58 protein-coding genes, 4 pseudogenes and 1 riboswitch (1 of these 63 running past the window's edge) are annotated in these 57671 nt (G+C 41.8%); of the genes and pseudogenes, 33 read left to right on the plus strand and 29 right to left on the minus strand.

The window, feature by feature from the left end; genetic code table 11:
* Positions 1-181: 181 nt before the first annotated feature.
* The 4 genes from IEW82_RS04005 (at position 182) to menC (ending at position 3971) form a co-directional block, all read left to right on the plus strand.
* Positions 182-1147, plus strand: coding sequence for a metal ABC transporter solute-binding protein, Zn/Mn family (locus IEW82_RS04005; protein ID WP_188689537.1), 966 nt, complete (start codon positions 182-184; stop codon positions 1145-1147).
* 30 nt (positions 1148-1177) lie between these two features.
* A complete protein-coding gene (locus IEW82_RS04010) occupies positions 1178-1927 on the plus strand; it encodes a metal ABC transporter ATP-binding protein (RefSeq protein ID WP_188689540.1) in 750 nt (249 codons plus the stop codon).
* A gap of 3 nt (positions 1928-1930) precedes the next feature.
* Positions 1931-2749: a metal ABC transporter permease gene (locus IEW82_RS04015; RefSeq protein WP_188689544.1), complete on the plus strand. Its 819-nt coding sequence runs from the start codon at positions 1931-1933 to the stop codon at positions 2747-2749.
* A 100-nt stretch (positions 2750-2849) separates the two neighbouring features.
* A complete protein-coding gene (menC, locus tag IEW82_RS04020) occupies positions 2850-3971 on the plus strand; it encodes an o-succinylbenzoate synthase (protein ID WP_373285691.1) in 1122 nt (373 codons plus the stop codon).
* 153 nt (positions 3972-4124) lie between these two features.
* Here menC and IEW82_RS04025 read toward each other — a convergent pair whose 3' ends face one another.
* On the minus strand, positions 4125-4313 hold the full coding sequence (locus IEW82_RS04025) for a hypothetical protein (protein WP_188689548.1): 189 nt from the start codon (positions 4311-4313) through the stop codon (positions 4125-4127).
* Positions 4314-4499: 186 nt separating this feature from the next.
* A riboswitch (PreQ1 riboswitch) is annotated at positions 4500-4542 on the plus strand.
* A gap of 113 nt (positions 4543-4655) precedes the next feature.
* Here IEW82_RS04025 and queC point away from each other — a divergent pair.
* From queC to IEW82_RS20375, 15 genes and pseudogenes are all read left to right on the plus strand, one after another.
* A complete protein-coding gene (queC, locus tag IEW82_RS04030; RefSeq protein WP_188689792.1) occupies positions 4656-5321 on the plus strand; it encodes a 7-cyano-7-deazaguanine synthase QueC in 666 nt (221 codons plus the stop codon).
* Positions 5321-5794: a 6-carboxytetrahydropterin synthase QueD gene (gene queD / locus IEW82_RS04035; RefSeq protein WP_188689551.1), complete on the plus strand. Its 474-nt coding sequence runs from the start codon at positions 5321-5323 to the stop codon at positions 5792-5794. Before queC ends, queD begins: the two co-directional genes overlap by 1 nt.
* Entirely contained in the window at positions 5787-6506 is a 720-nt protein-coding gene (queE, locus tag IEW82_RS04040) for a 7-carboxy-7-deazaguanine synthase QueE (protein ID WP_188689552.1), read from the plus strand. Before queD ends, queE begins: the two co-directional genes overlap by 8 nt.
* Before the next feature lie 789 nt (positions 6507-7295).
* Positions 7296-8225, plus strand: a complete 930-nt coding sequence (locus tag IEW82_RS04045; RefSeq protein ID WP_188689555.1) for an ABC transporter permease — start codon at positions 7296-7298, stop codon at positions 8223-8225.
* A gap of 5 nt (positions 8226-8230) precedes the next feature.
* On the plus strand, positions 8231-9199 hold the full coding sequence (locus tag IEW82_RS04050; RefSeq protein ID WP_188689558.1) for an ABC transporter permease: 969 nt from the start codon (positions 8231-8233) through the stop codon (positions 9197-9199).
* A gap of 5 nt (positions 9200-9204) precedes the next feature.
* Entirely contained in the window at positions 9205-10200 is a 996-nt protein-coding gene (locus IEW82_RS04055; RefSeq protein ID WP_188689560.1) for an ABC transporter ATP-binding protein, read from the plus strand.
* Between the two features lie 34 nt (positions 10201-10234).
* On the plus strand, positions 10235-11860 hold the full coding sequence (locus tag IEW82_RS04060) for a peptide ABC transporter substrate-binding protein (protein ID WP_188689562.1): 1626 nt from the start codon (positions 10235-10237) through the stop codon (positions 11858-11860).
* A 157-nt stretch (positions 11861-12017) separates the two neighbouring features.
* Positions 12018-13118 (plus strand): mandelate racemase/muconate lactonizing enzyme family protein, encoded by a 1101-nt coding sequence (locus IEW82_RS04065; protein ID WP_188689565.1) that lies wholly within the window; start codon positions 12018-12020, stop codon positions 13116-13118.
* Positions 13108-14010: a C40 family peptidase gene (locus tag IEW82_RS04070; RefSeq protein WP_188689570.1), complete on the plus strand. Its 903-nt coding sequence runs from the start codon at positions 13108-13110 to the stop codon at positions 14008-14010. Before IEW82_RS04065 ends, IEW82_RS04070 begins: the two co-directional genes overlap by 11 nt.
* Before the next feature lie 36 nt (positions 14011-14046).
* The gene (locus IEW82_RS04075) at positions 14047-15072 is read left to right on the plus strand and encodes an ABC transporter ATP-binding protein (protein WP_188689573.1); all 1026 of its coding nucleotides are present in this window, start codon (positions 14047-14049) and stop codon (positions 15070-15072) included.
* Entirely contained in the window at positions 15065-15859 is a 795-nt protein-coding gene (locus IEW82_RS04080; RefSeq protein WP_188689576.1) for a serine hydrolase, read from the plus strand. The genes IEW82_RS04075 and IEW82_RS04080 overlap by 8 nt, the downstream gene beginning before the upstream one ends.
* A gap of 1174 nt (positions 15860-17033) precedes the next feature.
* Positions 17034-17120 (plus strand): putative holin-like toxin, encoded by an 87-nt coding sequence (locus IEW82_RS20365; protein WP_373285695.1) that lies wholly within the window; start codon positions 17034-17036, stop codon positions 17118-17120.
* Between the two features lie 347 nt (positions 17121-17467).
* Positions 17468-17545, plus strand: a complete 78-nt coding sequence (locus tag IEW82_RS20370) for a putative holin-like toxin (RefSeq protein ID WP_373285696.1) — start codon at positions 17468-17470, stop codon at positions 17543-17545.
* Positions 17546-17864: 319 nt separating this feature from the next.
* Positions 17865-18165: pseudogene (locus tag IEW82_RS04085) on the plus strand (carbon-nitrogen hydrolase); the annotation flags it as partial.
* Between the two features lie 310 nt (positions 18166-18475).
* A pseudogene (locus IEW82_RS20375) lies at positions 18476-18784 on the plus strand (hypothetical protein); the annotation flags it as partial.
* On the opposite strand, the gene IEW82_RS04090 reads toward IEW82_RS20375, so the two are convergent.
* Genes IEW82_RS04090 through IEW82_RS04100 form a run of 3 tightly spaced genes read right to left on the minus strand, consistent with a single transcriptional unit; the run spans position 18695 to position 20958 of the window.
* Complete coding sequence (locus tag IEW82_RS04090; RefSeq protein ID WP_188689579.1) at positions 18695-19444, minus strand: amino acid ABC transporter ATP-binding protein; 750 nt, start codon at positions 19442-19444, stop codon at positions 18695-18697. The pseudogene IEW82_RS20375 and the gene IEW82_RS04090 sit on opposite strands and share 90 nt — an antisense overlap.
* Positions 19441-20133: an amino acid ABC transporter permease gene (locus IEW82_RS04095; RefSeq protein WP_188689582.1), complete on the minus strand. Its 693-nt coding sequence runs from the start codon at positions 20131-20133 to the stop codon at positions 19441-19443. Before IEW82_RS04095 ends, IEW82_RS04090 begins: the two co-directional genes overlap by 4 nt.
* 12 nt (positions 20134-20145) lie before the next feature.
* A complete protein-coding gene (locus IEW82_RS04100; protein WP_188689585.1) occupies positions 20146-20958 on the minus strand; it encodes an amino acid ABC transporter substrate-binding protein in 813 nt (270 codons plus the stop codon).
* A 249-nt stretch (positions 20959-21207) separates the two neighbouring features.
* Between IEW82_RS04100 and IEW82_RS04105 the strand changes: the two genes are divergently transcribed.
* Positions 21208-22440, plus strand: coding sequence for an aminopeptidase (locus tag IEW82_RS04105; protein ID WP_188689588.1), 1233 nt, complete (start codon positions 21208-21210; stop codon positions 22438-22440).
* 87 nt (positions 22441-22527) lie between these two features.
* Here IEW82_RS04105 and IEW82_RS04110 read toward each other — a convergent pair whose 3' ends face one another.
* Complete coding sequence (locus tag IEW82_RS04110) at positions 22528-23562, minus strand: YecA family protein (protein WP_188689591.1); 1035 nt, start codon at positions 23560-23562, stop codon at positions 22528-22530.
* A 189-nt stretch (positions 23563-23751) separates the two neighbouring features.
* Between IEW82_RS04110 and IEW82_RS04115 the strand changes: the two genes are divergently transcribed.
* A complete protein-coding gene (locus IEW82_RS04115) occupies positions 23752-24297 on the plus strand; it encodes an acyl-CoA thioesterase (protein WP_188689593.1) in 546 nt (181 codons plus the stop codon).
* 69 nt (positions 24298-24366) lie between these two features.
* On the opposite strand, the gene IEW82_RS04120 is transcribed toward IEW82_RS04115, so the two are convergent.
* From IEW82_RS04120 to IEW82_RS20380, 4 genes and pseudogenes are all read right to left on the minus strand, one after another.
* Positions 24367-25113: a CAP domain-containing protein gene (locus IEW82_RS04120; RefSeq protein ID WP_229672267.1), complete on the minus strand. Its 747-nt coding sequence runs from the start codon at positions 25111-25113 to the stop codon at positions 24367-24369.
* A 245-nt stretch (positions 25114-25358) separates the two neighbouring features.
* Positions 25359-26519 carry a S1C family serine protease gene (locus tag IEW82_RS04125; RefSeq protein ID WP_229672293.1) on the minus strand — a complete coding sequence of 387 codons (1161 nt, stop codon included), beginning with the start codon at positions 26517-26519 and terminating at the stop codon, positions 25359-25361.
* Between the two features lie 11 nt (positions 26520-26530).
* A complete protein-coding gene (locus IEW82_RS04130; protein WP_188689601.1) occupies positions 26531-27445 on the minus strand; it encodes an FxLYD domain-containing protein in 915 nt (304 codons plus the stop codon).
* Between the two features lie 171 nt (positions 27446-27616).
* Positions 27617-27682: pseudogene (locus tag IEW82_RS20380) on the minus strand (zinc-ribbon domain-containing protein); the annotation flags it as partial.
* A 233-nt stretch (positions 27683-27915) separates the two neighbouring features.
* Here IEW82_RS20380 and IEW82_RS04135 point away from each other — a divergent pair.
* Positions 27916-28155: a hypothetical protein gene (locus IEW82_RS04135; protein ID WP_188689604.1), complete on the plus strand. Its 240-nt coding sequence runs from the start codon at positions 27916-27918 to the stop codon at positions 28153-28155.
* A gap of 36 nt (positions 28156-28191) precedes the next feature.
* Positions 28192-30132, plus strand: coding sequence for an aconitate hydratase (locus tag IEW82_RS04140; RefSeq protein ID WP_188689607.1), 1941 nt, complete (start codon positions 28192-28194; stop codon positions 30130-30132).
* 673 nt (positions 30133-30805) lie between these two features.
* Here the strand turns inward: IEW82_RS04140 and IEW82_RS04145 are convergent.
* On the minus strand, positions 30806-32899 hold the full coding sequence (locus IEW82_RS04145) for a DNA topoisomerase III (RefSeq protein ID WP_188689609.1): 2094 nt from the start codon (positions 32897-32899) through the stop codon (positions 30806-30808).
* A 231-nt stretch (positions 32900-33130) separates the two neighbouring features.
* On the opposite strand from IEW82_RS04145, the gene IEW82_RS04150 reads away from it, so the two are divergent.
* A complete protein-coding gene (locus IEW82_RS04150; protein ID WP_188689612.1) occupies positions 33131-34192 on the plus strand; it encodes a two-component system sensor histidine kinase NtrB in 1062 nt (353 codons plus the stop codon).
* 42 nt (positions 34193-34234) lie between these two features.
* Here the strand turns inward: IEW82_RS04150 and IEW82_RS04155 are convergent, their stop codons facing one another.
* The 8 genes and pseudogenes from IEW82_RS04155 to IEW82_RS04190 all read right to left on the minus strand — a co-directional run bounded on the left by IEW82_RS04155 (position 34235) and on the right by IEW82_RS04190 (position 40619).
* Positions 34235-34891 carry a GntR family transcriptional regulator gene (locus tag IEW82_RS04155; RefSeq protein WP_188689615.1) on the minus strand — a complete coding sequence of 219 codons (657 nt, stop codon included), beginning with the start codon at positions 34889-34891 and terminating at the stop codon, positions 34235-34237.
* A 112-nt stretch (positions 34892-35003) separates the two neighbouring features.
* Positions 35004-35576, minus strand: coding sequence for a cell wall hydrolase (locus tag IEW82_RS04160; RefSeq protein WP_188689618.1), 573 nt, complete (start codon positions 35574-35576; stop codon positions 35004-35006).
* Between the two features lie 194 nt (positions 35577-35770).
* On the minus strand, positions 35771-36229 hold the full coding sequence (locus IEW82_RS04165) for a hypothetical protein (RefSeq protein WP_188689621.1): 459 nt from the start codon (positions 36227-36229) through the stop codon (positions 35771-35773).
* Between the two features lie 198 nt (positions 36230-36427).
* Positions 36428-36502, minus strand: a pseudogene (locus IEW82_RS20385) (YjcZ family sporulation protein); the annotation flags it as partial.
* 202 nt (positions 36503-36704) lie between these two features.
* The gene (locus IEW82_RS04175) at positions 36705-37808 is read right to left on the minus strand and encodes a Ger(x)C family spore germination protein (protein WP_188689626.1); all 1104 of its coding nucleotides are present in this window, start codon (positions 37806-37808) and stop codon (positions 36705-36707) included.
* A complete protein-coding gene (locus IEW82_RS04180; RefSeq protein WP_188689629.1) occupies positions 37792-38904 on the minus strand; it encodes a GerAB/ArcD/ProY family transporter in 1113 nt (370 codons plus the stop codon). The genes IEW82_RS04175 and IEW82_RS04180 overlap by 17 nt, the downstream gene beginning before the upstream one ends.
* Before the next feature lie 15 nt (positions 38905-38919).
* The gene (locus tag IEW82_RS04185; protein ID WP_188689632.1) at positions 38920-40410 is read right to left on the minus strand and encodes a spore germination protein; all 1491 of its coding nucleotides are present in this window, start codon (positions 40408-40410) and stop codon (positions 38920-38922) included.
* Positions 40407-40619: a hypothetical protein gene (locus IEW82_RS04190; RefSeq protein ID WP_188689635.1), complete on the minus strand. Its 213-nt coding sequence runs from the start codon at positions 40617-40619 to the stop codon at positions 40407-40409. Before IEW82_RS04190 ends, IEW82_RS04185 begins: the two co-directional genes overlap by 4 nt.
* Before the next feature lie 97 nt (positions 40620-40716).
* On the opposite strand from IEW82_RS04190, the gene IEW82_RS04195 reads away from it, so the two are divergent.
* Entirely contained in the window at positions 40717-41361 is a 645-nt protein-coding gene (locus tag IEW82_RS04195) for an HAD family hydrolase (RefSeq protein ID WP_188689638.1), read from the plus strand.
* 482 nt (positions 41362-41843) lie between these two features.
* Here the strand turns inward: IEW82_RS04195 and IEW82_RS04200 are convergent, their stop codons facing one another.
* Positions 41844-43904 (minus strand): HelD family protein, encoded by a 2061-nt coding sequence (locus tag IEW82_RS04200; RefSeq protein ID WP_188689640.1) that lies wholly within the window; start codon positions 43902-43904, stop codon positions 41844-41846.
* A gap of 806 nt (positions 43905-44710) precedes the next feature.
* Complete coding sequence (locus IEW82_RS04205) at positions 44711-45310, minus strand: YkoP family protein (RefSeq protein WP_188689643.1); 600 nt, start codon at positions 45308-45310, stop codon at positions 44711-44713.
* Positions 45311-45495: 185 nt separating this feature from the next.
* Between IEW82_RS04205 and IEW82_RS04210 the strand changes: the two genes are divergently transcribed.
* Positions 45496-46311: an alpha/beta fold hydrolase gene (locus IEW82_RS04210; RefSeq protein WP_188689644.1), complete on the plus strand. Its 816-nt coding sequence runs from the start codon at positions 45496-45498 to the stop codon at positions 46309-46311.
* Positions 46312-46369: 58 nt separating this feature from the next.
* Entirely contained in the window at positions 46370-46576 is a 207-nt protein-coding gene (locus IEW82_RS04215; protein ID WP_188689647.1) for a hypothetical protein, read from the plus strand.
* Positions 46577-46582: 6 nt separating this feature from the next.
* On the opposite strand, the gene IEW82_RS04220 is transcribed toward IEW82_RS04215, so the two are convergent.
* Positions 46583-46987 (minus strand): hypothetical protein, encoded by a 405-nt coding sequence (locus IEW82_RS04220; RefSeq protein WP_188689649.1) that lies wholly within the window; start codon positions 46985-46987, stop codon positions 46583-46585.
* Positions 46988-47119: 132 nt separating this feature from the next.
* Between IEW82_RS04220 and IEW82_RS04225 the strand changes: the two genes are divergently transcribed.
* Positions 47120-47350 (plus strand): hypothetical protein, encoded by a 231-nt coding sequence (locus IEW82_RS04225; RefSeq protein ID WP_188689650.1) that lies wholly within the window; start codon positions 47120-47122, stop codon positions 47348-47350.
* On the opposite strand, the gene IEW82_RS04230 is transcribed toward IEW82_RS04225, so the two are convergent.
* Positions 47351-47824 carry an Hsp20/alpha crystallin family protein gene (locus tag IEW82_RS04230; protein ID WP_188689653.1) on the minus strand — a complete coding sequence of 158 codons (474 nt, stop codon included), beginning with the start codon at positions 47822-47824 and terminating at the stop codon, positions 47351-47353.
* 61 nt (positions 47825-47885) lie between these two features.
* Here IEW82_RS04230 and IEW82_RS04235 point away from each other — a divergent pair, with 61 nt between their 5' ends.
* The 3 genes from IEW82_RS04235 to IEW82_RS04245 all read left to right on the plus strand — a co-directional run bounded on the left by IEW82_RS04235 (position 47886) and on the right by IEW82_RS04245 (position 50309).
* Entirely contained in the window at positions 47886-48131 is a 246-nt protein-coding gene (locus tag IEW82_RS04235; protein ID WP_188689657.1) for a spore germination protein, read from the plus strand.
* A gap of 22 nt (positions 48132-48153) precedes the next feature.
* Positions 48154-48387, plus strand: coding sequence for a hypothetical protein (locus IEW82_RS04240; RefSeq protein WP_188689660.1), 234 nt, complete (start codon positions 48154-48156; stop codon positions 48385-48387).
* A 611-nt stretch (positions 48388-48998) separates the two neighbouring features.
* Entirely contained in the window at positions 48999-50309 is a 1311-nt protein-coding gene (locus IEW82_RS04245; protein ID WP_229672294.1) for an amino acid permease, read from the plus strand.
* Here the strand turns inward: IEW82_RS04245 and IEW82_RS04250 are convergent.
* From IEW82_RS04250 to IEW82_RS04275, 6 genes are all read right to left on the minus strand, one after another.
* Positions 50306-50929 (minus strand): LysE family transporter, encoded by a 624-nt coding sequence (locus IEW82_RS04250; RefSeq protein ID WP_188689666.1) that lies wholly within the window; start codon positions 50927-50929, stop codon positions 50306-50308. The two genes, IEW82_RS04245 and IEW82_RS04250, sit on opposite strands and share 4 nt — an antisense overlap.
* A 173-nt stretch (positions 50930-51102) precedes the next feature.
* Positions 51103-52041 carry an ABC transporter permease gene (locus IEW82_RS04255; RefSeq protein WP_188689671.1) on the minus strand — a complete coding sequence of 313 codons (939 nt, stop codon included), beginning with the start codon at positions 52039-52041 and terminating at the stop codon, positions 51103-51105.
* The gene (locus IEW82_RS04260; RefSeq protein ID WP_188689674.1) at positions 52034-52954 is read right to left on the minus strand and encodes an ABC transporter ATP-binding protein; all 921 of its coding nucleotides are present in this window, start codon (positions 52952-52954) and stop codon (positions 52034-52036) included. Before IEW82_RS04260 ends, IEW82_RS04255 begins: the two co-directional genes overlap by 8 nt.
* Positions 52955-52999: 45 nt before the next feature.
* A complete protein-coding gene (locus IEW82_RS04265; protein WP_188689678.1) occupies positions 53000-53689 on the minus strand; it encodes an ATP-binding cassette domain-containing protein in 690 nt (229 codons plus the stop codon).
* The gene (locus tag IEW82_RS04270) at positions 53686-54069 is read right to left on the minus strand and encodes a GntR family transcriptional regulator (RefSeq protein WP_188689681.1); all 384 of its coding nucleotides are present in this window, start codon (positions 54067-54069) and stop codon (positions 53686-53688) included. Before IEW82_RS04270 ends, IEW82_RS04265 begins: the two co-directional genes overlap by 4 nt.
* 3 nt (positions 54070-54072) lie before the next feature.
* A complete protein-coding gene (locus IEW82_RS04275) occupies positions 54073-54876 on the minus strand; it encodes a hypothetical protein (protein ID WP_188689683.1) in 804 nt (267 codons plus the stop codon).
* A 172-nt stretch (positions 54877-55048) separates the two neighbouring features.
* Here IEW82_RS04275 and IEW82_RS04280 point away from each other — a divergent pair, with 172 nt between their 5' ends.
* Both IEW82_RS04280 and IEW82_RS04285 read left to right on the plus strand, forming a co-directional pair.
* Positions 55049-55606: a DJ-1/PfpI family protein gene (locus IEW82_RS04280; protein ID WP_188689686.1), complete on the plus strand. Its 558-nt coding sequence runs from the start codon at positions 55049-55051 to the stop codon at positions 55604-55606.
* 323 nt (positions 55607-55929) lie between these two features.
* Positions 55930-56208 carry a hypothetical protein gene (locus IEW82_RS04285; protein ID WP_188689689.1) on the plus strand — a complete coding sequence of 93 codons (279 nt, stop codon included), beginning with the start codon at positions 55930-55932 and terminating at the stop codon, positions 56206-56208.
* A gap of 703 nt (positions 56209-56911) precedes the next feature.
* Here IEW82_RS04285 and IEW82_RS04290 read toward each other — a convergent pair.
* Positions 56912-57671: the 3' portion of an MFS transporter gene (locus IEW82_RS04290; protein WP_188689692.1), read on the minus strand. The gene runs 512 nt beyond the window's last position; the window shows 760 of its 1272 coding nt (coding positions 513-1272); its start codon lies beyond the right edge, outside the window — the gene reads right to left on this strand; the stop codon is at positions 56912-56914.

Consider the following 57671-nt stretch of genomic DNA (forward strand, 5'->3'; position numbering starts at 1 on the left):
CTGCTAATCATATTTTACTATAAATTCTGACGGATTCTACAAAAATCAAAAAATATTGTATTCATTTTTTTTAGGCTCTAGGGTTGACTTTTTAAATCGTAACCTTTACTATTTAACTTGTTCGTTATAAATCGTAATTACTACGATTACATATTCATAGAATTGAACAGGGGGAACATAAATGAAAAGGTTAAGTTTTCTAGTTGTTGTACTCATTCTTAGTTTAAGCGTGGGAGTATTATCCGCATGTAGTTCATCCTCATCGAGCAACACTTCGAAGGATGATTCAAGTAAGAGCACAGCAAGTCAGCAGGATAGCAGTTCTTCAAATCAAGATACATCTAAGCATCCAATTCAAATTGTGGCGGTTGAAGACTTTTATGGTGAAGTTGCGGAAGCTGTTGGTGGCGATTATGTTAAGGTGACATCGATCATCGATAAACCAAATATTGATCCCCATGATTTTGAACCTACTGCGAATACAAGCAAAATTGTCAATAACGGTCAGGTTTTGATATACAATGGTATTGGCTATGATAACTGGATGGATAAATTAATTTCCTCTTCGTCAAATGCAAGTGACAAAACCGTGATTCGTGTTGGTGATGACTTATTGAATAAAAAAGAGGGCGATAATGAGCATCTCTGGTATATACCAAGTACGATGCCAACATTAGCGGATGCACTTGCTGATAAACTAGCAAAACTTGATCCATCTCATGCAGATTACTATAAACAACAAGCGGATAAGTATAAGAAATCTATCCAGCCTTTACAGGATTTGGTCAGCAAGTTAAAGCAAGATACACCTAAAAAGGTTGAAACAACAGAGCCTGTTTTTGATTACATGTTACAAGCGTTGAACTATCAAGTGGACAATGAGAAATTTTCAATGGCAATTGAAGAAGAGACCGATCCAGCACCAGCAGACCTTGCGCAAATGAAAAATGACCTTAAAAATAAAAAGGTTGCCTTTTTCGTACAAAATACGCAAGTGGAAAGCCCAGTAGTTAAACAACTTTCAAGTCTAGCAAAAGAAAATAATATTCCGATTGTCAAAGTGACAGAAACACTGCCAGCAGGAAAAGACTATGTGCAGTGGATGACAGATGAATTAAAACAAGTTGAGAACGCTCAGGGGCAATAAATGAGTCTCTAAGGAGGAGACAGAACCATCATGATTAAAAAATTTTGTGTCGACCAGATTGATGTCTACATCAATGGTGAAAAACTCTTAGATCATCTTTCTTTTTCCGTACAGCCCGGTGAAATGCTTGGAATTATTGGGCCTAATGGTGCCGGGAAATCTACGCTGCTTAAAGTGATTTTAGGTGTCATTAAACCACAACATGGAACGGTAGAAATAACACATAATGACAGGCGACCTGTCATCGGCTATGTTCCGCAGGCAAGAGCCATTGATGAAGAGATGCCCATTCAAACCTGGGATTTTATTTCGCTCGGTTTGCCGCATCGCTTAAGACCTTGGCTGACAAAAAGGGATCGTGCAGTGATAAAAGAAACGATGGAGTTAACCGACACAAGCCATTTAGCCAAACAGCCAATTGGAAAGTTATCTGGTGGTGAAAAGCAAAGAGTGTTTTTAGCACAAGCGTTGGTAAGAAATCCGGATGTTCTCTTACTGGATGAATCGACAGCCAACCTAGATCCAAAGGCACAAGAGGAGATGGCTTCTCTTGTGCATGAACTATGTGTGCAACAGAATATCAGCACGCTATTTATCAGTCACGATATTCATTTGGTTTCTAAGTATTCCCACCGGGTTCTGTATTTAACACGTGGGCACTATACCGTTGGAAGTGCAGAGGAGATCATTGACAACGCCAATCTGGATGTCCTGTATCAGCTTCAACACGTCAATGGGATGGCGCAAACGGCGGTAGAAACCATGAGATATGGAGGGTAAGCTATGTTTCACTATGATTTTATGCAACACGCTTTTATTGCTGGGACGATTGTCGCGATCATGTGCGGGGCTATCGGTGTCTTTGTCATGGCGAGGGGTCTTTCGTTCATTACTCATTCCTTTTCTCATATTGGTTTCTCAGGTGCTTCCTTTGCCATCTATGTAGGCTGGGATCCTTTAGAAGGCTTGTTGTTATTTACGACGGTGGGAGCCTTATCCATTGGACGCATGGGTGTGAAATTCTTTAGAAGAGAAGCTTCGATCAGTGTTATGCTCAGTGTGTTTTTAGGACTGGGGATTTTATTTTTAGCTTTAACTCCGCAATCGGGAAGCTTTACGTCAACAATATTATTTGGAAGTGTTGTCGGGATTAGTTTAAAAGATGTATGGGTGATTGTCATTTTAACAGCTGCCCTATTATGTTTGCTTACTCTTGGCTATAAAATGCTAAAGTTTGACTCGTTTGATCCTGTCGGTGCAGAAGCAGCTGGCTTGCCCATTCGCTTTATTTCCGTAGCCTTCCTATTATTACTTTCCGTCGGTGTAGCAGAAGCGGTGCAAATTGTGGGGGCATTGCTCGTCTTTGCACTGATGACGATACCAGCATCGACGGCACGGCACATCACCCAATCTGTTTTCATGATGATTGTTGTTTCAGCGGTGTTAGCGGTTCTTGGAGTTTGGGTCGGACTCACGTTAAGTTATTTGACCAGTGCTCCCGTTAGCTTTTACATCACGGCTTTCGAAGCCCTTTGTTATTTTTTAGCTTTAGGTTGGTCGGCATTAAAAGCAAAATATCAACCGATGAAAATGGCCGCTTAGCTCACGTTCTTTCTTAATATGAGAAAAACCCCTCAGCAAGCAATCCCTGAAACGTTAAGCTATAATGATAGGGAGTGATGTTCTAGGGAGGAAATAGAGCGTGTCTAAAGCAATCCGTCTTGAAAAAATTATTGTAAGAAAATTGAAGATGCGGATGAAGCAGCCGTTTGTCACAAGCTACGGGGCGGTGCAGAATAAAACGTTTTTATTGATTGAAGCCATTGATCAATCAGGTCAGAATGGCTGGGGAGAATCTGTTGCTATGGATTATCCCTGGTATACTGAGGAGACCGTGAAGACGACCGAGCACATGGTAGAAGATGTGCTGATTCCGATATTATTTAAAATGGACATCGGTCACCCTGATGAAGTGAATCGTGCATTTGATCCAATCCGTCGCAATAACATGGCTAAGGCGGCACTCGAAGGAGCCGTGTGGGATTTATATGCAAAAAAGCAGAGGCTCTCGCTGGCTAAAGCTCTAGGTGGAAATAAAACATCTATTGCTGTTGGTGTGAGTCTTGGCTTACAGGATTCCTTTTCTAAGCTTGTTAAGCAAATTGAAGAGAAGCTAGAGCAAGGCTACAAGCGATTTAAATTTAAAATTAAGCCCGGTCAAGATATTGATTACATTAGAGCGATTCGACAGGCGTTTCCGACACTCGCGATGATGGTTGATGCCAATTCCGCCTACACATTAGAGGATGCAGCACATCTGCAACAGCTTGATCAGTTTCAGTTGTTGATGATTGAACAGCCATTGGCTCATGATGATATCATTGACCATGCGCGTTTGCAAAAGCAGCTAAAAACACCAATTTGTCTTGATGAAAGCATACATTCTTTAGATGATGTCCGTCATGCGATTGAGCTTGGAAGCTGTCAGGTGATCAATATTAAAATAGGTCGTGTGGGTGGCTTAACTGCAGCTAAACAGATTCATGATCTCTGTAAGCAGCATGGCGTGGCTGTGTGGTGTGGAGGGATGCTTGAAGCTGGAGTGGGGCGAGCGCATAATATTGCATTGACAGCATTGCCGCAGTTCACATTACCAGGTGATACGGCGGGGTCCTCTCATTATTGGTATCAAGATATTATTGATCCTGAGGTTACTGTAAAAAATGGTGAAATACAGGTGCCTGATGCACCAGGAATAGGCTATGAGGTGAACCGCCAAGTCGTGGAAACCTATACAATCGCTGAAAAGGTGTTCCAGCGATAATCTCATATTAACAAGGGAAGATAGAAGCCGGTCTGCTACTTATTCAGTCATGACAAGCGCTTCTATTTTTCATTTATAAAAGCTGCGCCGCCATTTCCCATGGCGGTAAGCATTGGGATTATAAGCGGATAGGAAGTAAAAAGTATGCTAGGGTTACCCACTTATCGGCTTTTCCGTGATTTCGTCTTCATCCTCTCGACCATCTGCATAGCCATTTTCATAGGCTTCTTTCAGGCAATGGGTAATCAGCGCTTTGCTTTTTTCATTTAAATGAACCTCTGCCTGCTTAAAGTGATCAAATAAAACATGGGCTTGTTCCTCATAGCTATTCACATAAGGCATTCTCATCTCTCCTTTCAGAATTTTATGTGGATGATTGATTAAAGCACTTATAAGTTTAAACTCTACAAGGTTTATGCTATATTATATTATTGTGATGATAGATGAAAAGTATGCTTCTTATTTTGTCTTACTTTTGAGGCTCGCTTGATGAGAAGTAAAATGGAATAAAAATCCGAATGATGCCATTCGGTAGAGGTTCTAGCTACCCTCTTTAAAAAACTAAGAAGATGCAGCACTCTTTTCTTAGGGGGCTGTTTTTTCTTGATTTTTGCGCAAATGAAATGCTTTTGATACATCGTTTTTTTCGTTTTAAAAAGGTGAATTAAAGGAGCTCAGTAGATGATGAAGAATGAAAAGGCAGTGGTTGTATTTAGTGGAGGTCAGGATAGCACGACCTGTTTATTTTGGGCAAAGGAGCACTTTAAAGAAGTTGAGGCAGTGACCTTCAACTATAATCAAAGGCACAGCTTAGAAATTGAATGTGCCACTAACATTGCCAGAGAACTAGGTGTTAAGCATCATATATTAGATATGTCCTTATTAAATCAGCTCGCACCAAGCGCGTTAACTCGGACGGATATCGCTGTAAGCGAAGGTGAAAATGGCGACTTACCATCGACCTTTGTTCCAGGAAGAAATCTTATTTTCCTATCGTTTGCCGGGATTTTAGCGCATCAAATTGGGGCAAAGCATATTATTACGGGTGTGTGTGAAACGGATTTTAGTGGTTACCCGGATTGTCGCGATGCTTTCGTGAAGGCTTTGAATGTGACACTGAATTTGTCAATGGACAAGCCATTTGTTATTCATACACCACTCATGTGGTTGGATAAAGCTCAAACTTGGGGGTTAGCAGATGAACTAGGTGCGCTAGACTTTGTCCGGCAGAAAACGTTGACTTGCTATAATGGTGTGATTGCCGATGGCTGTGGGGAGTGCCCAGCTTGTAAGCTTCGTAATCAAGGCTTAGAAAAATATTTAACAACCCGTGAAAAGGTGGATAAATAATGGAGTTTCATATTGTAGAAGGTTTGCAAAAAATAGATCGTGATATTCAGAGAGAGGAATTAAAATATCATCATAAGCGGGTCATGGTCAGCAAGACGTTCACTTTTGATGCCTCCCATCATTTGCACTGCTATGAAGGCAAATGTAAAAATTTACATGGGCATACGTATCAAGTTATTCTTGCCGTCAGTGGTTACTTGAATGAGATTGGTCTCGTCATTGATTTCTCTGAGTTAAAGGCGATTTGGAAATCAAAGATTGAAGTTTATTTGGATCACCGCTATTTAAATGAAACGCTGCCTAACATGAATACAACGGCAGAAAACATGGTGGTTTGGATCTATGAAGAGCTGCAAAAAGCTTTGGAAGCTAGAGAAGGAAACTCGCAGGGATTAAGAGTGGAAAGCGTTCGTCTTTATGAGACGCCAACAAGCTTTGCCGAAGTGAGAAGGGAGTGGATGGAAAGTGAATAGCATACCTGTCCTTGAAATTTTTGGACCAACCATTCAAGGGGAGGGGATGGTTGTTGGACGTAAAACGATGTTTGTGCGGACCGCTGGCTGCGATTATCGCTGTTCATGGTGTGACTCGGCTTTCACTTGGGATGGTTCAGGCAAGGCTGACATTCAGAAGATGACGGCAGATGAAATATGGGACCAGCTCGTTGCGGTAGGGGGTGAGCGTTTTGATCACGTCACGATCTCAGGAGGCAACCCTGCACTGTTATCAGCGATCGGTGAACTGGTTCAGCTCTTACACACAAAGGGAATCCAAACTGCTCTAGAAACCCAAGGCTCTAGATGGCAGCCATGGATGCTTGATATTGATGATCTGACCTTATCCCCTAAACCACCAAGCTCAGGCATGAAGACGAATTTTAATGTGTTGGATCAGATTATCGAACAGCTCAGGCCGCAAAACAATACGAGTTTAAAAGTGGTTGTATTTGATGACGCTGATTTTGAATATGCTACAGATATTCATAGTCGTTATAAGGATGTGCCTTTTTTTCTTCAAGTTGGTAATGACGATATTACATCAACTGATACAGTCGCGCTCACTCAGCACTTATTAGGGAGATATGAATGGTTAGTTGATAAGACCATTGCAAGTACAGCAATGAATAATGTTCGTGTTCTGCCACAAGTACACACCCTTTTATGGGGCAATAAAAGGGGCGTATAAGCCCTACCACCTATCGTTCAAACGATAGGTTTTTTTAAAAGAAAAAAAGTATAAAATTTCTGATCATGAGGACGGTGCGGATTTCCGCTCCAGACTGCTTGCTTTCTTCATGCCCACACGATGTGGGTAGGGTCGGCATTGTCACAGGACGTGACGTTTTTAGCCGATCGTCCTTAGTTGCCTCTGCTCATTTTGGAATGGTTTTATCTGTGTTCCAAAATATTTATGAATAAAAATTCCCTGTTCCTGCATCTGCTCGACTTGTTTCATCGTCAGCTTCCTAGGAACAATGCGTCGTTTAGTCGTGAAGTAACCCCTCATCCTGTCCCCATAGGAGTCTCCTTCCGCATGTTGACTATGCTTCCTGTTTCCGTGGCTACTTATCGTTCGGTATTCGGATGATTTCTTTTCGTTTTGTCTCACTCTCTTTCATATATAAGGCTAAGAGCATAGTTCTATAGGATCATAGCTATTATATTTCACTTTTGTTAATATTAAAAATATTAATATATTTACCAATTGATGCATAGAGTATACAACCTAGATGGAAAGCAATGTGCGCCTCTAATATATAGAGGTACACTGCCACAGTCGTTTTTGGACAAAGGTTTTTTATAGACAGACAGGAGTTTCGCTAAAGGAAATGGAAAAGCCAAACAGATAACCTGTAATAAAAAGGGGGAGAGGGGACTCACGACTAAAAAGGATGTGTACAAGCATTGACTTGTGAAGCCATATAAAGAATGGGGAATTCAGAAAAAAGCAACATACTCATAAGGAAGTGAATAGATGGTCACTTACATACTGAGACGTTTTGGCGCCATGATCATCACGTTATGGCTGATTGTCACCTTGACTTTTTTTCTAATGCATCTCGCACCTGGGTCACCCTTTAATCAAGAAAGAAATACGAATGCTGCTGTCCAAAAGAATCTAATGGAGCATTACCATCTGAATGAGCCTATTGCTTTTCAATATCTCAGTTATCTCAAGTCTTTACTGCATTTTGATTTCGGAATGTCCATCACTCAGCCGGGACAAACCGTGAATGGATTATTAGCCCAAGGGTTTCCCGTGTCTTTTGAACTAGGGATGATGACTTTGGTGGTAGCTGTGCTCTCAGGGGTGATTTTAGGTGTCCTCGCCGCGTTAAAACATAACGGTATCATCGATTATTTGGCGATGACACTTGCTGTGATAGGGATATCCGTTCCTAATTTCATCATGGCTACCTTATTAATTCAAGAGTTAGCTGTACATTGGCATGTTCTCCCTGCTGCCACATGGTCAAGCCCAAAGCATGTGATCCTGCCGACAATTGCTTTAGCGACAGGCCCTATGGCCATCATTGCCCGCTTAACACGATCGAGCATGCTAGAAGTCCTAACACAGGATTATATTCGTACAGCGCGAGCTAAGGGGCTATCCCCTTATAAAATCGTCGTTCGCCATGCTCTGCGCAATGCCTTACTCCCGGTTGTCACCATTTTGGGTACTTTAACTGCTGGCATCTTAACAGGGAGTTTTGTTATAGAAAAGATTTTTGCGATACCTGGTATGGGAAAATATTTTGTCGACAGCATTAACAGTAGGGATTATTTTGTCATCATGGGAACAACGGTTTTTTATAGTGGCTTTCTGATCATCATGCTCTTCTTGGTGGACATTGCTTATGGCTTTCTCGATCCAAGAATTAAGCTCCATAAGAAGGAGGGGTAATCGCTATGGCATTAAAAAATGTCAATGAGGATGAGACATTCTCCGATCACGTCTCTATTTCTATTCCGGACCATCTCTTTACGGAAAGAAGGCGGAGAAAAGTGGAAGCAGAAGCTGTTGTCCGCCCCAGCTTAAATTATTGGCAGGATGCTTGGAGACGGTTGCGTAAAAACAAGCTGGCTATGACGGGGCTTGTGTTGCTCATCATTCTTGTCGTATTAGCTATCTTTGCACCCATTTTTTCATCTCATAGTCCAACAAAGCAGGTTTTAACGGATCAGAATTTACCTCCTTCAAAAACCTATTGGTTTGGTACCGACGCTTTAGGTAGAGATCTGTTTGCCCGCTCGTGGTATGGCGCACGCATCTCCCTATTTGTTGGTTTTATAGCTGCCTTTATTGATCTCTTTATTGGTGTGATTTACGGAGGAATTTCCGGTTATAAGGGTGGAAAAGTCGATAATGTCATGATGCGAATGGTTGAGATCCTTTATGGCTTGCCTTATTTGCTGATGGTTATACTTTTGATGGTCGTTATGGGACCAGGCTTATCCACCATTATCGTTGCGCTTACTGCGACAGGATGGGTCGGCATGGCCAGAATCGTTAGAGGACAGGTCTTGCAGATCAAAAATTATGAATTTGTATTGGCGTCGCAAACCTTTGGGACAAGGACACGGCGCATCATTCGAAAAAATCTACTCCCAAATACGATGGGAACAATCATTGTGCAAATGACTTTGACGATTCCTTCAGCTATATTTTCAGAAGCCTTTCTAAGCTTTCTAGGATTGGGCGTTCAGCCGCCCTATGCGAGTTTAGGTCTCATGACTAATGATGGTCTATCGGCGATATTGACAGGGTATTGGTGGACGCTCTTTTTTCCAGCATTTATCATTTCATTAACCATGTATGCATTTAATGTACTAGGTGATGGTCTACAAGATGCGCTTGATCCTAAACTTCGGAGGTGAACAGCTTGAGTGAGACTATACTTGAAATCAAGGATTTACACGTCTCCTTCACCACTTACGGTGGAGAGGTACAGGCCGTTCGCGGGGTAAATGTTACCTTAAATAGAGGAGAAACGTTAGCAATTGTAGGTGAGTCGGGATGTGGAAAAACCGTGACATCACAGAGTATCATGCGTTTGACAGCGGGCAATATAACTAAAGGCTCCATCCGCTTTAAGGGGAAGGATTTAACACGTTTGACAGAGAAGCAGATGCGAGATATTCGTGGCTCGGACATTTCAATGATCTTTCAAGATCCAATGACCTCTCTTAATCCGACACTGACAGTCGGTAAACAAATCATAGAGGGGGTTGAACGGCATCAAAACATCTCGCGGCATGATGCAGAACGATTGGCATTGGAAATATTCGATTGGGTGGGTATTGCCAATGGAAAAGAGCGATTGAAGCAATACCCTCACCAATTTAGTGGAGGCATGAGGCAAAGAATCATGATTGCAATGGCCCTTGTTTGCAAGCCATCGATCTTAATAGCTGATGAACCGACAACGGCTTTGGACGTTACCATCCAAGCACAGATTTTGGAGTTATTCAAAGAAATTCAGAGAGAGACGGGTGTCTCTATCATTTTAATTACACATGACATGGGTGTGGTTGCTCAAGTCTCTGATCGGATCGCGATTATGTATGCGGGGAAAGTCGTTGAGATCGGTCGTAGAAAAGATATTTTTTATCGACCGCAGCATCCTTACACGAAGGGGTTATTGCATTCCATTCCAAGAATGGACAGTGAAGAGGATGAGCTAATTCCTATTCCGGGGACGCCACCTGATTTATTTTCACCACCTAAAGGCTGCCCATTTGTTGCGCGCTGTCCTTTTGCGATGGAGGTTTGTGAGCAGTATCAGCCGATAACAACGGCTATAAGCTCTGATCATGCGGTGGATTGCTGGCTCCAAGATGAACGCGCCAAGCAAGTGACCTTTACTGGAGAAGTATAAGTCGACTAAAAATAAGAATATGGGGGTTAATAGGATGAAAAAGCGTTTCAATCTAATTTGTACTCTGCTTTTAGCGCTCTCTCTTGTTGGCTGTTCAACAACACAGTCCTCATCCTCGGGAAGTAGCGATGGAAAAACCAAGGCATCAAGTGGAAAAAAAGTCCTCCATCTCAATAATGGCAATGAACCGACTTCCTTTGATCCAGCCCAAGGGTTTGATGCCGTTTCATGGAATGCACTCAATAATATAATGGAGGGTTTAACACGATTAGGGAAGGATAACAAAGCCGCACCGGCTATGGCGGAAAGCTGGGATGTATCAAAGGATGGTAAAACGTATACCTTTCATATACGACAACATGCCAAGTGGACAAATGGGGATCCCGTTACCGCGAACGATTTCGTTTATGCTTGGAAGCGCCTGTTAGATCCAAAGACGGCATCTCCTGCTGCCTTTCTAGGAGACCCCATTGCTGGAGCAACGGCGTATAATAGCGGAAAAGGCAGCGCTGATGACGTACAGGTTATAGCGAGTGATGCCCATACGTTAAAAGTCACCTTAACAGATCCTAATCCATCCTTTCTGAATATTATTACAAACCCTTGCTTCTTCCCCATTGATGAGAAGGTAGCAAAAGCGAATCCGAATTGGTTTAAAGAAGCCAAGACTTTTGTAGGCAACGGTCCATTTAAACTGACACAATGGGTTCATAATAGCAAAATGGTGATGAAGAAAAACGAAAACTACTGGGATGCGGACACTGTTAAGCTTATGGAAGTCGATTGGGCAATGGTCAATGATTCCAACACGGAATATCAGATGTTTCAATCCGGTCAATTAGATGAATCAAGTGTGCCAGCAGATCTCTCGGATCAACTCTTTAAACAAGGGAAAGTAAAGGTAAGTTCACAAGCTGGGACTGAATTTTATCGTTTTAATACAAAAATGGCACCCTTCCAAAATGCAAAGATTCGCAAAGCCTTTGCAATGGCAGTGGATCAAGAACAACTTATTAAGTATGTTATAAAAAGTCAAGAAAAGCCGGCTCATGCCTTTGTTTCGCCAGGGATTGTCGATACCTCAGGGAAGGATTTTCGAAGTGAAGGCAAATCCTATAATGCATTCAATGCCAAAGAAGCCAAGCAGCTTCTTAAGGAGGGCATGAAAGAAGAAGGCTATAAGACATTGCCGCAGGTCACTTTGACTTATAGTACAGATGATACTAATAAAAAGGTTGCAGAAGCCTTACAGCAAATGTTCAAAAAGACATTGGGGATCAACGTAAAGCTTGCCAATATGGAATGGAATGTCTTCTCTGATGAACAAAAGAAATTAAAACTCCAGCTTTCGCGTAGCTCGTTCCTTGCTGACTATGCCGATCCGATTAATTATCTCGTTAGCTTCACAACAGACTCTAGCATGAATCGAACAGGGTGGAGTAACAAGCAATATGACCAATTGATCGCGCAAGCCCAGAAAGAAACAGATGAAGCTCAACGGAATGCCGATTTGCATCAGGCAGAGGATATTTTATTTGATCAAGCCCCTATCTTTACTATTAAGTTTTATGATCAGGAGTACCTGCAAAAAGACAATGTCAAAGGCATCGTTCGTCATCCTGTTGGCTACCTAGAATTAAAATGGGCCCAAGTCCAATAAATAAGAAGGCTATAAGGGGAGAGAGATCTCCTCTCTTTCTTTCACATTTAAGAGCTGTATAGGCTACAAATAGCATAGAATAAAGGAACGATGGCTAGTCTGGGGAGCTTAATTTTATGAATCTTTCTTAAGAATGAATAGAGAAGGTGTTAGGCGAATGAAAGTAGACAGACTAAAAACATATCGTCTTAGTGTTCCATTAAAGAAGCCATTTAAAACTGCTCTACGAACGGTATACACTGCAGATGTGCTTGTTGTCAGATTGACCTGTGATAATGGCCTTGTCGGTTGGGGCGAGGCCCCACCAACTGTTGTGATTACTGGGGATAGTCTTGCTAGCATTGAGTCTGCAATCCATGATGTATTGAAACCGTTGATTATCGGAAAAAGTCTACTCAACTATGAAGCTATTTTTCACGCTATGGACCGTGCATTGGTTCATAATAGTAGTGCGAAGGCGGCGCTGGATATGGCCATTTATGATTGTCTCGCTCAGAAGGCTGGCATGCCTCTTTATCAATTTCTTGGCGGTTATCAGTCGGAATTTATGACAGATTATACAGTTAGTGTCAACTCTCCATCCGAAATGGGAGAGGATGCTGTTCATTATGTTAAAGATGGGTTCAGTATTCTTAAAGTGAAAGTGGGCAAGGCGTCTATTGCAGAGGATATTGAACGGGTATCAGAAGTACGCAGGCGTGTCGGTCCGAAAATTAGGCTACGCCTTGATGCCAATCAAGGCTGGGAGGTTAAGGAGGCCATTCGGGTGATTCAAAAAATGGAGGACTTGGGCTTAGATATCGACTGGGTGGAACAGCCGGTTAAAGCTCATGATATAGATGGATTAAAGAGGGTGACAGATGCCGTTTTAACACCGATCATGGCAGATGAATCTGTCTTTTCACCCCAACAAGCTTTTGAAGTATTAAGCAAAAGAGCTGCCGATATGATTAATATTAAGCTGATGAAAGCAGGTGGGATATATTCTGCGCAAAAAATTAATGATATGGCCCAGATTTGTGGTGTTAAGTGTATGGTTGGCAGTATGATTGAGACAAAATTAGGGATCACTGCGGCCGCACATTTTGCTGCAAGTAAACAAAATATTATTTGTTATGATTTTGACGCTCCGCTTATGTTATCCAAAGAGATTGTGCAGGGGGGCGTGCACTATAATGGCAGCATACTAAAACTTACGGGGGCACATGGACTTGGTATCAAAAGTGTGGATATAGGGAGGGAAGAGCATGAATCATGAGGCCTGTGTCCGTGTCAATGTGGCAACACTTTGGTCGACATCAGAATCGGCAAGGGATGTAGATCGTCCTGTCATCGTTTCATCACCAGCAATCAGTGAATGGTTGAATGCGCTTAGTCATGAAGCGCGAGCAGCTCTTAGCAGTCAAAATCTTGTACAATCTCAAGCTTTGTTGGGGCAAACAGTTCAAGTGATTGAAGAAAAAGGGGACTGGGCCCAGGTCGTTATATTAGACCAGCCCTCCTCCAAAGACCCTAGAGGCTATCCAGGATGGATGCCAAAGGCTCAGCTTTCTAATCAAATGCCGCCAAAAGAAGGAGCAATTGCTATTGTTAAAACGCCTTTATGTCCTTTATATGATGACCATAAACAACTAGAAATGCTCGCAAGCTACGAAACTTATCTGCCAATAGTAGCAGTGGAAAAGGCCTTGGTCAGGGTATGGACCCCGAATGGTGAGAGATATTTACATGCTTCAGATGTTGAAACGTATACTTATGATGAAGGAGTGCCACAAAAAGGTGGAGACCAGATTGTGGAGTGTGCTGAACTCTTTTTAAACCTTCCTTATTTATGGGGAGGAATGTCAGGTTTTGGGTTTGATTGCTCAGGTTTTTCTTATACCATGTGTCGTGCCAACGGGTATCGTATCCCTCGCGATGCCCATGATCAAGCTGATCATGGAAAGCGGGTTTCGATGGAGGAGCTTGAGCCTGGTGATTTATTATTTTTCTCGCATAATGCTGACAAAAAAAGGATACATCATGTGGGAATTTATTATGGCGATGGGTGTATGATACATGCGCCCAATACAGGAAAGGCTGTTGAAATTATCTCATTAGAAGGCACTGTGTATGCCAAAGAATTTTGTTTAGCAAGGCGCTATCACTAAGTTTGTCTACTGGAAGAATGTTTGGGGGTATGGCATATGACACGAAGCGATAAACTGGTTGAAGTCAAGCATTTAAAGAAATATTTTGATATGGGCAAAGGAAAGCAGCTTAAAGCTGTCGACGATGTTTCCTTTCATATATTAAGAGGGGAAACTTTTGGATTAGTTGGTGAGTCTGGCTGTGGCAAGTCGACAACCGGGAGAACCATGATGCGGCTGTATCAAAGGACTGCGGGACAAGTCCTTTTGGATGGTGAAGATGTTCATCAGCTCGGAAAAAAAGAGCGGTTAAGGCTGACCAAACGCAGTCAAATGATCTTTCAGGATCCCTATGCGTCCTTAAATCCACGTTCAACGATTGCTGAAATTTTATCGGAGCCTATGGATGTTCACAGTCTATACGAAGGGACAAAAAGAAAGGCCAGGATTCATGAACTACTGGACATAGTCGGCTTGAGTCCGGATCATGCGAATCGCTATCCTCATGAGTTTAGTGGCGGACAACGCCAGCGTATTGGGATTGCAAGAGCCCTTTCTGTAGACCCTGAATTTATTATTGCGGATGAGCCCATCTCTGCTTTAGATGTTTCTGTTCAAGCTCAAGTCGTCAACTTAATGAAGGCCTTGCAAAAAGAACGGGAGCTCACGTATTTATTTATTGCCCATGACCTATCTATGGTTAAGCATATTAGTGATCGCATTGGCGTGATGTACCTTGGACACCTTGTCGAGCTCACATCCAGTAAAGAGCTTTATCGAACGCCTTTACACCCTTATACGCAAGCTCTATTATCCGCTATCCCAATTCCAGATCCTGAAATAGAGGATAAGAGAGAACGCATCATTCTAAAGGGTGAGATTCCCAGTCCTGTAGATCCCCCCAGTGGTTGTGTCTTCCGGACGCGCTGTCCAGCTGCTATAGAGATTTGTGCCCAGCATAAGCCTGAATGGAAGGAAATTGATGACCATCACTATGTTGCCTGTCATCTTTTAAATAAGGAGAAACCGATGAGAAAAGAGAAGGCGATGGCTGTCCACATTGGAGGGCATGACAATGACTGAGGCGATGAATGGGCTAAAGAAGGAAGTTGATGCGCTTCTTGACTCATTTTCTGGCCATTATAGTATAGCAATTGAGCATAATGACGTCGGCGTAAACTGGCAAGCAGATCACCCCTGTGAAGCAGCCAGTCTGATCAAAATCCCGATTTTAATGGAAGCATTGAGACAAGCTGATTTAGGCTGTGTTGATCTCGAGCAACAATTCCATATTTCTAATGAAGAGAGAGTGGGGGGCTCAGGTGTGATCTCCTACTTATCTGCACCATACTGGACGCTCAAGGATTTACTTACGTTAATGATGATTGTTTCTGATAATACGGCAACCAACCAGGTAATTGATCTCCTCGGCATGGACGCAATTAATACATTATGCTTGGATATAGGTTGTGCAGATACGGTATTACAGCGACGTCTGTTTAACCAGGAGGCAATGCAGGAGGGGAAAACAAATGTCACCTCTGCTCGCGATATGCTATGTTGTCTGAAGCAAATCGCAGAGGGGCCTTTATTAAGTTATGAAAGTCGGCAATTGGCTTGGTCGATTTTGAAAGCTCAGCAACTGGCTAATAAACTGCCTGCTAAAGTTGTTTGCTATGATGATAATGACCCCATCATTGCTCATAAAACAGGTGAAATCCACGGAGTTGAACACGACGTCGGGATGATTCTCCACCATTCAAAGAAGGCGTATGTCGCCGTATTATTAACCGGTCTTCACCAGAATGGAGAAGGCAGACATGTGATTGCAGAAATTGGTGAGCGGATTATCAAAATGTTAAGTCACTAAAGAAATAAAGAGAGTGAGACAAGATGAAAAGAAATCAGCCAAATACCGAAGATAAGTAACCAGGGAAACGGGAAGCGTAGTCAAAATACGGAGACTCCTACGGGAACAGGGGGAGGAGTATTTCACGACTAAACAAGGCAGTGTTCCGAGGAAGCTGACGACGAGCAAGTCGAGCAGATGCAGGAATAGGGGATTCTTGGGACTAAGCGACTTGGAAATCCTTAAAGCGAACTTTGGCTAAGTCTCTTTCATTCTTCAAGGCACTTCGGCTAAGTGCGTCACATCCATGTGATAGCACCGAAGCGCGCACATCACTACCACCCCAAAAAATAAAAAGCACTTTTCGGGGACCACGGTGGTGTGTCGAACGCCGATCCTACCTAGATCGTGTGGGCATGAAGAAAGCGAGTAGTTTGACAGAGCGGTTCATCACTCACTTAAAAATCCGAACGCAACCCTTCAAAATTGTGAATGCGTTCGGATTCTCTATGAGCTGAAGACTTCTGTCCCAGCCCTTTTTGACGAGATAAAAAAATGAAATCTTGGGTCTATAAAGTGGCAAAACACCTTCTCTTTCTACGCCCTTTAATAAACAAGATAGCGGTGCTTTAAAAGAATGGTATGCCAAAATCTTGCCAGTCTGAACGTAATGAAGGAGAGGGGAGGGCTACCAAAGTAAAGGTCATTTTACACAAAAGGGTCGTCCCAGATAACACAAAAGCTCTGAAGTTAACAAAGATATTCCGAAGCGAGGTGCGGGCGCAACAAATGCGGATAGCATTTTAACAAAAGCCACTTGTCAAATATAAAAAAGGCTACCACTAACAAGCGAGTATGCACATTTTATGACATTGCTCATCTAAAAGAACTGGGTATTCGTCCAGCTTTTTAATAAACTCTATTTTTCTAAAATGACTTCTTTAATGTGGTGATGGGGAACAAAGTATCTAGAGCTCGGTCAGCCAAAGAGTCTGAGCCCGTTCAGCGAGGTGAAGGGCTTTGTTAAAGAATGTATGGCTTGATGGGTTGAAGTCGTACAGGTGTTCGTTTCGATCCTCTGTTATATGTGGTGCTAAAGACACATTTTTGGACCGATAGAGAATATATGTTCTTGTTTTTGTGAAAACTTTGCTATAATAGAGTTGCGATACGAGATGGCTGCTTTTTTAAGGGGGTGTTATGGATATCTGTTTATGAAGCCTTAACCATGATGCTGACGTTCGGGATGCTGATTATCACCTTGATTAATCAACAAAAATAGACCACCTATCATAGGGTGGCCATTGGTGAAGCAATATAAGCTCAGTGTAATCCTATGAATGCACTATCTCTGTCGCTCGTCGTAGGTGTCCCCCACCTACGACGCTCTGCATTCACATATATTATATCGTGCTATGCAGCATCTGTATACCTCCATACCTCCCGCTGAAATAGGTTTCTGTCATAAAGTAAAGCATAAGAGAATATACCTATAAAAAAATAGTAGTTTCGCACCAATTATTGTAATAATGGGAATATTCGTTCTTTTATGGAAAGAAATTTGATATAATAGACTAACGGTAGGAGTCTTCCAAGGGCCAAGTGCATTCCTGTTAGGGGGTGCTTCAAATGTCCGTATTCGAAGCGTTGATGATCATGCTCAATTTCGGGGTGTTGATCACGGCTTTATTGGACAAGAAAAAATAGACCGCGCTTTGACAGAGGGGCGGTCTATTGGAAGAAACGTTTGCTACGCTCCTGTGTCTGCGAACGCCTATTGTACTTGCTCCCCTTTGGAAGCTCTTAGCGTTCGATCGTAGGTGCCCCCACCTACGATCACTTTTTTATTGTATGCAGTTCTTTTCATTTCATTTCTAAAAAATAATGGACACCTATATTATAGCATTAATGTGGCGTTTTCGTCTTTCTTCTTTCTATTTCCCGATTATTTAACAGAATAAACGAACCCTTTCGACAGCGTTTGAGAAAGCCTAAAATAGGGAATTATAATACATCTGATGAATGACAAGGTTATTTACGAGTCATATATTGCGCGCAGGCAAGGGCGATTGAAAATCAAATATATACGGTGATTACAGGAACGGTTGGCAATCTTCCTTCCGTTGAAAATATGGATATACAATATGCTCAATCGGGAATTTTCACTCCGTCTGATTTTCCTTTTCCTAGAGATGGCATTGTCGGAGAATGCTCACCGAATATTGAGACAGTTGTGGTTGGCGATGTTGATTTAGAAATCCTTAGACGCTATAAAAAAAGCGGGAATGTTATGCAATTTAAGGGATCGGCGTAGCGATTTTTTACAGCATTCATTGGAAAGGGTAAGGCAAGAGGGGGAGGTAAAACGTAAAGAGATCCTTTTTTGCTTCTCCTATATCCCTCAATGTGTTAGTCTCTTTCTCTTATTAATCATTAAAAAGAGGCTGGGGCAAAACCCAGCAAATTAAGAGTGGAGCCTACCAAAAAATTGGTAGGCTCCACTCTTTTGAATTAAAAAGTATAAAATTCTGTTTGTCATTGGAATTGGCAATGTTGATGTCAGCTTGTTCAGGAAAAGTTGATTGAGGGAGAAGCCATTTTTAAAGTTCATGAGTGCGAAAAGCGAGGGAAGGGAATCATCGAGGGTCAGTGCGAGGCAAAGAGAAAGTAGAAAATGAGTTAGGGTTTGTATTCATGGCAGTGAACTTAAGAAAGTACACTGCCAAAACGCTAAATACAACTATCGATAATGATAATAATTCAACTAAAAAAGGTTCCCATCATCCAAAAATAGATAACGGGAACCTTTTTTCATTTATTTTGACTAGTTATGTCCCAGCCTCATGGGTGGTTGGTTCAAATGGGATTGATAAGTCGAGACAGGAAGGCGCGTGTTCGCTCATGCTTAGGATGATTAAAGAGTTCAGAGGGTTCACCTTGTTCTAAAATTTTCCCTTGATCTAATAGAACGACCTTATCAGCCACCTCTTCGGCGAATTTCATTTCATGTGTGACAACAACCATGGTCATCCCCTCTACAGCGAGCTCTTTCATCACCTTTAATACTTCACCAACGAGCTCAGGGTCGAGAGCTGAAGTAGGTTCATCGAAAAGTAGAACTTCAGGGTTAACTGCCATGGCACGGGCGATACCTACACGTTGTTGCTGTCCTCCTGAAAGCTGATCAGGATAAGCATCCGCTTTATCGGCCAAGCCGACCTTCTTTAATAATTGAAGCGCGGTCGTTTTAGCTTCTTCCTTTGCTTTTTTTTGGACGATGACCGGACCTTCCATGATGTTTTGTAAAACAGTCATATGTGGAAAGAGATTATAAGATTGGAAAACCATGCCTGATTTTCTCCGCAGGGCGAGCATATCCTTTGGCTTTGGCTGAACATTTTCTTCAAAGGTCAAGGAGATGTCGCCTACACGGAGGGTCCCATTTGTAGGAATTTCCAATAGATTCATACATCTTAATAGGGTGGTTTTACCCGATCCCGAAGGACCGATGATAACAGTCACCTGTCCCTTTTTGACAGTCAAGTCAAGACCTTTGAGGACATGATGCTCTCCAAAAGATTTTTGAATGGCTTTGACTTCAATCATAATAAACTTCCTTTTTTGGCCGATTTTGAATCAAAATAATGCTCCAGGCGATTTTGAAAATGAGAAAGCACGGTGCTAAAAACGAGATAAATCAATGCAACTTCACAATAAAGAAGCATGGGCTCATAATATCGTGCTGTAATTTCTTGGGCCTTTTGAAACATTTCAGTTACAGTAATACTAGCAGCAAGCGACGTATCCTTTATCAAACTGATAAACGAATTAGATAAAGGTGGAACAGACACTCTTAATGCTTGTGGAACAATGATGCGTCTCAATGCCTGTCTCTTCGTCATGCCGATTGAATAGGCAGCCTCCCATTGCCCTTGGGAAATTGAAAGAATGGCTGCGCGGATGATCTCTGATCCATAAGCGCCGACGCTTAATGAGAAGCCAATGACACCCGCGGTAAAAGGTGGAAGTGTCAAGCCAATACTTGGCAGTCCATAAAAGATAATAAATAATTGCACAATCAGCGGTGTTCCTCTGAAGATCCAGACATAGAAGCGGGCAATGCCTCTTAATGGACCGACAGGGGAGATACGAACGAGCGCTGTTACAAAGGCGATGACAAGACCAATTGCAAATGAAACTAATGTTAAAGGAATGGTAAAAGCTACCCCTGCTTTTAGCAGAGGTAGAAAGGATTCAATAAATATGTGATAAAGTCTTTCAGTATGGTCACTCATAATGGATCAATCCTATTTTGAGACATCTTCATTGAAGTATTTTTTCGAGATTTTGAGATAAGTACCATCCTTTTTCATGTCAGTCAAGGCCTTGTTAACAGCTTTTACCAAATCTTTATTTCCTTTGCGCATCATTGCTGAGCTAGCTGAGCCACTATTCTCTTCAGCCACAACCTTTAAAGGGATATTCGGCTGCTGTTTTTTCAAATCTAAGAAAGAAAGACTGTCGTTAACCGTTGCGTCAATGCGTCCGGACTTTAATAAATCAATCGCTTGATTAAAGCCATCTACTGAGACGATTTGAGCGCCATTTTCCTTGGCGATTTTTGACAGGTTACTCGTCATGGATTGACCGGATTTCTTCCCTTTTAAATCAGAGAAATTTTTAATTGTGTTGTTATCTTTTCTGACTATAAGGGCTGCTTTTGAAACGATATACGGGGAACTGAAATCATATTTTTCTTTACGTTCAGGTGTAGCCGCGACCTCGTTAAATACAGCGTCAAACCGTTTAGCGTCCAAACCTGCAATCATTCCGTCCCACTTCGTTTCAACAAAGTCAGCTTTGACACCTAACCTTTTAGCTACTTCTTTAGCAATGTCGACATCAAATCCAGTAAGCTTGCCGTTCTTGTCGTGATAAGTAAACGGTGCATAGGTCCCCTCAGTACCAATTTTAATCGTGCCTCTATCTTTGATTTGCTGAAGCAAAGTTTGTTTTTTTGAATTGTTTTTGTCAGCATTATTACTACTATTATTCCCGCATCCAACGATGACGAGAAGAAGGGCTAATAGGATGCTAACCAAACCTAAATATTTACGCATGATGTACCTCCAAAACAATCTGGTTGAATTTACTATTCAAATGAGAACATTCAAAACATATAATTCCCAGTCGAATAGTGTGGTTTTACTATAATGAACAAAGAAAGGCTTGTCAATAAAAAAGCAAGCTGTCTAAATTTTAATTTAAATCAAACCGGACATTTTTATTCATGCTAAAATTTAAAGGACGATTTATTATTAATGGTTGGCTGATCGTGGTAAACTAGAAAGCATTGGAGGGATTTTTTTATGGGTTCATTTAAAGAAAACTTAGAGCATTATGCAGAGCTTGCTGTTAAGGTGGGCATCAATATTCAAAAAGGGCAGGAGTTGGTCATTAATGCTCCCATCCATGCGATTGATTTTGTGCGAGTGGTCACTAAAAAGGCTTACCAGGCAGGGGCTAAAGAGGTCCATTTTCGTTGGATGGATGATGATTTGACACTTACACGTTATACATATGCACCAGATGAAGTATTTCAAAGCTATCCGGAATGGGAAGCGGAAGGACTTGAAAAATTAGCAAAAAGAGGGGCCGCCTTTCTTGACTTGAGAACGCCAAACCTTGACCTTCTGAATGACATCGATCCAGAAAAAATAGCAGAAAATAATAAAACGGCATCAGAGGCATTGGAAACGTATAGGGATTATCGAATGGCAGATAAGGTCAGTTGGTCTATCCTTGCCATTCCTTCAGAAGAATGGGCGGTTAAGCTTTTTCCAAATCTTGAAACAGAAGCTGCTGTACAAAAGCTTTGGGAGACCTTGTTCGAAATGACCCGCGCGGATCGCGAGGATCCCATTCAGGCATGGAAGGACCATCAAGAAACCTTGGATGAAAAGCTAAACTATTTGAATGCCAAAAAATATCATAAGCTCCATTACACAGCGCCAGGAACAGATCTCACGATTGAATTTCCTAAAGGGTATCAGTGGGCTGGAGGTGCAGCTGAGAATGCTAAGGGCATCAGTTTCTTTCCGAACATCCCGACAGAAGAGGTCTTTACATTGCCGCTTAAAACGGGTGTTAATGGAACGGTGACAAGCACAATGCCTTTAAATTACAGTGGCACATTAATTGAGAAGCTATCGCTCACATTTAAAGACGGTCGAATTGTTGATTTCAGTGCGGAAAAGGGCTATGAAACCTTAAAGCGCTTGGTCGAAACGGATGAAGGCTCGCATTATTTAGGCGAGGTCGCTCTTGTCCCAAATGATTCACCCATTTCACAATCAGGCTTGATTTTCTTTAATACACTGTATGATGAAAATGCTTCATGTCATCTGGCCATTGGCAAGGCCTATCCGAAATGTCTTGAAAACGGGGTGAATATGTCCCGGGAAGAACTGGATGCTCATGGTGTGAACAAAAGTCTGACACATGTGGACTTTATGATTGGATCAGGGCAGCTTGATATTGATGGGATTACGGCGGATGGTGAAGAGGAGCCTGTTTTCAGAAATGGGTTATGGGCTTTTTAAGCAGGTATTGTCGGGAAAGTTACGCAAACCAAATATCTCAAATAACCCCCATGGTGGCTTGTCTCCATGGGGGTCTAATTCGTTGCTCTAAGCCATGATCATTGTTTCTGAAAAGGCTTTGATATCACGATATTTTTGTGAAATGGAAGAAGCAGACACGTCATACTTTCTACTCAATTCCGCTTGCGTAATGGCATACTGTTCCGACAGATTGGCGGCTAAATATTCCAAAGCAGCAGCATAAAGATTTGGTCTTCTGACGATATGCACTTCCTTCTCATTAAATGCCTGCCAAATGTTAAGAACTGTTTCCTTCACCTTTTCTTCAATGAGAGCGCCACACTTCTCTATAAATATGGCACCGACGCCAGACTCCACGAAGGCTTTATAGAAGCTTTCCGGGGAATCTTCTTGTGCATCCTTTGTTACTAGGGTATGTAGGATCTGTGGGAATTGCTCTCTGAAAGCCTTCTGAACATCTTCAGGTTTCCCGCTTGGGAAGTATTGGCTTTGAATGTTAGTTAGATCAGAATCTGTATATTCCTCTAATTCGTAGTACCCACCAAAAAGCTCTTTGATTGGTCCAATGTCAATCAATTGACCAATGATAAGGTAAGCGGGATTAAACTGTTTTTCTTGAGTTAGAGTTTTAAAGGTTTGCTTTGTCCAAACATCTTCTAATACAGCATAATGTTGATCAGTATGAATGTCCTTTACTCTATAGACAGAGTGGGTGGTATGTTTCCAGCTTTCAACCATTTGAATAGCAGAGGGTCTTGTCTGCGTTGATTTATATTTGTCTAAATAATAGCTGAATACAGGCTGTTGTTTTGGTCCAACAGGTTGGTTAAAGAGCTGCCAAATTATTAAAAAGATGGTTTGATCCTCGACAAACTTATCATCCACATTGATGGTTTGAAAAAAGTCATTAAGAGGTTGTGATAATTCATCCTCATATTTGGTTTGGGCATAATTAAAGATATCGACGAGGACGCGCTCATACTCTTGGAACAGTATTTTTTCTTGTTCCTTTTCAACGGATTCTAATTTGTTCATACAACATTTTTTATACTTTTTACCGCTGCCACATGGACAGGGGTCATTTCTTCCTATCTTTTTCATAGTGCACTCCTTTTCCTCTTACTATTATAATAGCACTAAATCTACTTAAGGTTCTAGAGTGATGATTACTTTCAGAAAAGTAAGATGGTTTATTCAGCAAGAACGATGAAATGCAAATGTAGAAGAAGAGCGTTATGATAGATGGGAAACTTAATCATAGAGAGATTATTTGGTATGGAGTGATCAAGCATGAATAAAGAAACAAAGACGGTAAGTCAATCGCGGGTGTTTAAATCGAGCCATGTTCTGCCACCAGATACGAATAATCATGGGACACTTTTTGGTGGGAAATTAATGGCCTATATAGACGACGTTGCTGCCTTGTGTGCTCGGAAGCATTCTCGGTGCAATGCAGTAACAGCGTCAACAGATTCTATTGACTTTATAAAGCCGATCAAAGTCGATGATGAGGTATGTTTAGAAGCGTTTGTCACTTGGACGCATAAAACCTCAATGGAGATTTTTGTAAGAGTCCTAGCAGAAAACTTGTTTACTGGGGAGAGAATTGTGTGTGCCACCTCGTTCCTCACGTTTGTTGCTATAGGGGATGATGGCCAGCCAACAGAAGTTCCGAAAGTTATGCCCACCAATGAGGTTGAAAGATATCTTCATGAGACTGCGCCAGAACGCGCAGAAAATCGTAAAAAGAGAAGAATCAATAGCAAGGCGCTCATAGAAAAAATTGGGTCATCCTTACTTTGGGATGATGATTATAATGAAGCAGAAAAAAAGTAACGCATAAAGGAGCAAGACGAAAAAGGATGTCCTGAAAGCAACTCACGTTTAGGACATCCTTTTTATGGTTTATTTTTTAATAAATTCTTGCACCCAATAATTTTGTGATCCTGTGTGGCCAACACCGATAAAGGTATAGTCTTTATTTAAAATGTTGGCACGGTGACCTGAACTATTCATCCAGTCCTTCATAACGTTCTGAGCATTTGTTTGTCCTTGGGCAATATTTTCACCCGCATTCTTGTAACTAATCCCAAATGCTTTCATCATGTCAAACGGGGAACCATAAGTTGGACTCGTATGGGAAAAATAATGATTGTTAAGCATATCCTTAGCTTTGGCATCCGCCATTTTTGTCAAAGAAGAATCTACTTTTAAAGCTGGAAGTCCATTTTTCTTGCGTTCGGTGTTGACTAGATCGACCACCTGTTGGATGGCTGTATCACTGCTGACATTGCTCTGGTTATTTTGATTGGTGGCATTATTAGTAGGAGCCTGAGCGGATGGTTTCTGTTGCTGCTGTTGAGCGTATGGTGCATTTGACCCCTGAGGACGGTTAGTGTAAGAGGGACCTTGAGAATATTCCGTTCCGTTACTATAAAAGCGATAATATTTTTTGACTCGATAGGTCATCGCTTGTCCAGAAATCCGTCCATGCTTGGTATAAACAACTTGATTCGTTTGTTGGGGTTTGACACTGTTTTGCAGCTCGGATTCACCCATATTTTTATTGCCATTATTGTTACAGCCTGTTAAGGATAAACTTATAAGCAAACCAAACGAAAGCACGCTCAGTTTTAATTTGTTTAATTGCACATTCATCACCCTTATATAATTTTTATACTATCGGCATTTAAAAATTTTGCTGGTGTGACTCAAGGAAGACAGTATAAGTTCAGGCTTTGGCCTCTCACCACCTGAAGTTGGGTGGATGCCAAGTTTTCTTTATTGGGTAATGTTAGTATGTCAAGGCATAAGAAAAGAACACATGGGAATGTGTTCCTTTCCGGTATTGTAGTATGAGGACCTCGTTAGTCGGAAAATCAGATATCATTTGAAAGTTATAGGGCCTTGCCTTTACCCGTTTTGATTTTTAATTCATCATTTTCGTAGCCGACCGTATAGGTGACTTGATACTTAGCATCGGTTGTTTCCCCATTATTACTCAATTCTTGGGCGGTAATCTTGGCAATGACTGTTACCTGTTTACCGTCTGTTGACAGTGAGCCTGTGACATTATCCACAGTGATTTTCATGGTGGACAAATAGCCTTCACGAAACGTATCGTAAGCGACTCTTTTTTGCCAATCACTCCCTAAAAGTGCATAAGCGGACACATAATCATGTGTACTGAGGTCCTCGTAAAAATATTTGATAAGATATTCGGCGTCACTTTTAAGTGTGTCGCCAGTTTCCTGCTGTGTTGCATTTTGAGTCATACTGCCATTAATCCCATTAATGGTTTGTGGATGTTCTGACCAGTCGGTGACTTGATCAAGAACACTTTTAATGGGAATACTAAAAGCAATATTACCTTCCTCCATACCGGCAGAGTTAATTGCAATCACTTTCCCGGTCTTTTCATCGATTAAGGGGCCACCGCTATTGCCATGAGTAATCGGTGCAGAAATTTGATAGACATGATGATATTTAAATGGGTCAATTGTGAAATCACGATTAGTTCCACTTATAATCCCTGGTGTAACCGTATTTTGAAGACCTAATGGGCTTCCCAAGGCAATGATATCGTCGCCAACTTGGACATTCCCCTTTGCCTCTAATTCCAAAGGGGGAATATCGGTCATCTTGTCGACGCGAACGACAGCCACATCCGTGGTTTGGCCGATACCGATGACTTTTCCTTCATAGGTTTTAGCATCAGAGGTTTTTACCGTGACGGTTTTAGCGCCTGATACCACATGTGCGTTTGTAATGATATCTCCGCGTGAATCGTATAGGAATCCAGAACCTATGGTTTCACTATCACTGTTTTTTACTTGAATTTGTACCACGGCTTTTTGACTATCATGAATGATCGTCTTAAGTGTTATTTTTTTTGTGGCTTGGGCGGTGGTTTGCTTATTGCTCAGTTTAACAATGCTAGATACGCTTCCAACATGGTAATGGCTGTAATGCTTAGTGATGAAGTGATATGCCAAGCCGCCTAGTAAGAGTAAAACAAGAGCGCAGCAACTCGATAGTATCAAATGTTTATTCTTCACGATTTTCTCTCCTAATTATCGACATACCAAGTGAATCCTGTGACTGCCACTTTTAAGGCTTTATTTTCCATCATATGTGTATAGTCGAAATGTCCAGTGTCTCCTGGGTACAGTTTATCAGGTGTTGCGTATACTTTGTTCTTTGTGACTTCTTTACCGTTTTTATCTGTTAGTGTATAAGCTACTTCGACCATCGAAATGGGTACAGTTGCATCGCTTTTTATGGTTCCACTGACGACGACATCGCCATAGTCATTAAGCTTTGTATGGACTTTGACGAGCTGAACGGCATCATTTTTATTGTGCTGGCGCTCTTTTTCAGCGGCAGCCAATGCTTTTTCTAATCTTTGTTGCTCCGCATCGGCAAAGGCGTTTTCTGCGTTCTTGATTGTTGTTTGTAGCTTGAGTAACTTTTTATTGTCCTTATCGTAGCTTAAGCCATCCGTTACGGCCTTTAATGCTTCTGAAAATTGGTTATCTTTTAATAGATTACTTGCCTTATTATAGGCGATTTCAACGATTTGTGATCGGACCTCGTCAGCAATTTTCTTGGCTTCTGGAACATTTAGATCCTCTGCCTTTTGCAAGATAGGAGCCAGAGCATCGATGGTTTGCTTATTTTTCATTTGTTGTCTTAATTGCGTAACCATAGTATTGACACGCTGAGTTGACAGCCTTTTTTTCAGGTTTTGAATCACTTGACCGTCATAACTCTCCAGCTTATTTTCAGATTGATCGATTTGGGCAAGGGCTTCTTCGTAATGCTGGGCTTTATTGTATTGGTCTATCTTAGTAAGATCTTTATTGATTGCTAATGCTAAAGTGACAACTGTTTTATCCAAAATGGCCGTGGGAAAGTTTTGGCGTTTGTTTAAAGCCTCGGTAAACAATTGCTGCGCTTGTTGATATTTCCCTTTATTTGCCAAATGCTCCCCCTTTTTAAACGCGTGAATCGCAGCTTCGGTTCGCTTTTCTTCCGCCAGGATGATGCCGAGTAATGCACCAGTTAGAAGTAAAAAGATGAAAAGGGGAATGCACCACCATAGGCGGGCTTTTTTTGCAACGTTTCTGGTTGATACTTCATTATAGTGAAGCCTGTGCCCACAGGAGGGGCAGAAGCGGGCGTCCTGTTTGCAAGGCGCTTCGCAATGAGGGCAAAGCATAGTGTAACATCCTTCCTCTTAATAGTACCTCATCAGCTTTAATTCTAGTTTGCCATAACTCAATGGGCATGAGAATGATTTTTGTAGAAACATGTAGAATTAATTTTAACATAAAATGATTGCAGTGTTCTGGCCTTATTTGTATCGTCTTTAAGTTGAAATACTTTGAAATAAATGTATAAAGCGTGGAAAGAATAAAAAAACTAAATCGACGATGAAGGAGGCGCATGATAATGGTGGATCCACAACAAAAACTGAAAAATCGAGTAGCTGAAGCCTTGCAATCCTTACAGCAAGCACAAAATAGCCAAAATCCACAACAGTTTTATGAAGCGCAGAGACAATTGTATTTAGCTGAGCAAACACTTCAAGCGACCCTAAGCGAAACAGAGCTTGAAAATGAAGCATTGGATGCTTACAAGGCACAAATTAGTCAGGCCCAGAATGTCATAGAGCAACAAAATTTTGAATGAGGGAACGCACGAAAGGAAAGGTGGGACGCAATTCCGATGGGATTAAACGTGGCACAGAAGCTCATTAAAGAGCATTTAGTAACAGGACAAATGGCTCCTGGTGAAGAAATTTCCATTAAGATCGATCAGACCTTGACCCAAGATGCAACAGGGACAATGGTCATGTTGGAATTAGAGGCGATGCAGTTAGACAGGGTAAAAACAGAAACGTCCGTACAATACGTTGATCATAATATGCTGCAGGTCGATTTTAAAAATCCGGATGATCATTTATTTTTGCAAAGCGCCTGTGAGCGATTTGGTATTTGGTATAGTAAACCGGGGAATGGTGTGAGCCACCCCACCCATATGCATTATTTTAGTAAGCCAGGCAAAACATTGTTAGGCTCAGATAGTCATACATGTGCGAATGGCTCGATGGGCATGCTGTCCATCGGTGCAGGTGGCTTAGAAGTGGCGATGGCGATGGCAGGGGAACCTTTCTATGTCAAAATGCCTGAAATCTGGGGCATTAAGCTGACAGGGCAGCTTCCCGACTGGGTCAGTGCCAAGGATGTTATTTTAGAAATGTTAAGACGCCATGGCGTGCGTGGTGGTTTTGGTCGCATTATCGAATATTATGGTCCAGGACTTAAGCATCTCTCAGCAATGGATCGTCATGTCATTGCCAATATGGGTGCTGAGCTTGGGGCGACAACGACTGTTTTTCCTTCCGACCAAGAAATCAAACGTTTTTTAAAAGAGAGAAATAGGGAAGGGGACTGGGTGGAAATCATAGCTGACGAGGATGCCACTTATGATCATATGGATGAGATCAATCTCTCGGAGCTCGAGCCACTTATTGCTCGGCCAACAAGTCCTGGGAATGTAGTGACCGTCCGCGAGGCGGCAGGGGAGCCGATTTATCAGGCTTATGTTGGTTCTTCAGCCAATCCAGGATTCCGCGATTTTGCCATTGTGTCCAAAATGGTTGAAGGCAAGCAAGTGGCTGAAGGGGTCTCCTTCGATATTAACCCTTCCTCCAGAGACGTGTTAGAACAATTGACTAAAGAAGGATATTTATCTCCTTTAATTCATGCCGGGGGTCGCATTCATCAAGCAGGGTGTAATGGCTGTATTGGCATGGGGCAAGCCCCTGCTTCAGGACGAAATAGCCTAAGGACAACCCCCAGAAATTTTCCTGGACGTTCAGGAACACGAGAGGATAGCGTCTTTTTATGCAGTCCTGAAACGGCTGCGGCATCAGCATTAGCGGGTAAGATCACAGATCCGCGCACGTTAGGGATGGACTATCCCCACATTAAAGCCCCCCAGCCTGAAATGAATAAAGAAGTCTTTATTGCGCCACTTCCTGAAGAGCAGGCAAAAAGCGTTGCGCTTGTAAAAGGGCCCAATATTGCTTCAATTCCAGAAATGAATGCCTTACCAGATCATTTAGAAATTGAAGTGTTATTAAAGGTTGGCGACAATATATCTACAGATGAAATTCTAGCCGGTGGGGGTAAAGTGTTGCCCTTCCGAAGTAATTTGCCGGAAATTAGTAAATTTGCTTTTGAGATCATCGACGATGAATACTATACCCATGCGATGAAAACGCGGGATGTAGGCAGTGCGATTGTTGGTGGCAGCAACTATGGACAGGGGTCAAGTCGAGAACATGCAGCTCTTGCGCCAAGATATCTCGGATTAAGGGCGGTCATTGTTAAAGATTTTGCCCGCATTCATTGGCAAAATCTCGTGAATTTTGGTGTGTTACCGTTAACCTTTAAGAATGAAGAGGAGTATCGAAAAATTGATCGAGGAGACATCCTCATTTTGGCCAACCTCCATGATCAATTAAAGAAGGGCAGCGACTTGGTCATAAAGTTGAAAGAGAAGAACATCGACATTCCTGTCCAACATGCCCTCTCACCACGACAAATTGACATCGTTATAAATGGTGGGTTGATCAATTGGACGAGAAAAGCTGTGCATTAATTAAGTCACGGAGGGTGGGACAAAACGAAAAGAGATCCCCCTCATACCGAACGCTAAGATTTTAAAGGAGCTAACATCACTCACTTAAAAATCCGAACGCGTGTCTTCAAAATGGTGAATGCGTTCGGATTCTCTATGAGCTGAAGACTTCTGTCTCAGCCTCACTAGAGAAATTTCCTGTCAAAACGATAAGACGCCGGAATGTGGGGCTATAATGTGGCCCCATAATACGATAAAAATCGACTCGAATTCTGTGGAATTTGAGTCGATTTTCTTATACTATCAGAATTTATAATTTCGCTGACGCTCCAAAGGAAGAGAGTATAAGTGTCACTTTGGCTTTCGCCATTAAAGCTTGGCGACAACCTAAGTGTGTGATTGGCAAAAATCACATCAGGAGTACCAGCGGAGTGGTGCAAGCCCAGTTTTCTAAATAATAAGCAGGTATAACTTTTCGTTGCTACTTTCTAGGGATAAACTGATGGTATTTGTTAAAAAGCCTACATCTTTTGTTTCTTTGAGACAGAATTTGTTATTTTAACCCAGCCTTTTGTTACGCTCACATCTGGATTCGGAAACTTGCAGCCCGGATTTGTTCTCTTTTTGTTATTTTGCTTAGGTCTTTTGTTCTAACACCAGAATCTAAAAGTGGAACGCTTTACGGATAGCCTTTTTAATCCTTTTGCTCTTTAAAGGCGGATTTTAGAGCATCGGCAAGTGGATTATTAAAAACTTCTTCTTTTTGACTGTACTTATTTAAAAGCTGACGTTCTTCACGCTTTGACATTTTTTTCTTTTTATTTTCGGCTTTTTCGACGAGGTTGCAGTGTTTACATTGAAAATAAAGACCAGCCTTCCCGTTATGGATTTCCATTCGTTTATGGCACTGTGGGCAGCGGCGTTGAGAGAGCTTGGGATCCTTTCGTCTTCTATAATGGCATTCATGGTTAGAACAGACGAGTATTTTGCCATCTTTTCCTTTGATCTCCTTGAGAAAAGAACCGCATTCAGGGCATTTGGAGCCTGTGATGTTATGGGCTTTATAGGATTGGTCACTTTGTTTGATCTCTGATACAAGAAATTCAGCCTTTTTGCGAATATTTTTCTTGAATGTTTCTGGATTGCCATGGCCACGGGCGATGTCTTCTAATTGCTTTTCCCATTGTGCAGTCAGCTCAGGCGATTTAAGGTCATTATTAACCAGATCAATAAGCTGCTTGCCTTTTGGCGTTGGAAAGAGACGACCGTTTTGACGATCAATCGATTGGGATTGAAGCAATTTTTCGATGATGTCTGCGCGTGTAGCAGGCGTTCCCAAACCGTATTTTTCCATCCTTGCTAAGAGATCAGCTTCGCTGAGGCGCTGAGGCGGCTCGGTGAGCTTTTTTTCCACTTGGGCCCCTTTGACAGGGAACACGCTTCCTTTAGATAAGGTTACGGCTGGCTGTTTTGCTGAATCACTGGTTTTGCCTGTCACTTTTTTAAATCCGAGATCAATGACGAAGGTATCGCGGGAGACAAAAGTCTCGCCTTCAATATCAAAGGTAGTCTGGACAGTTTCATAGCGATAAGCTGGATAAAACAGCGCTAAAAATCGCCGAACGATTAAGTCGTAAATCTTACGTTCATCGCCTGCCAAGTCATTAATAAATAATGTTTCTTCCGTTGGAATGATAGCGTGGTGATCGGTGACTTTGCTATCATTAAAGACTTTATTCGCCAACACTTTACCCTTGGTTTTTATAGCAGGAGCTGCTTCTGTTTTGTAGGCAGAGGCGATACCTTTTAAGCGATCAAGCATTGTTGTCTTCATATCTTGTGTCAGATAACGTGAATCCGTACGAGGATAGGTGACCAGTTTATAACGTTCATAGAGCGTTTGTAAAAGATTGAGCGTGCGTTTCGCTGAGAAGCCAAAACGCTTGTTAGCATCTTGTTGTAGTTCAGTCAGATCATAAGGGAGCGGCTGTGTATCGTGCTTCTCTTTTTTGATAATGGAAGTTATTCTCCCTTTTTGATCTTTAATGAGTGCTAAAAGCTTTTGAGCCTTTTCTTCATTGAAAAGGCGCTTTTCTCCCTGATTTTCCCACTGGGCTTTTAATGGACCGATGGTTGCTTGAATTTGCCAATATTCTTTCGGTTTGAACTGTTGGATATGCTGTTCTTGCTCTAGGATCATAGCAAGAGTAGGCGTTTGAACGCGTCCTGCTGAAAGGGGGTCGTTATACTTTGTCGTCAGAGCACGTGTCACATTTAAGCCAATCATCCAATCAGCTTCAGCTCGACAAACTGCAGAGGCATAGAGTTTATCATAATTTTGGCTGGGCTTAAGCTGTTTAAAGCCCGTACGAATGGCTCCATCCGTTTGGGAGGAAATCCATAAGCGCTGGATCGGTTTTTTCCAGTGAATTTTTTCGATAATCCAACGGGCAACAAGTTCACCTTCTCGACCAGCGTCTGTTGCGATAATCAGTTCTTTAATATCCTTGCGTTTTGCTAATTGTTCAATAGCCCTGAATTGGGAACGTGTTTTCGCAATAACCTTTAACCCCATTTGTTTAGGCAAAATAGGGAGGTCTTCCATCCTCCAGGTTTGATACGCTTTATCGTAGTCTTCAGGCATTTTAAGCTCAATAAGGTGTCCAAGTGCCCATGTAATAACATAGTGTTGTCCCTCAAGATAGCTTTTCTGTTTATGGTTACAGCCGAGGACTCGGGCAATTTCCCGAGCGACACTCGGCTTTTCTGCTAAAACTAAAGATTTCATAGTTAACTCCTTCCAATCGAACACGTGTCTACTCTTAAAGTATAGCTTAAATGGGGGTTATAAAAAAGGAAAAGCAAAAGAGCGGTTTTAACTTTGTTTGCCAATATTGTAAAAATTGGTTGACTATTCATAGGGGGACACATACAATTAAAGTGAAATAAGCTTAGAAAATTACAAAAAATAGTGAGTAGAGTGGTAACAGGGGAGTGGGTCTCTTCATGGAGGTTTACGATGATAGATAAGTCTTTGCACGAAGAGCTATACAAATGGGTATTTGAAGAGACGTTCATCGGTATGGCGGTACTGGACCGCGAAGGCCATGTCATGATTTATAATTCTGGGATTTTAAACATACTCCAGCAAGATGATAAAGAGATCTCTAATAAAAATATGGTTGACTTACTCGTACATATCGGCATTGAAGAGCATTTGAGTATGGAGCTTATGCATCACATGCAAAAAGGAACCAGCCAAGATTATAAGGTGAAGCAGGAGGGTTCTAACACTAAGTGGTATCACATTGATGTATTGCCACTATTTAGTCAAAAGATTCTATTTCAGATCCAAGATATAACGAGGTTCAAAACCTCTGATAAAAAGATAACAGAATCTGATAAAGGCTACCTTTCAGCTAAAATGGCAACGGGCATTGCTCACGAAGTAAGAAATCCCTTAACATCTATCAAGGGATTTCTTCAATTAATTAATGATCATGTGAGTGAAGAGCAAAAAGGTTACCTCCGTGTCGTCAATGATGAAATTGATCGGATGGAAGCTATCCTTAGCGAGTTGCTTATTTTAGGGAAACCAAAAAAATTAACATTATCACCTGTAAAAGTGTCATCCCTCTTCAACCATGTATTACAACTGATTGAAATACAGTCTATGAATCATAACATTAGTATATTTACGTCATACTTATCTCATCTTCCACCTCTAATCTGTGATGAAAATCAAATCAAGCAAGTCTTTCTTAATCTTTTAAAAAACGCAATGGAGGCAATGCCTTCAGGTGGCCATATCACCATTCGCATTTCAAGACAAGCAGATGATATTAAGGTAGCCATCAGTGACCAAGGTGAAGGTATTCCAAAGGAAATCTTAGCGCATATGGGTGAACCCTTTCATTCAACGAAGGCAGATGGTACAGGGCTCGGGTTAAGTATTTGTCATAAAATTATTGAAAATCATGATGGAAAATTAGCATTTACTACAGGTGATACTGGGACAACGTTTACCCTATTACTGCCAATCGCCGGGCCAAAACAACGCTTAAGCAAAGAAGAAGAGTAAATAAGTAGCAAAAAGGGGGCCGTGATGGCTCTCTTTTGCTGCTTATTCCTGATCCAGAAGGAGCGTTCCTAGAGTCGACCAATTGTCTTCCATAAGTTGAAGGGCTTGGTCTAGATCCTCATTTTTTATGGCTTGTATGATTGAGGCGTGCTGTTGGACAGAGATTACACTATGAATGGACTTAAATTTTATGAGTTCTAAGCGACGGATTTTCGGTGTCATCCGTTCTAAAGCAATTTGAATTTCTGGATTATCTGCAGCTTGCAAAATAACATTGTGGAATTGTGTGTCCGCTGCAATCGCGGCTTCTGGTAGGCGTTTGCTTAAACTATTGTGTAAGTGTTCATTGTGCTGAGACAGCTGATTTAAAGCCTCGGAGTTAAGATGAGTGAAAGCAAGCTTAAGTGCTAACACATGGAGGGTACCGACCACTTGCAGTAATTGTATCGCTCCCTTCTCATTAATAGCCGTAACCCGTGTCACTGCGCCTGGAAAGGTTTCAACCAAGCCTTCATCTTCAAGGCGTTTAAGTGCTTCACGAACAGGTGTGCGGCTGACATCAAATTTTTTGGCCAACAATTGATCATTTAATCGTTGTCCTGGCTTTAAATCGAGATGAACAATGGATTGTTTCAATGCTGCATAAATTTGATCTCTAAGCGATATTCTTTTAACGGGTTTTATCCATTCTTTTTCCATAACCACACTATACCATAATCTTTTAAAGCGTATAAATTTTTTGAATCTGATTCCTAACCTAGAAGGCTCTCAAGAATAGAGAGAACCTTCGTCAGTTAGGGAGGCTTTGACTTTATTTTTTAAACACATGGTGGCCGATGACGGTTGTGGTTTCTAGGCTAGAAAACCACTGGCTATCTGCAGCAATTTCAGGATTAAAGAAATAGAGTGATCCGTCTCCGTTATTTTCTTCATTAAGAGCTGTGTCCGCAGCCATATAATCAGAAGCACTTGGCGTATTTTGAATAGAACCATTGGCTACAGGAGAAAATTGTCCCTTTTGCATAATGACATTTCTTATAGAATTAGGGAATTGCGGGCTTTTAACTCTATTAAGGACAACTTGGGCAACTTTTACTTTTCCTCTAAACGGCTCGCCACCAGCCTCAGCATGGATAAGTTGAGCCAAAAGTTTTCGATCCTCTGCAGACACCGTCATTTTTTCGAGATGAATCGCCTGTCCAATAGAAATAGCATTTGGATCGGTTATTTGTGGATTCATTGCTAGCACTTGATGTACTGTCATGTGATGGGCTTGGGCAATTGTTGATAGCGTATCACCGGAATGGGCTGTATATGCAAAGCTTTTCGCGCCTGGCCCTATGACACTTGTACTTAATGCGATCATCATTAACCATTTTTTCATGCAACATCCTCCCACTCTATACTCTATGTCCTGTCTCTCATTTAAAGGGTATAGGTGGAATGGCTCTTCACCTCTCCTATGTATTTGCTCTTCTTTACAAAAAAGTAGTCTGTCCGACAGCGCCTATTAATATTCTTTTTTCAAAATGAAAAGAGTTAAAAAGAATGAAGGAACGCGTCAAGTGACCTTCATTCTTATATTGTCTTCTTTAGTTTTATTAAGAGCCATTTCAAGAGTAGCCCAACAAAAACACCTGGTAGAACGCATAATATGGGGAAGAAAACAGGTCCAGGCTGTTTATTCAACAGAGTGACCATGGGAGAATAAATGACACCTAGAGTTACACTGAAAGCCGTAAATACAAAGGGTAAGGCCGTGTAGTTTGATACAGGATCGCCAGAGTGCTTGTACGCGTCCCACATAGAAAAAAAATAGACACAAGGGTAGAACATCAGCCAGTCAATTTGGGCTTCCTCAAAAGCATGCATGATCTTCCCTTGAAAGCTATAGGCAATAGTCATATTAAAGTGTCCATTGGTATTGATGAGGACTTCCAATAGTATGAATATAATTCCTTTAATATAGTGACGGTTAAGTAGTTGGCCGAATCCTGGGAAGGCAATCGACCAGAGGAGGCGTTCAAACTTTTTCATTTTAACAGTCCTTTGCCAGCATATATCCGGTAAAGATGCTTAATATGTAAATTGAATGGATCAATCCGAACGTTTGTTAATGTGTATAAATTTATTATGGTTAGTAACGCGTATAAATATCCTAAAAAACGTAAAAAAATCATGGATTTAACGCTCTCCATAAGGTGATGGAGAGCGTCGACTAAAGTTTATAGTTTTTTACCAAACGTAGGCGGTTCCTACAATGATGAGGAGAATGAAGAGGACAACGATTAAGGCAAAGCCGTAGCCGCCTCCGGCGTATCCACCACCACATCCACAGCTGTAACCTCCACCGTATGCTGCATTTGCTCCGTATGCTGCATTTGCTCCATAACTCCATGGTCCGTATGCCACATGTATCACTCCTTTAAACTTAATTCACTATATCATATGACAGGGGTAGGGAATGGGAAGTCAATCATTCTAAAAAAAGAAAAAAGGGCGGATACCCGTTTTAATTGGTAATGCCTTCATGCTTAAGCTTAACTTTGACTTTTAAGCGAATGTCAGCATGTGGATAATAGTCCATCCAGGCAGCTTCAGACCAATGCCTTTGGAAGCTACGCACATGAGAACCAATCTGGAGAGGATCGGTACGAAGATTTTTAAAGTTTTTAATAAGCGTTATCCCGTTCTTTTGTAATTCCTTTGCCAGCCTTTTTTGCAGGTTGGGGATGCTGTGCTTGCCTTTAAGGACAGACGCAGATTCCCGGACATAGCCATTTTCTTCAACGGAAATCTTAACGATGGGGTGGCGTCCATCTTTCCCACGCGGTTCGACTTGATAATCCACTTTTGAGGAAATGTTCTCAATGGATACATATTGAGAGGCATTCAAAGGGACAGCATAGTTGCCCTTGCTAAAGCTCTGATACAGCATATTAAAGACGAAGGCTTGGGAATAAGGGACATAATCAATGTATTTGTCCCCTTTGAACAAGGCGATACCAATGATCTTAACGTGTTCGTTTTCCTTTTTTATGAGAGGGAGAAAGGGATCCATACCTTTTCCAGCATATTGATACAAAAAGGTATGGAGATTGGTTTCAGGAAAGTTATTGGTAGCATGTTTTTTAAACATGTTGCTTAAATATTCGGAAATCAAAGGATCACTGGCATACTGGCCTTCAAGGATTTCCTTTGCAGAACCTTCAGTAATAGCTAAATTTGTAACGATACCAATATCTGGATTTCTTTTGAGCAAATCGACATATTGGAAAAGCCCGTCAGCAGCGATTTCATTGCTATATAGGCTGACAAGTAATTTCCCGGGTTCAAGCTGATATTCAGATTCAGATTCAAGCTCGGCATTCACCTCTGTTCCTTTTTTTACGACCACAGACATGACATCGGATTTGGGTGGCATAATCCCGCTACCTGCTGATTGTGAATAGACAGGTGAAGTGATCGTGCCTAATAAATAATTTTCTTTATAATAATCATAACCGATCGCCTGAACAAGATGTACATCATCGACAATACGTGGTTTAGCGCAGCCTGTCAGGCATAGGCTTATAAGAAGGAGTGCAATCAGTAGTCGTTTAGCGTTGTTTTGCATGGCTTTTCCTCATTTTTCTATGGACTAGATTATAGAAGTAAAGGAAGGGAAGATACATTAACATCACACCTAATCCGAGTAAAGATTGATATTTATTCCAAATGTCTAATTCCACTTGGTTACTTAATAGATAGCCAAAAAGCACAATGAAGATGATAAGACAGCCGACAATGATGCGTTGATTGAGTGAAAATAAACGCTTGATGATGCGCGAAGCCCCCCACAATGTTAAGCAGATATTCGGCAGGATAACAAAGATCCATATGGTGATACCGATATATTCAAATCGTTCCATAAACGGGAGATCTACAATTTTCCATAAAGACATCGTTGGCCAAAGATATTGATCCAATTCCTGTGGATTAAAATAAACAATGGTAACAAGATACACGACAAGGTATACGACCGTCGTCATGGATGTGGCATAGAAAACCCATTGCTTTCTATTATCTCTTGATTCCGTTTTTTTTATAAATGGATAGACTAGTAATAGTATTGATATCCCTTCATAGTTAAGCGACATCTGTTTGCCTGCATTGATGAGGGCGGGAACAGAATGATTGACTAATGGCAGGAGATTATCAAAATGTGCATAATTTAATGGGGCGATCAATGCTAATATTAAAGGAATAGAGTAAATGGAACTTAAAAAGGCAATGCCGGCAATGGAGCGTAATCCCCCACTAATATAAGCATAGGCTACAATTGAAAGCAGCGTAGCGATTTCCCAATAGGACATTTGTGGAAACATCCATACTTGGACGAGTAGGACATATGTATTAAGCACCGTGATGGACATAGTCAAAAAATAAAGGGAAAAGAGAAAGGATAGGAAGCCACCTATCCATTTTCCAAATAAATGATGGTGGATAGTGATTAAATCCCCCTGATGCTCTTCAAGAAGCTTTGTCAGCATCCACATCACCACAAAAATGATAAAGCCCATGATGAGAATGGAGAGCCATGCATCATACCCAGCGCTATTGGTAATGGGGCGTTGGTAATTGATGACGCCAATACCTGTTTGTATCCCGTAGATGATGAAGAAAAGAACGTAGGGAGATACTTGTCTATTCTCTTGGATTTCTAAGGCCATTTCTCTCTCCTCTCCTTAATCATCAATATCATGCTTTTTACTTGCTCTCTGCGTATTTACGCGCCCAGGATCTTGAGGGCGCAGGAGCATTGGGCGGAGCTTCTGTTTTGAAAACGGCAATCGAAAAAAGGCATCCTTTAAATCCTTTATCCGTAATGGAAAAAACGGCTCAATATAAGGTCTTCCTAATGACTCTAATCTGAGCAAATGTGCGACGACAATCGCAAAGCAACAGGCGATGCCGTACATGCCCCATAACCCAGCAAACAGCAGGAAGGGGAAACGAATTAGCCGCACCGTGTTGTTCATGCGATAGTTAGGGGTAGTGAACGATGCTAACGCAGCCATGGCGACAAGAATGAGTAAGACATTGCTTGTTAAATTGGCTTGTACAGAAGCTGTACCGATGACAATACCTCCAACAATACCGATGGTTTGACCGACCTTCGTTGGCAGGCGAACACCGGCTTCACGAAGGACTTCAATGGTAAATTCCATTAAGAAGGCTTCAGCCAAAGGCGGAAAGGGGATACCCATCCGTGACGATATGAGGGTGGCTAATAGGTTTTTAGGAATCAATTGATAATGAAAGGTCAATGTGGCTACATATAAGGGCGTTGCCAATACAGAAAAGGCCACAGACATCAGCCGGATAAGTCGAAAGGCTGAGGCAATATACCAATTGAGCGTATAATCATCAAAGGCACTAAAAAATTCCACAATGGTTGTTGGGCCCATAAGAGCGAAAGGGGAACCATCCACTAGGATGGCAATTTTCCCCTCAGATAAAGAAGAGGCCACACGATCAGGTCTTTCGGTATCTACGAGTTGTGGAAAGGCTGAATTATGGTCATCCTCAATCATCTGCGAAATGAAAGACACGTCAATAATTTGATCATATTCGATCGCGGTTACTCGCTGCATGACTGTATTCACATTTTCTTCGTTGGCAAGACCGTCTATATAAATAATGGCTGTACGTGTTTTTGTTAACTTACCGACCGTGACCTCTTTTATTTTGAAATTTGGCAGTGGCAATCGCTTGCGCAATAGATAAATATTAACATCAAGAGATTCAATAAAGCTTTCATTCGGTCCTAAGACGTTGTATTCAACTTCTGGAGGGGACACCTGACGATCATTTTTGGCCTTTACGTCTAATAACAGGCCTTGTTCGCTATTTTTTTCAAGTTGAATAAGGACGTGGCCTTGCAATACCTTTTCTTTTATTGTATTGACATCATCTGTAAGGATCACTTCTTCAAACGGAAGACTCGTTCGCAATTCCTCAAGAGTTGTCCCCTCAGACTGTTGGATGAGTGGCGTTAGAATATCACGCTGCAGCATATCAGTATCCACGATGGTCCGGATGAACGAACAATAAATGGCTGTCTTTTTTAATTGATGCTTTTTTGAAATATAATCTCCAGAACCCTCGAGCATTGTATAGATATTCTCTAGCTGCTTTTCTCTCATGCTTTGTTGGCTTTTAGAGAACCATTTCATGGCTTGTCATCCTTTGATGTCTTGTCTTTGGCTGGATCATGCACGATTTCATCAAATAATAGAATGAGAAAGGGAGCAAAAATCATATAAAATATCATAAATAATAAAATGAGATAGGTAATGCTGAACAATCGAAAATAAAGTAAGACAAAAAAAATGCCTAATAAGGGGTAAAAGCTGAGAATGGTTAGTGTCTTCATATGCTTCAAAGTTATTAACATCCTTAAAACGTGTTATCATGCTATAATTTAGTATGACCAAGCCGTTTTGAAATAAACATTGGAAAGCATCCCGTGGAGGTGGGTTATGAAAACAATCGTTTTTGATTTTGACGGTACACTTGCGAATACATTGCCTATTATTGTGTCTACTTTTCAACACCTTTTCAGGACATATAAGGGAGTGACAGCTTCTGCTGAAGAAGTGATGGCGCTTTTCGGGCCGACGGAGGAAGGCATGCTTCATGACTTGTTGCCAGAAGAGGATTGGGCGCAGGCGGAACGGGATCTTTATACATATTACCGTCAATACCAAAGTCAACAGGGGGAGGCAGACCCAGATATCATTGCGTTGCTTGATTATGTAAAGAAGAAAGGGGTTAAGCTGGCTATCTTTACTGGAAAGGGGAGATGTTGCCTCGACATTTCTTTGGAATACCTTCAGATCGAGCATTATTTTGATGTGATGATTACCGGAGATGATGTGGCGCGACCCAAACCGAATTCAGAAGGGCTGAGAAAAGCGATCGATTTATGTGATGCAACACCTGCAGAGACGATTTATGTTGGAGATAGTGACGCGGATATTGCGGCGGGCAAGAGTGCAGGTGTTCTGACAGTTGGCGCGTGTTGGATGGAGCGCACCCAGTCTGAGCATTTCATTCAAGCCCCAGATAGAGTCTATCAACAGGTGAGTGATTTCCTGAATGATTTAAAACACCAGCATATTTAACTGAGAAAAAGGGGAGAGGGTGAGACAAAACGAGAAGAGATCACCCTCATACCGAGCGTTAAGATCTTAAAGGGAGCTAAGGAAACGGGAAGTCTTGTCAAAATGTGGAGACTCCTACGAGGACAGGTGCGAGGGTTACTTCATGAATAAACGACGCGTTGTGCGGAGAAAGCTGACAACGAAGCAAGTCTAGCAGACGCAGGAACAGGGGATTCTTGGTCTAAGCATCTTACAATTTTCAAGGCACTTTGGCTAAATGCGTCACATCTATGTGACACCATCGAAGCTAGCACATCACTCCCCCAAAAGTAAAGCGCACTTTTGGGGGACCCCTGATTGCATGCCTGAGGCTGGCCTGTGGAATGCGAAGTGTTTTGACGGAGCGCTTCATGCCTCACTCAAAAAGCCGAACGCATGCTTCGAAATAGTGAATGCGTTCGGCTTCTCCATGAGCAGAATACTTCTGTTCCGCCTCAAAATAATTAAGGCAGCAATAAAGAGGGCTGACCTTGATAAAGTACACTAAGATTGTGAAGGGCACGTGTGCATCCCACATAAAGCAGCTTAGAATGGAAAGCGTCGGTCGGAAAATTTTCCACATTTGCGTTAGTGATAATCACCGCCTCAAATTCTAATCCCTTTGAAAGATACATAGGGAGGATAGAGAGCCCGCCATCATAATTATCCTCTTCACCAGTAAGCATGGCGCCGTCCACACCGATGCTTTTAAGTTGGCGCTGGAGCTCTTCAGCCTCAAGCTGTGTTCGTGTTAAAATCCCTACGCTGTGATAGCCTTTCTCGGTCAGATAAATGAGTTTTTGCTGGATGTGCTTCAGCTGCTCAGTTGATGAGCAAGAGATGACCGTTACAGCTTCGCCACTGCGAAACACGGGTTCTGCCATACATACAGGCTGATAAGCTTTGGCTAAAACGGTGTTGGCAAAAGCGATGATCTCTGTGGTGGAACGATAGCTTTTTTCTAATTTGAATAATTTCACTCGTGTCGGATCAAATAGATCGCTAAAGGCTTCCCATTGATCTATTCCTTTATAATCGTGTATGCCTTGAGATAAATCTCCAAGAATGGTAAAAGACTGATTAAGCGTGAGTTGCTTTAATAAATCGATTTGAAACGGGGAAAAGTCTTGGGCTTCATCAACAACTACATGATGAAATTTTTGGCCTTTATCAATGCCGTAAAAAGTATGTTGAATCATAAGCAATGATGGTAGATCATCCGCCTGCACGCTGGACTGTTCCAAATGTTTTAAGGTTTGTTCTTTTTGCTTTTGCGCCAATTGTGGATGTGCGCTAATGAATTGTTTGTAAAAAGCTACGGGAGATAGAGGTAGAAGTTTTTTAGTATATGTACGAAGCGTTTGAGTGACTTTCTTTTTTTGTACCTGCCTCTCTTTGGGAGCATAAGACTTCAGCGCATTGTCGATTTCATTTTTGATCCGATTCATCATCCGTTCTTTTCGCTTGAGCAAGGGATAGGACTTATAATCTGTGTTAAACCACGATTGAAGTGTTGCAATAGAAAGCGTTAAGACATCACCAAGGATGAGAGGGCGTTCAGGAATCGCTTGGGCTTCGTAAGCGTCCAGCGCCTTTTTCAGCTGTTCCTTAAATTGACGGGAGCCTTTATAGCGAAGGGAGTCGATCGCCTCCCTAGTTGAGGTTGTCTCAAGCCAACTCCTTTTAAAAGCGGTTTGCTGGTCTAAGGTGACCGGTTCTTCAAGCTGATGTATTGCCCAATCGTTGAAGGTGGTTTGTTGGATGTTGCCCACACCTAACTCAGGTAAGACATCAGCAATATAATCAAGGAATAAGGTACTTGGAGCAAAAATAATCATGCGTTCAGAACGCAGGCGGTCTTGATGCTCGTAAATCAGATAAGCCAATCGATGTAAGGCAATGGTAGTTTTTCCACTCCCGGCAACCCCTTGGATAATCAGGGCATTATTTTTAGGGGCACGGATGATGGCATTTTGTTCAGCTTGAATCGTTGAAACAATGTCTTGAAGCCTTGAGCTTGTTCGCTCAGAAAGCCGATGGAGTAAAAATTCATCCACTCCCGAAAGGTCAGCCTTTCCTTTAACATAAGCGTCTACAATACGTTGCAGCTGTTGCTGTCTGATGACTATATTGCGCTTGAGATGGACGGTTCCTTCAATGAGGCCTTCCGGCGATTCATAATAGGCGGGTTCATCGCCTCCGGTAAAAGAATAAAATAGACTTGAGATAGGTGCACGCCAATCGATAATAAGCGGCTCTCCGCTACTATCAGCAATCCCAACTTTCCCTATATAAAGGCGTTCGATCTCAGGCGATAAATCTTCCTGGAAATCAAGGCGAGCAAAATACGGTTCTTTTTCAGCCGTTTTTAAATGCTGTCTGTTTTTTTCTCTCATCTCCTCTAGCACTTGCTCGGTGATATCGTCACCGACATAACGTTCTGTTGTCTCTAGCTTTTGGCTTTGTTCGGCAATTTGCCTTAAGACATCGAAAAGCCGTCGTTCTTCTTTAATGTGTTCGTCCATTCTCAATCCTCCAATCTTATGTATGGATAGCAGTGTTTCATTTAAAGAAAGCGGCACCAAAAACAGCAAGGGGAATTAAAAATTTTACTATTATTCAGTTAAAAAAGCAACAGTTTTTTTTAAAGATCAGAAAGTATAAAATTTCTGGTCATGAGGCCGGTGCGGATTTCCGCTCCAGGCCGCTCGCTTTCCGCGGGGGAGTGGTAAGCCTCCGCGCGCTGAGTGCTGGCACCCTTAGTGTGTCTTTTCAAGGCAGTTCTTCGCTTGGCCATTTTAAGGGGTGAAGATCAAAGTCTAAGCTTATGAGATCTCCTTTAGAGAGCTCCACAACCAAAGCTGATAAATTCTAATCATATGAAGAAAGCCGGAGAAATAATCCCCGGCTAAGTAAGTGTTGTGTTCATGTTGTCGCTTATTTCTTTTGGACTTTTCTTGTTTAAAAGCTTTCATTAGTGAAACAATGAACAACAATAGGATGAAAGGAAAAAGTCACAATAATGGTCGCCGTGTGAGCCTACGAGTCCATCTGAGAAGAGGAGTACCACTGCAACAGCAATCTGAATGATATCTCAAGTGATTTTAATCCAACGTTTGGGTTTAAAACTGCTATGGGTTGCATGCCGAGAACGAAATCGCAGAGTCAGCCAAACTAATTTTTAGATGGTCTGGAGCAAGGGCTTCTCATAACAAGCACCATAGGCAGTGGTTTTTTGAGCAATAGTTGTTGTAAAAAATTCAGTTGAGTTCTATCCTAGCCTTTTCTGAATGGTGGGGGATATAGGTTTCAAAAAGTGCCAGTCGTAGACTTAGACCTGATCTTCATCCTTTTGCTTAAATCGCTCAATGGAAACGGCAAGTACCTTCGGAGCGAGCATTGAGGCATGCGATTTTAAACGATTTCGCCCACCAGGGTGCATGATCGCTAGAAGCATGCGTAAATAGAAACGCTGAAAAGCAGTATTACCACCTTGTGGAAGGTCAAGGACATCGAAACCAAATTGCTTTGCTCCTCTATGAAATAGAGAAATACCATAAAGCGCTTTGGCTTCTTGGTACTTAGGCATGGCAATATAGGTCTGCATCCGATTAAAGGTTGCTTTCATCATGTGAAGTAATGTTGTAATCATGTGTACAGTATTCTTCGTTTGTAAGGCTGTATGTAGAAGAAGCTCGTTATTAAAATGGAGCTCGAGAACCCGATCACCTTTACGGATGACTGTACCATCACTGAGAGTAAGCGGGCTTCCTTTGTAAGTTATGGTACGAAACATAAGTAAATCCTGTTCATCCTCCAGCTGGACGCGATGCGTAATATGGTAAATATGCTCCCAAATACTATACATTTTCATGAGTAATCTTTTTTTTAAAGGAATGCTTGGCATTTCTTGATTACGTTGTTCCATCATTTGTCCCTCCAACTTTTCGATCAGACTAGAGGCAGACTCTCGTTCATATGGGGTCATTATATCATTAGTTACAAGGCGCTTAAAAGCTTTTTAACAAAGCGAACGAATGGCGAGCGAATTCTTTATATTTTTTTCATTAAAATTATAAACTATAAATAAAGTAATGATGAGGTGGCGTTACCATCGTGAGCACAATCACTATCAATCATATGAACATTTATTACGAGCAATATGGTAGACCGATTCATGAGGCAGAAGACGTGCTCGTCTTGATTCATGGGTATTTATCTTCAAGTTTTAGTTTTCGGTTTCTAATCCCTTATTTACAAGAAGAGCATGCTGTTCTGTCTATCGACCTTCCTGGCTTTGGTCAAAGTGATAAAGCGTTGCATTTTAATTATTCATTGCACAATTATGGCCGGCTTGTTCTAGATATTCTTGAACGGTTTGAGATCCAAAGGGCTATTTTGATCGGCCATTCTATGGGCGGACAAATTGCTTTACAAGCTGGCTTGCAGGAGCCTAATCGCATTAAAAAAATCGTTGGCTTGGCAGCCGCAGGCTATATGGGCCCAGTTAAGCGTTCTTTGGTTTGGCTCTCGTATTTGCCATTTTTCAGCTGGGGACTAAAAGTTTATTTTACTAAAAAAGATATTATGGAAAACTTCTTAGCCGTCATTCATAATCGTACGATAATTAATGAAGAGATGGTAGAGGGGTACCTCAAGCCGTTGCAAACCAAAGCATTTTACCGATCGTTGGTGCTGCTTATGCGCCACCGTGAGGGCGATTTATCAACTGCTCGTGTTAGAGAAATTACTCAGCCAGTACTATTGATTTGGGGAGAACAGGATAGCATTGTTCCCCTTGCCGTTGGAAAGCGTTTTGCTAAAGAGCTTTCCGCTGCCGACTTACAAGTGCTCAAACAGACAGGACATTTGCTGCCAGAAGAAAAACCGAAAGAGACGGCCCTGCTGATTAAGGCTTTTATTAAACAGTAGCTGAACCCGAACGTATAGAAAAAGTGTTATCTATGTCTTGGCTGAAAGGGAGAGGTGTATGAAAAAGCTATTGGGTATACTAGGGAATTTGTGTGTGCTTGTATTGCTCGTCTTTTCTATTGTAGAGCTTGTGAAAAGCCTCGGATCCTGGACAATCCTTGATGATTTGTGGGCAATTGCTGTGATTTTGTTAATCATTGGATTTATTGGCGATCTGTTGCAGGCAAAGAAAATGAAACAGAGTAAAAACAGTGAACACATGTGAAAATGGTTAAGTAGAAGACCGTGAACGGATGGTTGTTTTTGGGGGCTGACTTTTCATCTTCACGTCGTCTTTTGCTTTTTTGTATGCGGACTTTTCCTTCTTTTCTTTTTCCGTTAATGGTTCTGTCGTCCCATAATTGGCTCCGATATTTAAACGCCCTTCAAGTGATTTAATCCCCAGTGCTCCAAAATTATTGCTTTGCTTATAGTGTTCAACGACGACTTTATCCACGTGGATGTGCTCGATAATGGTTGGGGATTTCAAGACTCTTTCTTCCTTATTACCCTCTAATTTGTCGAGCAACTCATACAGCTTTTGGATGGTTTCCTGCTGCATTTTCAGCTGTCGTGTTGCCGACTGCCATTCTTTGCTGTTTCTAAATAGATAATCCATAAGCCTATGAAAAGCCATTGTCAAGCATCCCTTTTCTCTTGGTTGTCCTTAAATAAAGTGTATTATTTTGAATGCATTTCATGCCACTAATCGTATGGAAAGCAAAGTTTTTGCATACACATTTGATAATAAAAGGTGGGAGATGCATAAATGAAAAGGATCAATATTGCGTTTATGAAAGTGAATAGCATCGGTGGAAATTGTACAATGAGTTTAAGTCAGACCGCACAAATTGGACGACATTCAAATTTAAAAAGGAATGCAGGCTTTGGTGAAGCATCCAGTGATGGGAGCATCTATCTTATGCCAGAGTCAAGGGTTTATGATCAGGATATTTATGATGATAATGAATGGTGGTTGGATCTGGAGCGTCGCAAGTGATTATTCAATATTTAAGGTGTGCTGCTCAACGTCATGAAGGGGCATGCGGATTTCGAGTAACCCGTGATCGAATTTGGCGACAGCCTTTGAACTGTCAGCTTCAGATGGAAAGGGAATCGTTCGCTTAAACGGTCCATTTAGACGGTCGCTTTTAAGCACTTCAACAGCGTCATAGAGCGGACGCGCGTGACCACTGATTAAGAGGTGGTTTCCGGCAATTTTAAGCTGAATATCCTCTTTTGCAACACCCGGCAGGTCGATCACTATAATGATTTCAATCATCGAGCGATAGAGGGCATAAAAAGGCCGGTCAAGGGCATTGACATCCTGTTTTAAGGACTGCTTAACTTCGCTCATTTTTGTTATTTCATTAGGATCTTGATCTTTTTGCTCATCAAAAATATCATTCCAAAAATCATTCCCTTGAAATTTTTGTGCGACTTCAAGCCATTGTTTGAGCTTATCGACATCCATGAACCAGACCTCCTGACATACTGCGTGCTGCCGTTCATATAGTGAATTAAGGGGGGATACAATGGTTAAGCCTTCTATTTCCATTAATATTTTTCTTTTTAAAATTAATTCATTTGAAAATGCCTCCGCAGTCAATATCGGAGAAAATTTTTTAGCGGATTGGAATAATAGTTCAAAAAAAAATCAAGGATTTGGTCAGAATTTTGGAGATGAATCAACATTTGCTTCCAAAAGTGGTGTGGATGATCGCGATTTATGGGATTCTAATTCTCTGCAAAAATCAAAGCTTCCAATTGGTATCGAATGACGACTATTAAAGGAGGAACAATATGAATTTTGCCCCAATGGCAGTGAATATTCTGGGGTTTAAGGTGAATGTTATGGAACGTTCAGCAACCTTAAGCTTTGGCCCCATCCAGCAGAATGACGTGTTTAACTCAACAAAAAGGAATCAAGGGTATGGAGAAGAAAACGGTGACCTAACAGCAGTTTACCTGCCTATCAATTTTGTCAATGATATGGATATTAGTGATTCTAATTCTCAAAAAACAAGTGTTATATGATAAAAGAAAAGGTCAGAAAGTATAAAATTTCCGGTCATCAGAACGGTGCGCGTTTCCGCTCCAGGCCGCTCGCTTTCGGCGGGGGAGTGGTAAGCCTCCTCGTGCCTTCGCACTGCTAAGGTCTTACCGATCTCCCACGTCCCGCAGGACTCTAGTCTCCGCATCATGAGTCAGCGGCGCTCGAGGAACATACGATTTTAGAGTGTTCTGAATCTCGCGCCTTGCGCTCCCATCCACTTGACCAGGCAACGAGGCCTCTTTCATATTGGATGATGCTCTACAAGGACCGGGCATGTTTTTCGCCCGGTTTTTCTTATATTATCAGAATATATAATTTCGCTTACGCTCATAAAGGAAGAGAGTATAAGTGTAGCTTTGAAGAAATTTTGAATGCGCTATAGAAATGAATGGATGATAGGATCAAAGCAGTATCGGCTTGAGCCTTGGATTTGCGGGAACTATGGCTGTCGCTTTGATGGTCCTATCATGAGTGTCTTGATGATGCTCAGTCAAGTTTTCTTATCTTGTGATCAGTGGATAAGAGCATGAGGAAAAGGAGAAGCTGATGGAAGAAGAGATGAAAGTGTATCAAAAGGAAAGGTGAAATGGGAATGGACGGACGTTTACAATGGTGGCAATTATCCTTACTTGGCGTCGGCTGTATTATTGGAACGGGTTATTTTTTAGGATCAGGATTAGCCATAATGATGACGGGCCCATCTGTTGTTTTCGTCTTTATCCTTGCGGCTGTAGGTACTTATATCGTCTATGATGCGCTTGCGACAATGACCACTCAAGACCCACAGCAAGGCTCATTCCGCGCATATGCTAAAAAAGCGTATGGGGGCTGGGCGGGCTTTAGCAGTGGGTGGGTGTATTGGTTGTCAGAAATGTTGATTACCGGCAGTCAGATGACAGCGCTTGGAATCTTCTCACGCCTTTGGTTCCCACATGTTCCTTTGTGGCTCTTTGCAGCTGGTTATGCCGGGCTAGCCATTCTTGTTGTTTTAGTTGGTACAAAAGGCTTTGATCGAGTTGAAAATGTACTGGCCGTCGTAAAGGTTGCAGCTATCCTCATGTTTATTATTCTCGCTATTTGCGTGCTTACTGGAGTTATTGAGGAAAATCGGGACGGCAATTTGCCAAATACTTTAAAAGCAATGTTTCCGAAGGGTTCTGTGGGACTGTGGTCGGCTTTTATCTATGCCTTTTACGCCTTTGGTGGTATTGAAATCATGGGAATTATGGCCATGCAGCTGAAAGAAAAGGATGAGGCGCCTAAAGCAGGGACGATGATGCTCATATTATTGGGGACGGTCTATGTTGTCTCAATGGCTTTAGCTGTTGTGGTGGCACCGTGGCAGACCTTTAATACAAAAGAGAGCCCCTTTGTTATTGCCTTAAACGATTACCACTTACCCTTTTTTTCAGATATTTTTAATGGAGCGCTGATTATTGCTGGTTTTTCGACGATGGTAGCTTCTTTATTTTCCGTAACGACAATGCTTGTGACCTTGGCAAGAGATGGTGATGCCCCGCATTTTTTTGCAAAAAAGGCTAAAAAAGAGGGCAGAGTGCCCTTGCGTGGTCTCGGACTGACCCTTTGTGGGATGATTCTATCGGTCATCTTAGCGCTCTTGATGCCCGGGAAGCTATACGAATATTTGACAACAGCAGCGGGGCTCATGCTCTTATATAATTGGCTCTTTATTTTAGTGTCTGCTTTTAAATTAACTCCATTGACAGTGTGGGGGAAAGTTAAAAATAGCTTTGGGATACTGCTTATCCTTTTGGCTGTATCGGGAACCCTTTTTCATTCAGGAAGCCGCCCGGGATTTTTGGGCAGTTTAGGATTTATTGTGATTATCATGGGGGTCATCGTCATCAGGCAAAGGTTCAGAGCCAGTAAGCATGCCCATTAACTAAAGAGGAGCTTATAGGCCTGATAAATAAAATAGAGTCCATAGCCAATAAGGGCGCACCCTGATAAAAAAGCAATGCCGTTTAATAAGCGATCATTTAAAAATCTTCTAAAAGTGCTAGAGAAGGCTGCCATTGTTATATCCCATAATAAAACACCGCTAAAAATGGTGGCGCTATAAAGCCATAGCTCATGCGTATTTTCTGTGGTGGATTGAGCGAGAATAGAGCCATAAATGCCGAGCCAAAAAAGAATGGTTAAAGGATTAAATAGAGACATGAGAAATCCGGAGAGCAGCGTTTTAAAAAGGGGTTCGTGATGTCGTGCATAATACACGGTTTCTATTTTAACAGTGGATAAGCTCTCTATCCCGGTATAAATGAGCACAAATCCCCCGAAGGACCATAGAAAGGTCTTGACCGCGGGGATGTCAATAACATGGGATAAACCTAAGTAAACAAGAAGGATATAGAGCGCGTCAGCAAGGGTTGCTCCTAATCCAATAATCCAAGCGTGTAAAAAACCATATTTCAGCCCGCGATCTAGCTGAGCGGCATTAATGGGCCCAATAGGGGCTGCGAGTGATAGTCCCAAAAGCAAGTAGCTAATGTAAACTTGCATAATATCTCTCCTCAAATCACTGTGCTTGTACAATATATTCAAAGACATCAGCTTGTACCACGCTTTTTTGAAGAGAGTTTGAAAAAACTTCTGTAAAATAAGAGAATGCGCTTGACAGCCAATCTGTGCATTTTCTGAAAGTAAGAAAACCGGGAGACCCCGGTTTTTATAGCTTATGCAGCAACATCGCGTTTTTTAAAGATAATCCAAGTGAAGGCTATGAAGAGGAGATAATAGACAGCTAAAACAGTAGCGGAAAAACCAAGTGTCATTCCTTTTTGAAAAGGGCCATTGCCATTAAAATAGGGGGACCAATCGAGATTAGCAAATAATACATATTTGGACCAGCCAAAACGCGCAAGGAACTGTAAGACAAGACTTCCTGCCATTAATCCAAATATCGATAGGCCGATGGCTAGGGCTGTGTTACGAAATACCGTTGAGATTAAGAAAGCAACGGTGACAAACATAATCGCTGGGACCATTTGGAGGCCATAGAGGCCGAAGATGTGTAGTAACATGCTCCCTTCATGAACGGCACCTTCACTGTAAAAAAGATAAGGTGAAGAAAGACCATCAAAGCCAAAAAGTGCAGCAGCAATCAGACAGGAAAAGACGAAACAAGCAACACCGAATACGAGCAGGGTAAAAAGGGTTGACACATATTTTGATAATAATATGGTCGAGCGACTCACAGGTCGAGTTAAGAGCAATTTGATAGTTCCTGATCCAAATTCACTCGAAACAATTCCTCCGGCAATAATGATGGCAAAGATCATGACGAATTGCATGCCATTTACCGCATCCTTAACGCTTCCCCAAAAAGAAGTCGAATCAGTCGGTTTAAGAGCGTGATCAAGGCGATAGGTATTGATGGCCAGCGCTTCTTTTGTGTGCTCATCGGGATTGGCCTTGAATTGCTTTTGTAAGTCGTGATTCTCTGCTTGCAACTGCTGCTGCCACGTCTTGTTGGAATCATGGGTTTCATAATGCTTATTGACCACGCCGATAAAGACTAAGGCACATAAAAGCATGATAAACATTACAAGGGTGGAAAACCTGCGGAAGCTTTTCATATTTTCATTTTGTACGAGCTTTAAAAACTTAAACAATGTCTTGACCTCCTGTCACTTCAAGGAATCTGTCCTCTAACGATTTTGCCTCGGCGTGAATGCCATAAAGCTTGATCTGCTGTTGAATTAAACGCTCTGCCAAGATGGGAATCGCTTCATTCTCCATGCGGATAAAGAGATCATGCCCTTCTTTTTTAATGATCTTATAATCATATCGTTTCACAAGTTGAACGGCTTGATCGATAGGATCTAATGTTAAACGCACTATTATCTCGGCTTCTTCGCCTACGAATTCTCCTACGGAATGCACACCGACAAGCTGCCCATTTTGAATGATACCAATGCGATCGCACATCAGCTCCATTTCACTCAGCAGGTGACTGGAGACAATCACCGCTAAGCCCTCCTCGGCAGCTAAGCGCCGGATATATTGACGAATTTCACGAATGCCTGCTGGATCTAAGCCATTTGTGGGTTCATCTAATATTAAGATTTGTGGAGAGTGCAGGAGAGCCTGCGCCAATCCCAGCCGTTGCCGCATGCCTAAGGAATATGTTTTGACCTTTTCATGGATACGAGGGGTTAAGCCAACAAGATCGACGACTTCATCGATTCTTTTTTTCGTCACACCGCGCACCATACGCGCGTAATGAATTAAATTGCGATAGCCGCTTAAATGCTTGTAGAGTTCAGGATTTTCTACTATCGCTCCCACATGCTTGATCGCTTCTTTATAGTGGCTTTTGATGCTTTGACCAAAGATGAGAATGTCACCTTCAGTCATGTTCATCAAACCAACGATCATGCGAATGGTTGTTGTTTTCCCAGCTCCATTTGGGCCTAGAAAGCCGAAAACTTCTCCAGGAAAGATATCAAAGCTAAGTTCCTTAATGATCGTTTTATTTCCAAATTTCTTTTTGACCTTTTGCAGTTGGATTACAGGTTGTGTCATGTTAGGGCCTCCTTATTGCCATGTATTAAAGGGGTGTTTGATCATTTACTCATAGATCTTCGTCATCCATTCAACGATAGTCATATTCTGTTCATAGCGTAAATCGTCCACATTACACTGCCCGGCGATTTCTCCATTTTTGATGACAATGACTTCATCAAGCAGGGTTTCCACTTCCTTAATTTCGTGAGTTGTAATGAGAATGACCTGATGCTCCAAGTCTATAAAGGAGATTAAGCCTTTAACAATCGAATCGCGGACCATCGGATCGAGACCTGATAAAGGCTCATCCATGAGAATGACAGGGACTTCTCTTGCTAGGGTCAGGACCATTTTAAGCCGCCCGCGATTCCCCTTGGATAAATGCTTGACCTTGCTTTCAGGATCAAGCTTCATATAGTCACGAATGGTTTCAGCTTTTTCGCGATTAAAGTCTGAAAACTGGGAGGCAAAAAAGTCAATGGTTTGTCGCACGTTATAGAACCCGTAATATTCATCCAGCTCTGATAGGTAAGACACCTTGGCGGCGATTCGACGGTCAACCCTTATCCCATCGACTTCTATACTTCCTTTTGTCGGCTGGATCAGTCCAGCAATGAGCTTTAATGTCGTTGACTTGCCACTTCCATTCGAGCCGATTAATCCATAGATTTTTCCAGTTTCTAGAGTGACATGGATAGTCTTAAGTGCAGTGGCTTTTAAATAGCGCTTCGTTACGTGTTCGAGCTTAATCATTCAGATTCACTTCCTTCCGCGTGTGTTAAAAAGGTCTTTAATCCATTCATAATCTCATGTCCTGAATAGCCCATGGCTTTCATGCTTGCCACAAAATGAGAAATTTCCTCTTGCTTCAGTTGTTCACGCATGTTTTGGAGAATCTCATGATTTTCTGTCACAAAGGTTCCTTGGCCTCTTCTGGTTTCCACAATCTTCATCCCTTCAAGTTCCCGGTAGGTTCGACTGACTGTGTTCGGATTCACACCAGACTGGATGCCCATGTCGCGGACGGAGGGCAGTTTATCTCCGGGTTTGAGTTCACCTCTTAAGATTTGGCGGTTGATGCGCTCGACAAGTTGCAGATATATAGGTGCCGACGAATTAAAAGTTTCAACCATGGTCTACACCTCGATTTTTTTATCTAAAATCCAACTCGTTATACAAAAAAGAATGGCAACGATGATGGCTTCAAATACATAGCTTCCAATGTAAAAAACGGTTGTGTTATCAACAGATAAATGCGAGCCATGATTTAAAGAAAAATTAAAATTAAAGCCCGTAAGAATATCAACAAGTGAGACTTTGCCCCAATGGGTAAGCCATTCATAAAAGCGTGTCCCACTCAGCAGGTTATCCAGATAAGCGAGCACACCAAAAAGCACCAGGGTGATGATAAAGCTCAGAAATCCGCCAATACGGCGTGTTAACATGCGATAGAACACCCATAAGAAGATGAACCAAATGGCAAAATCCAGCGCAAATAGATAGATATTGATAACAGAAAAAATCCCTGTGCTGAAAATATTTGACCAAGAAAACGCATGGAATATTTCTTTATTATCACTAGAAAATTTTAAGCCAAACAGCACGATCACACAGGAGAGAAACAGTGTGATAGACATGGCGATCAAGGCACTGACTAATTTTGCTAGTAAAAGGCTATAGCCAGGCAGTGGATTGTGCAGCCAAAGGTGGAGCTTTTTTCTTTCTTTTTGCAAGCTATCAAACATGTAACAAAGTAAATAAAAGATGTGTATCGGGATGAGTACTAAAGCCGCAATGGCAGCTGCGCTAATGCCATGTCCATGTCTAGCGCCGAAATAGCCGGCGAGTCCGACGATGAAAATAAGGGCAATGACGGTAAACAGCAAAGCGGGAAGTCCCAATCGAAATTCTTTTTTAACTAAACTTATCCATGCAGACATTTATGTTACCTCCAAATGAAACTTTGTATCTGTATCATAGTGTACTGATATAATAATACACTATGACGCGGAGTGTCAAGGATTGAAATGACTGGATGTTTTAGTATTTACAATTTAAGCGTTTTCAACGATAATAAACCTAAGAGATCACTTAAATAAGGAGTGGTGAAAGATGGGTAAAAAGGTGCTGTTAATTACAGGCGATGCAGTCGAGGCATTAGAGGTTTACTATCCCTACTATCGCTTATTAGAAGCAGGGATCGAGGCGGTGATTGCTTCACCTGAGAAAAAGGTGTTACATACGGTCATTCATGATTTCATTGGCTGGGATACCTATACTGAGAAAGCGGGTTATCTATTGGAATCTCATCTGTCATTTAAAGAGGTAAATCCCGAAGAGTATGATGGCTTGGTGATCCCTGGGGGACGCGCACCTGAATACATTCGGCTTGACAAGGATATCGAACGGATTGTAGGGCATTTTTTAAGTCATGATAAGCCTGTAGGGGCTATCTGTCATGCTGTTTTAGTGTTGGCCGCTTTACAGGATCACTCATATTTTGAAGGGAAGACAATGACAGCCTATACGGCATGTAAGCCAGATGTCGAGCACCTTGGAGCGACGTATACAGAGAATACGTTACATGTAGATGGCAAGCTTGTTTCTGGGCATGCTTGGCCAGATCTTCCAGGTTTTATGCGTGAATTTCTACAATTGCTTAATACGTAAGCAGATATGCGCTTAGAAAATTAAAAGGTGGGAGCCCACTCCCCTTTTCTTATAAATTTATCTGATCCCTTAAAAAGGGAGTGGCTTTCATTAGATGCACTTATTCTTTGAATGCTTTTGTAGTGACAGCTTTTTAAACGCCACATGCTGCTGAAAGCATGTAGAAGTATTAATTTTTCATCCTTCTTAGACTTGTCCAATAAAAAATTCTCCTTGATGTCTGAAAACTAGTGGCCATTCGACAAAATCACCCCGTTCAGAAATGCTCCATTCTATGGGAAAATAGAAACAGATAACAACGAAAAAAAGGAGTCCGAATCAACATGAAAAACATCGTTTCTTTTAATTTCCCTATTCGCGATTTTACACTTGAAAAGCTCATTGACTTTTATTTTATTTGCAGCCAATCGGGTCAAAACGTTTATTTATATAAAGATGGTAAAACCTGCCGTATTGAGCGAATGACAGAACTCATTGCCTTTACTTTGACGTCTGTTGAGGAGCGACTGTTGGTCGTTGTTGAAGGAGAGCAGGCGAAAGATACATTGAAGCGTATTATTCAAAAGATGTATGTGAATCGCCAGGATGCGCACGTGATTTAATACTCTAGCGATTTGCTGTGCTAATAGCACTATAACAATTTTTACTCTTTATGGTGGATCAGGCTTTTTTCACAATATATGCAATAGAACCATGATCTATTAACCAATGACAAGCCTATTTTTTAAAAGTTTAAGTTTGTCCCATGGAATTTGGTGGCATGACGAGGGTGAGACAAAACGAAAAGAAATCACCCTAATCCGAAGCGATAAGTAATAAGTAGCCAGGGAAACGGGGAGCGTAGTCAAAATATGGAGACTCCTCCGGGAACAGGCCAAGCGTTACTTCACGACTAAACTTCGAGTGGTTCCGAGGAAGCTGACGACGAAGCGCTACGAGTAGACGCAGAAACAGAGGATCTTTAGTCATAAAGAGTTGGGAACCCTTAAAAGGTTTGTCGAGGTGCCTTACATTCTTCAAGGCACTTCGACTAAAATTATCACATCTATTAAGGAGCTTTGGCTAAGTGCGTCACATTCATTAAGGCACTTGGCTAAAAACATCACAGCCATGTGATAACACCGAAGCTAGCACATCCTGTGCGTCTCTAGGCGGTGACCGCGGAAAGCAAAAGCGCTTCATGACTCACTCAGAAATCCGAACGCATGCCTTCAAAATGGTGAATGCGTTCGGATTCTCTATGAGCTGAATCCTTCTGTCCCAGCCTTGTCTTTTAAAATTGAGGTGCGAGATAAAGCAATCATTTCATTCTTGCGTCTGCTGATGTGTTCCTCCGTTACTTTCGGCAATGCCATTGCCACCTTCAAACGTACGACGACCAATATAAACAATTATTCCAACGAGAATAAGGAGAACGCCTGATAGGATAAAGGTAAATACCGCTCCAAATAGCTTGGAGATGATCCCGCCACTGAGTATGCCGATCACCGCTGCTAATGTTGTGGCACTGCCAATTGTACCGAAAACGCGACCAGTAAAGTGATTCGGAGTTGTTTTTTGAGCCATGACATTAAAGTGAATGACCCCTAACCCAAAGCTGAAACCGAGAATGGTGCCGACGATTGGATAGCTAATCATGAGGATCATGACAGGAATATGAATAAAGGCAGCACAGAGAATATAGCCTGTACCGACCAAGCAAGCGCCGGTTGAAAGCGCTTTAAGAGCTGAATGGATTTCTTTGTTATTTAAATAGAGCGCAGCAATCACAGTTCCGAGCCCACTTCCCGCCATCACCCACCCTAATAGCCTGATGGGATGACTCGGAATCTCTCGAAGTAAAATTGGGAATTGTGAATCACAGATTTGCAAGGAGAAGAGCATTATGCAAAATACAATCATTCCCGTCAACAGCTGTGGCTTCGTTTTAATAAAGTGGAATCCCGCAGAAAATTGTGACCAAAAGCCGTTGCTTCCTTTTTCGTTAGTTGTCTCTATCGCGGCTTCAGCAAGGTGTTTGCCAGGGATCAAAAGCAGAAGCAGGGCTGAGAGAATAAAGGAAAAA

This window comes from Pullulanibacillus camelliae, from assembly GCF_014642655.1.
GTDB lineage: Bacteria > Bacillota > Bacilli > Bacillales > Sporolactobacillaceae > Pullulanibacillus > Pullulanibacillus camelliae.

Coding starts and splice junctions, on each gene's coding strand:
- IEW82_RS04140 (WP_188689607.1), top strand. CDS start 28,192: ATGGGATTAAACGTGGCACAGAAGCTCATTAAAGAGCATTTAGTAACA.
- IEW82_RS04115 (WP_188689593.1), top strand. CDS start 23,752: ATGAATAAAGAAACAAAGACGGTAAGTCAATCGCGGGTGTTTAAATCG.
- IEW82_RS04275 (WP_188689683.1), bottom strand. CDS start 54,876: ATGTCTGCATGGATAAGTTTAGTTAAAAAAGAATTTCGATTGGGACTT.
- IEW82_RS04265 (WP_188689678.1), bottom strand. CDS start 53,689: ATGATTAAGCTCGAACACGTAACGAAGCGCTATTTAAAAGCCACTGCA.
- IEW82_RS04065 (WP_188689565.1), top strand. CDS start 12,018: ATGAAAGTAGACAGACTAAAAACATATCGTCTTAGTGTTCCATTAAAG.
- IEW82_RS04180 (WP_188689629.1), bottom strand. CDS start 38,904: ATGGCCTTAGAAATCCAAGAGAATAGACAAGTATCTCCCTACGTTCTT.
- IEW82_RS04150 (WP_188689612.1), top strand. CDS start 33,131: ATGATAGATAAGTCTTTGCACGAAGAGCTATACAAATGGGTATTTGAA.
- IEW82_RS04195 (WP_188689638.1), top strand. CDS start 40,717: ATGAAAACAATCGTTTTTGATTTTGACGGTACACTTGCGAATACATTG.
- IEW82_RS04245 (WP_229672294.1), top strand. CDS start 48,999: ATGGACGGACGTTTACAATGGTGGCAATTATCCTTACTTGGCGTCGGC.
- IEW82_RS04090 (WP_188689579.1), bottom strand. CDS start 19,444: ATGATTGAAGTCAAAGCCATTCAAAAATCTTTTGGAGAGCATCATGTC.
- IEW82_RS04110 (WP_188689591.1), bottom strand. CDS start 23,562: ATGAAAAAGATAGGAAGAAATGACCCCTGTCCATGTGGCAGCGGTAAA.
- IEW82_RS04200 (WP_188689640.1), bottom strand. CDS start 43,904: ATGGACGAACACATTAAAGAAGAACGACGGCTTTTCGATGTCTTAAGG.
- IEW82_RS04045 (WP_188689555.1), top strand. CDS start 7,296: ATGGTCACTTACATACTGAGACGTTTTGGCGCCATGATCATCACGTTA.
- IEW82_RS04105 (WP_188689588.1), top strand. CDS start 21,208: ATGGGTTCATTTAAAGAAAACTTAGAGCATTATGCAGAGCTTGCTGTT.
- IEW82_RS04155 (WP_188689615.1), bottom strand. CDS start 34,891: ATGGAAAAAGAATGGATAAAACCCGTTAAAAGAATATCGCTTAGAGAT.
- IEW82_RS04250 (WP_188689666.1), bottom strand. CDS start 50,929: ATGCAAGTTTACATTAGCTACTTGCTTTTGGGACTATCACTCGCAGCC.
- IEW82_RS04225 (WP_188689650.1), top strand. CDS start 47,120: ATGAAAAGGATCAATATTGCGTTTATGAAAGTGAATAGCATCGGTGGA.
- IEW82_RS04095 (WP_188689582.1), bottom strand. CDS start 20,133: ATGAGTGACCATACTGAAAGACTTTATCACATATTTATTGAATCCTTT.
- IEW82_RS04145 (WP_188689609.1), bottom strand. CDS start 32,899: ATGAAATCTTTAGTTTTAGCAGAAAAGCCGAGTGTCGCTCGGGAAATT.
- IEW82_RS04075 (WP_188689573.1), top strand. CDS start 14,047: ATGACACGAAGCGATAAACTGGTTGAAGTCAAGCATTTAAAGAAATAT.
- IEW82_RS04165 (WP_188689621.1), bottom strand. CDS start 36,229: ATGAAAAAGTTTGAACGCCTCCTCTGGTCGATTGCCTTCCCAGGATTC.
- IEW82_RS04080 (WP_188689576.1), top strand. CDS start 15,065: ATGACTGAGGCGATGAATGGGCTAAAGAAGGAAGTTGATGCGCTTCTT.
- IEW82_RS04070 (WP_188689570.1), top strand. CDS start 13,108: ATGAATCATGAGGCCTGTGTCCGTGTCAATGTGGCAACACTTTGGTCG.
- IEW82_RS04100 (WP_188689585.1), bottom strand. CDS start 20,958: ATGCGTAAATATTTAGGTTTGGTTAGCATCCTATTAGCCCTTCTTCTC.
- IEW82_RS04230 (WP_188689653.1), bottom strand. CDS start 47,824: ATGGATGTCGATAAGCTCAAACAATGGCTTGAAGTCGCACAAAAATTT.
- IEW82_RS04185 (WP_188689632.1), bottom strand. CDS start 40,410: ATGAAATGGTTCTCTAAAAGCCAACAAAGCATGAGAGAAAAGCAGCTA.
- IEW82_RS04260 (WP_188689674.1), bottom strand. CDS start 52,954: ATGACACAACCTGTAATCCAACTGCAAAAGGTCAAAAAGAAATTTGGA.
- IEW82_RS04025 (WP_188689548.1), bottom strand. CDS start 4,313: ATGCCTTATGTGAATAGCTATGAGGAACAAGCCCATGTTTTATTTGAT.
- IEW82_RS04005 (WP_188689537.1), top strand. CDS start 182: ATGAAAAGGTTAAGTTTTCTAGTTGTTGTACTCATTCTTAGTTTAAGC.
- IEW82_RS04015 (WP_188689544.1), top strand. CDS start 1,931: ATGTTTCACTATGATTTTATGCAACACGCTTTTATTGCTGGGACGATT.
- IEW82_RS20370 (WP_373285696.1), top strand. CDS start 17,468: ATGTCCGTATTCGAAGCGTTGATGATCATGCTCAATTTCGGGGTGTTG.
- IEW82_RS04205 (WP_188689643.1), bottom strand. CDS start 45,310: ATGATGGAACAACGTAATCAAGAAATGCCAAGCATTCCTTTAAAAAAA.
- queC (WP_188689792.1), top strand. CDS start 4,656: ATGAAGAATGAAAAGGCAGTGGTTGTATTTAGTGGAGGTCAGGATAGC.
- IEW82_RS04280 (WP_188689686.1), top strand. CDS start 55,049: ATGGGTAAAAAGGTGCTGTTAATTACAGGCGATGCAGTCGAGGCATTA.
- IEW82_RS04160 (WP_188689618.1), bottom strand. CDS start 35,576: ATGAAAAAATGGTTAATGATGATCGCATTAAGTACAAGTGTCATAGGG.
- IEW82_RS04270 (WP_188689681.1), bottom strand. CDS start 54,069: ATGGTTGAAACTTTTAATTCGTCGGCACCTATATATCTGCAACTTGTC.
- IEW82_RS04240 (WP_188689660.1), top strand. CDS start 48,154: ATGAATTTTGCCCCAATGGCAGTGAATATTCTGGGGTTTAAGGTGAAT.
- IEW82_RS04010 (WP_188689540.1), top strand. CDS start 1,178: ATGATTAAAAAATTTTGTGTCGACCAGATTGATGTCTACATCAATGGT.
- IEW82_RS04215 (WP_188689647.1), top strand. CDS start 46,370: ATGAAAAAGCTATTGGGTATACTAGGGAATTTGTGTGTGCTTGTATTG.
- IEW82_RS04175 (WP_188689626.1), bottom strand. CDS start 37,808: ATGCAAAACAACGCTAAACGACTACTGATTGCACTCCTTCTTATAAGC.
- IEW82_RS04060 (WP_188689562.1), top strand. CDS start 10,235: ATGAAAAAGCGTTTCAATCTAATTTGTACTCTGCTTTTAGCGCTCTCT.
- IEW82_RS04285 (WP_188689689.1), top strand. CDS start 55,930: ATGAAAAACATCGTTTCTTTTAATTTCCCTATTCGCGATTTTACACTT.
- IEW82_RS04050 (WP_188689558.1), top strand. CDS start 8,231: ATGGCATTAAAAAATGTCAATGAGGATGAGACATTCTCCGATCACGTC.
- queD (WP_188689551.1), top strand. CDS start 5,321: ATGGAGTTTCATATTGTAGAAGGTTTGCAAAAAATAGATCGTGATATT.
- IEW82_RS04220 (WP_188689649.1), bottom strand. CDS start 46,987: ATGGCTTTTCATAGGCTTATGGATTATCTATTTAGAAACAGCAAAGAA.
- IEW82_RS04235 (WP_188689657.1), top strand. CDS start 47,886: ATGGTTAAGCCTTCTATTTCCATTAATATTTTTCTTTTTAAAATTAAT.
- IEW82_RS04135 (WP_188689604.1), top strand. CDS start 27,916: ATGGTGGATCCACAACAAAAACTGAAAAATCGAGTAGCTGAAGCCTTG.